Consider the following 53,751-nt stretch of genomic DNA (forward strand, 5'->3'; position numbering starts at 1 on the left):
TCGGGTTGTGCCTTAAAACGGGCCGGGCTGCGTTGCTCGAAGCTTATTTGGAATGACCAAACCACGCTTCTCGCGCCTTGCCCTGCACAACAGCAGGCCCGGCGCGGCGTGAAAACTAATTGAGAACGCCCCCTAACTCAATAGCGGTTTGGTTCCATTTCCAGATCGACATGGAAACGCTCGAAAATGTCTTTCTGGATGCGCTGCGCCAGGTTCAGCAATTGCAGGCCCGTTGCGCCGCCATAGTTGACCAGCACCAGCGCCTGCAATTTATGCACGCCAGCGTCAGCCTCACGGAAACCCTTCCACCCTGCCCGCTCGATCAACCAACCGGCGGCCAGCTTCATCTGCCCGTCGGGTTGCGCATAGGCCACCAGGTCCGGGTATTCGCCCTTGAGCCGTGCAGCCAGCGCCGCCGACACCAGAGGGTTTTTGAAGAAGCTGCCGGCATTGCCGAGTACGGCCGGGTCCGGGAGTTTTTCATTGCGGATGCTGCAAATGGCCTGACTGACATCGCTGGCGGTTGGATGCTCGATGCCTTGTTCGGTCAGGCGCTGACGTACCGGACCGTACTCCAGATGCAAATGCGCAGCACGGTCGAGGGCGAAACGCACACGCAGGATCAACCAACGCCCCGGCTCCTGCTTGAACAGGCTGTCGCGGTAAGCGAAGTTGCACTCCGCCAGGCTGAAATCGCGCAGTTCGCCGCTCTGGCGATCGAGGGCGGTCAGGCCGGCGAACACGTCCTTGATCTCGACCCCATAGGCGCCGATGTTCTGCATCGGTGCCGCGCCGACGGTGCCGGGAATCAGGCTGAGGTTTTCCAGGCCGGACAACCCCAGGGACAGTGTGTGTTGCACAAAGGGATGCCAAGGCTCGCCCGCCTCGGCCTCAATCACCACTTTGCTGCCGTCATCGCTCAGCACGCGAATTCCGCGAGTGGCCATGCGCAGCACCAGCGAATCGATATCCGCCGTCAGCAGCAGGTTGCTGCCACCGCCAATCACCAGCACCGCAACCTCGTGTTTCAGCCCATAGGCCAGGGCTTCGCGCACATCGGTGTCGCTATGGGCCTCGGCAAACAGCCGAGCCTCAACGTCCACGCCAAAGCTGTTGAACGGCTTGAGCGAAACCTGCGATTGAACCTGCAAACTCATAACCGTCCCTTCAATTCGATCACCAGTAAATCACTGGCGTGCTCGATCAGGTCAAGCACCTGCTCGAAGCCTTGCTCGCCGTCGTAGTACGGGTCCGGCACTTCATCGACTGGCGACTGGTAACGGCGCAGGAACAGGTCGAGTTCGGCCTTGCCCTTGGCCGGCTGCAAGGCCTTGAGGTTGCGCAGGTTGCTGTTGTCCATCGCCAGGATCAGATCGTAGGTGGCGAAATCGGCGCGGCTGACTTGCCGGGCGCGCTGGGTGGACAAGTCATAGCCACGCAGCTTCGCCGCGGCCTGACTGCGCTGGTCCGGCGCCTTGCCGACATGCCAGTCGCCGGTGCCTGCGGAGGCCACTTCAACCTGATCGGCCAAGCCGGCCTCGCGCAACTTATGCCGCAGCACGCCTTCGGCCGTGGGAGAGCGGCAGATGTTGCCCAGGCAGACAAACAGAACCCGCATCACTTCTCCAGCAGGCGACGAATGCGCTCTAGGTCTTCAACGGTATCGACACCGGCTGGCGGCGCGATCAGTGCGTCGGCCACATGGATCCGCACGCCATGCCACAGGGCACGCAGCTGTTCCAGGCACTCGGTGTTTTCCAGCCAGCATGGACCCCAGCTGACGAAGTCCTGCAGGAAACCGGCGCGGTAGGCATAAATGCCGATATGGCGGCGATACGGCACACCTTCGGGCAACTGCTCAGGGTTCACGGCGAACGCATCCCGCGCCCAGGGCAAAGTGGAACGACTGAACGTCAGCGCCAGGCCATTGAGGTCGCTGACGACCTTGACCACGTTGAGATTGAACAGGGTGTCCACGTCTTCGATCGGCTCGGCCAGGGTGGCCATGCGCGCTTCGGTATGAGCAGCCAGGTTGGCGGCCACCTGGTCGATCACGCTTGGCGGGATCAGCGGTTCGTCGCCCTGTACGTTGACCACGATGGCATCGGGCGCCAGGCCCAGTTTCATCGCGACTTCGGCCAGGCGATCAGTGCCGGAGTTGTGGTCTTCACGGGTCAGTACCACTTCGGCGCCGAAGCCCTTGCAGGCCTCGATAATGCGCGCATCGTCGGTGGCGACTACCACACGCTCGGCACCGCTTTTGCTCGCCTGTTCCCAGACGTGCTGGATCATCGGCTTGCCGGCGATCAGCAGCAGTGGCTTGCCCGGCAGGCGGGTAGAGGCGAAACGCGACGGAATGACGACGGTAAAGGCTGTAGTCATTTATCCAGGCGCTCGTCGGTGGTCAGGGTGCGCGCTTCGGATTCGAGCATCACCGGGATGCCGTCGCGAATCGGGTAGGCCAGGCCTGCGCCCTTGCTGATCAGCTCGGTCTTGTCGGCGCTGAGCTTGAGCGGGCCTTTGCAGACCGGGCAAGCGAGGATATCGAGCAATTTGGTGTCCATGAGCATTCCCTGGAAAAAACGGATTTAAGGCAACAAACGAGCCGGCAGCAGGCGCATCAGCTGTGTGTCGAACCAGGCCACGAAGGCCGGCGACGGCACGGCATCGACCGCCAGGTACCACCAGTCGGCGGCGGCAAAGGCACGGCATTTCACCGCGTCTTTTTCCGTCATCACCAACGGCAATGACGGCGTGAAATTCAAAGCCTCCACGCTGTATTCGGCGTGGTCGGCAAACGCATGTGGAACCGGCTGCCAGTGTAGCGTTTCGAGGGTCTTGAAGAAACGTTGCGGATTGCCGATGCCGGCCACCGCGTGCAGGGCCTGGCCGCTGGGGAAGTGGTCGAGGGGGCGCCGTTCGCCGCTGCGCAGATTGACCAGCGCGGTGGATTGCAATTGAAAGGCAAATCCATCATCGCGGTCAGTCGCGGCACCGTTGTAGAGCACCGCGTCGACGCTTTGCAGGCGCTCGACCGGTTCACGCAATGGCCCGGCAGGCAGGCAACGACGGTTGCCCAGGCCGCGAGCGGCGTCGATCAACACCAGTTCCAGGTCGCGGGCCATGCGGTAGTGCTGCATGCCGTCGTCAGACAGGATCAGGTCCAGCGGCTCACTGGCCAGCAACGCTTTGACAGCGTTGCTGCGATTTGGGTCGATCATCAGCGGCACACCCGTGCGCTGGACGATCAACAACGGCTCGTCACCCGCGATGTCGGCGCTTTGTTCGGCTTCAACTCGCCATGGCAATTGCGGCGGTTTGGCGCCGTAGCCGCGGCTGACCACGCCGACCCGCAGGCCGCTGCGCTGGCAGTGCTCGATCATCCATAGAATCAGCGGCGTCTTGCCGGTGCCACCCACGGTGATGTTGCCGACCACGATCAGCGGCACCGGCGGCTGATAGATCTCGCCCTCACCCGCCAAAAAGCGCTTGCGCTTGTTCATGACCACGCGCCGGTACAGCCACTCCAGTGGCTGCAACAGCTTCAGGGCCGGATGACCCGCGTACCACGCGGCCAGCAATCGATCGGACATGGCCATCAGGACGCGGGGGGCGCCGCTTCGATGGTGGTCATGCGCAAGTGACTGAAACCGAGTTTGCCGGCCGCATCCATGGCAGTCACCACGGACTGATGCTGAGTCTTGCCATCAGCGCTGATGGACAGCGGTCGGTTAGTGTCGCCGTTGGCTGCTTTTTGCAGCGCGTCCATCAACGAGGCCAGGTCACTTTTGGGCAGGATCTGGTTGTTCACCGAGTACACACCATCGGCGCTGATGGCGATCTCCAAAGGCTTGCTCTGATCGTCGGCGGGTGTGCCGCTGACGGCTTCCGGCAGATCGACGCGCAACTGGGTTTCACGGGTAAAGGTGGTGGTCACCACGAAAAACAGCAGCAGGACAAACACCACGTCAATCAGCGACACGAGGTTGATGTCCACGTTCTCCCGTTGCTTGCGGCGGAATTTCACGCTTTGCCCTCAGCCAGATCAACGTCACGGTCGCCCTGCACCACTTCAACCAGCTTGATGGCTTCCTGCTCCATGCCCACGACGAGCTCATCAATGCGCCGTTGCAGAAACCGGTGGAAGAACACCGAGGGGATACCGACAATCAGGCCCGAAGCCGTGGTAATCAAGGCTTTGGAAATACCGCCGGCCAGCACTGCGGCGTTGGTCGTCATGCCCGTGCCCATGAACGAACTGAAGATATCGATCATGCCCAACACGGTACCCAGCAGACCCAGCAACGGCGCCATGGCGGCGATGGTGCCCAGCGCGTTGATGTAGTGCTCCAGCTCGTGGATCACCCGGGCAGCGGCCTCTTCGATGCACTCCTTCATGATCTCGCGACCATGTCTGGAGTTGGCCAGGCCGGCCGCCAGGATCTCGCCCAACGGGGAGTTGGCGCGCAGTTCCTTGAGTTTTTCCTTATTGAGCTGTTTGTCCTTGATCCAGACCCAGACCTGCCCGAGCAAATGCTCCGGGGTCACGCGGCTGGCGCGCAGGGTCCAGAGACGCTCGGCGACGATCGCCATGGCCGCGATGGAACTCAGAATGATCGGCAGCATCATCCAGCCGCCGGATTTGACCAATTCCCACACAGTGACAGTCCCCTCGAAAAAGTGCGCCACTCTAACATAGGGGGGGCAAGCACCGAAGACCGTGGTGACGCAACCGGTCGGGCTTTGATAATGCCCGGTCATTGGTCCTAGGGCGGCGGATCGCGCCAGAAACGCCGTTCCTGGCGCATTGACCACGGCGGCTCGGAGCGCCCCAGTTGCAGACGAATGGCACCCTGTTCGACGCTGTCGTAGATCGCCATTCCACGTTTTTGATAACGCGCGATGACCGTGGGATGCGGATGGCCAAACGAATTGCCCTGCCCGCGGGAGATCAGCGCACCTTTAGGTTGCAGGACATCCAGCAGGGCCCTGGACGACGAACTGCGACTGCCATGGTGTGGCGCCTGCAGCCAGTCGATAGGCAGGGCCAATGGACTGTCCAGCAGGGCTCTCTCGGCGGCGGCATCAATGTCGCCACTCAACAGCAACCGTTCGCCATTGGCCTCGATCAGCAAGACACAGGAGTTCTGGTTGCTGTCGCCGGCCAATGGCCAGTGCCAAAGCTGGAAATAGACGCCGTCCCAGGTCCATTGCCGACCGCTCTCACAGCGCTCGGCCTGCAACTCCACCGGCAAGTCTGACGGTTCACCACTGACCACCTGTTTCACCGGCAAGCCCTTGGCAACTGCCCGGGCACCGCCGGCATGATCGGCATGGGCGTGGCTGATCAGCATCAGGTCGAGGCCCTTCACCCCCAGTTTGCGCAACGCCGGCAGCACCACCCGCTCCCCTTGGTCGAGTTCACCGAAACGCGGTCCGGCGTCATACAGCATCGTGTGATGCCGAGTGCGCACCAGGATCGCCAGGCCCTGACCGACATCCAGTTGCCAGACTTCGGCCATGCGTTCCTGCAACATCGGCCTGGGCGAAAAAACCAGCATCAACAGCATGGGCCACCCTAACGGGCGCATCGGTACGCCTCGCGGCAGCAATAGCAAGAAGGCGCCAATGGCACCGATTACCCAGGCCCATAGCGGGACTGTTGCGGGCACCCACGCGGGAACCTGACCGGAGACGAGTTCCAATCCCCTGAACCACCCGTCGATCAGGCCGCCCGCCAGCCACAGCAATTTCTCACCCACGTAAGGCACCGGCAGCAACAGCGTCCCGAGCAACGCCGGTGGCAGTACCACCAGACTGATCCAGGGTACCGCGAACAAATTGGCCAGCGGCCCACTGAGACTGATTGGCAACCCCAAAGCCAGTAACAACGGACAAAGGCCGATTGCAATCAGCCACTGGGCACGGGTCCAGGTCTGCCACCAGCGCCACGGTCCCAATCGGCCGCCGAAGGTCAATATCAAGACTGCCACGGCCGCGAAAGACAGCCAGAAACCAGGCTGAAGACTCGCCAGCGGCGCCAGCAGCAATATGCCGTTGAGTGCCAGCAACAGCGGCCACCATGCACCGAGATGTCGGAACCGTAGACGCCACAACAACACCAGACCAATCATCACGCAGGCCCGTCGCACCGGCACCCCGAAACCGGCCAGCATCCCGTAACCGAGCGCAGCGGCGAATGCCAGGCCACACGCCCAGGGCAACCATGGCAGACGGTTCGGCCATAGCCCAAAGCGGGCCAGGCCGGCGATCAGCAGATACACGACTCCCGCCAGCAATCCGATGTGCTGCCCGGAAATCACCAACAGATGCACCGTGCCGGTGTCCTGCAGTACCTGCCAGTCTTCCCGACTCAGCCCGGCACCGTCCCCGAGCACCAACGCCGTCAACGCGCCGCTTCGCCCTTGGGCATCAACCGCCAGCAAACGCTGACGGATGGCATCGCGCCAGGCCCATCGGGCTGGCGCAAGGCGTTCGCCCTCCTTCACCGTCCCGGTCGCCCCGATGCGTTGTGCCAGCAACCAGGCCTGGTAGTCGAATGCCTGCGGGTTGAGGAGCCCGACCGGGCGCTTCAGCTTGACTGCCAGGCGCCAGCGTTCGCCACTGTTCACCGGCGCCCCGCCATACCAGGCCAGCCGCATTTGCCGCGGCAGCCGGGTACGTCGGGACTGGATGTCGGTCAATTCGAAACGCACGACACCGTCATCATGCCGGGGCAAGCCTGTGACCCGCCCTTCGACCCAGCGGGTTTCGCCGTCCAGGGCCGGCGGCAACCGGTCATCCAGCGCCCACTGCGCATTCGCGCAGGCCCAGCTCAAACCGAACAGGTAAAACGCCACCGGCCAGGTCCTGAACGGCAGCAACATCAAACCCGCCACCGGCATCGCCAGCCACAACCAGACCGGCGGCAATGCCGGTAAAAAACGCAAGGTCAGCAGACCCAACGCCAGCGCCATCATCCCTGTGCGCATAAACCCGTCCTTGAGAGTACCCTCCAAGGCTTAGCCCGCCCGTCGCATGGGCATCGTCAATAATTGTCACAAAGTCTGAATGGGCAGCTCATAGAATCCAGACATACTTGCCACCCTGACCGACCGAGAAGCCTTATGCCCCGGCGCTTATTCAAACGTTACATGCCAGACCCGATGAGCATCAGGGAACACAAGTCCTTACGCTTTCTCGGCACGCTGTTGCATGACCCGAACCTGTGGCACCTCAATCGCCACTCCGTTGCCCGCGCCATGGCCGTGGGTCTGTTCGCTGCGTTCCTGCCGATCCCGCTGCAGATGCTGCTGGCGGCCATCCTCGCCATCATCGTGCGCGGCAACATGCCGATTGCCGTGAGCCTGGTCTGGCTGACCAACCCGATCACCATGCCCGCCGTGTTCTTTTGCACCTACCAGACCGGCGCCTGGCTGATGGACGTCCCCGCCCGGCAGTTGCCGGACTCGCTGACCTGGGAATGGGTCAGGGGTGAAATCTCGACCTTGTGGCAACCGTTTCTATTGGGCTCGGTAGTAACCGGGCTGGCACTCGGTGCGCTGGCCTACTTCCTGGTAATGATGTATTGGCGCTGGTGGGTGGCCCGGCAATGGAAGCGGCGCAAGAAGAGCCGGATGTGAGAATGCAAAACGGCCTCCACTTGGGAGGCCGTTTTTTTTGCGGTGTCTGGGCTGACGCCATCGCGAGCAAGCTCGCTCCCACAGGGGATCTACTTTGCGACATGGATCGAGTGTGGGAGCGAGCTTGCTCGCGATGCAGACGACTCGGTCGTCTTCAAGTACGCATCCCACGCCCGCTGACCAGCAACCGTGCACTACCGAGATACAGCACCACGGTCGCCACCAGCATGAAGGCGATCGCCACGCTGATGCGGATATCCGACACGCCGAGAATGCCGTAACGGAATGCGTTGACCATGTGCAGCACCGGGTTGGCCAGGGACACGGTCTGCCAGAACGGCGGCAGCAAGGTGATCGAGTAGAAGACCCCGCCCAGGTAGGTCAGTGGCGTCAGCACGAAGGTCGGAATGATCGAAATGTCATCGAAGTTGCGCGCAAACACGGCGTTGATGAAGCCCAGCAGCGAGAAGATCGTCGCGGTCAGCACCACCACCAGAATGGTCACGCCCAGGTGATGCACCTGCAAATGGGTGAAGAACAGCGACAGCAGGGTCACGATGATCCCCACCATCAAGCCACGCAGCACGCCGCCCAGGGTGTAGCCGATCAGAATGGTGTGCGGCGACAGCGGCGAGACCATCAGTTCTTCGATGGAACGCTGGAACTTGCTGCCGAAGAAACTCGACACCACGTTGCCGTAGGAGTTGGTGATCACCGACATCATGATCAGCCCCGGCACGATGTACTCCATGTAAGTGAAGCCACCCATGTCGCCGATTTGCCGACCGATCAGATTACCGAAGATCACGAAGTACAGGACCATGGTGATGGCCGGCGGCAGCAAGGTCTGCGGCCAGATCCGGGTGAAACGCCGGACTTCACGGTAAACGATGGTGTTGAGGGCAACGAGGTTGGGGCGTAGCTCGGAACTCATACCGCCACCTTCGACAGATTTTTCTCCACCAGGGACACGAACAACTCCTCGAGGCGATTGGTTTTGTTACGCAGGCTCAGCACTTCGATGTTTTGCTGCGCCAACTGGGTGAACAGCGCGGTGATGCCCATGGACTTGTCCACCTGGACTTCCAGGGTGTGGTTGTCGATCAGCCGGGACGGGTAGCCGAGCAACTGCGGCGCCACTTGCAACGTGTTCTTCATATCCAGCAGGAACGTTTCCACATGCAATTGGCTGAGCAACTGCTTCATGCTGGTGTTCTCGACGATGGTGCCGTGGTCGATGATGCCGATGTTGCGGCACAACTGCTCAGCCTCTTCCAGGTAGTGGGTCGTGAGGATGATGGTGATGCCTTTCTTGTTCAGTTCGGTGAGGAAGCTCCACATCGAACGACGCAGCTCGATGTCCACCCCGGCAGTCGGTTCGTCGAGGATCAGCAGGCGCGGCTCATGAACCAGCGCGCGGGCGATCATCAGGCGCCGCTTCATGCCGCCGGACAGCGAACGCGACGGCACATCCTTCTTGTCCCACAGGCCGAGCTGGGTCAGGTACTGTTCGGCGCGTTCCTTGGCGATTTTCGCCGGGATGCCGTAGTAGCCGGCCTGGGTCACGACGATGTCGAAGGTCTTTTCGAACTGGTTGAAGTTGAATTCCTGGGGCACCACGCCGATGCAGCGTTTGAGCTGCGCAGGATTCCTGTCCAGGTCGTGACCGAAGATATTCACCGTGCCACTGGTCTTGTTCACCAGGGTCGAGAGAATCCCGATGGTCGTGGATTTGCCGGCGCCGTTCGGGCCGAGCAAGGCGAAGAAGTCACCTTCGGCGACATCCAGATCGATACCACTCAGGGCCTGGAAACCGTTGCCGTAGGTTTTGGTTAGCTGCCGGATGGACAGAGCGGAACTCATATCTGATTTACGCACCAAGAAGGGAAGAAAGGGATAAGTATGGGCGGCGGCGAACAATACAACCGCAGCGAACCAGCACAATGGTGCTTGTCGCCGCCACACAAGTACAGTCAAGCGTGTCGATAGTGAGTATTAAGTCAACGCGGTCATGACCGCCTTTTGATACGCCGGACGCTGTTTCAACCGTGCGTACCAGGCCTCCAGGTGAGGTTGYGGCGCACGCTCGATCGGCATCTCGAACCAGGCATAAATGAAACTGCCCAGGGGAATATCGCCCATGCCGATCTCGTCTCCGGACAGGTAGGGTTTGGCGGCCAGCGCCTGATCGGCCATTGCCAGCAGCGTGTCGCATTCCTTGATTGCCGCCTTGATGGCGGGCCAGTCCTGCTGGTCTGCCGGGGTACGCAGCACGCCCCAGAACACGGTGCGGAACGGACCGGCAAAGCTCGAAGTGGTCCAGTCCATCCACTTATCGGCAGTGGCGCGGGCCTTTGGATTGTTCGGATACCAGGCCGTGCCGTCAGCATGCAAGGCCATCAGGTAACGCACGATGGCGTTGGATTCCCACAGCACGAAGCCATCGTCTTCGATCACCGGCACCCGACCGTTGGGGTTCATCGCGCGGTACTCGGGCGTATCGACGACACCAAAGGCGCCACCGGCATCGATGGCCTCGTAGGCCAGTCCCAGTTCTTCGGCGGCCCACAATGGCTTTCTGACATTCGACGAGTTTTTCCGACCCCAGATCTTCAGCATGACCGCCTCTTTTTCGGTAAGTGGGCAGGCAGCATACGCCGGATCAGGCGCGACTCAAATCGCTCTGCATGTCGCCCAGCAGCGGTTGCTGTTGCTCGCCGAACAGGTGCGGATAGCATTTTTCCAGGTGTTCGAAAAAGAACGCTTCAGGTACGTCGGCGAACTGGCCGTGATCGACGAGGTACTCCATCAGCTTCGCGCCATCGCGGTTGAAGGGATGAAAAACGCTGTCGTTGATCCCGTCGAATTCCAGCGGCGCCACATTGAACAGGTCGCAGAGTTTGCGGTTGAACGCTGGCGTCGCCTTGACCCAGCGATCCTGCAAATAGAACTCGGTGTAGCCGTGCATGGCGAACATATCGCTCTTGAGCAACTCAAGCAGCCGTGGCGTCGACAAATGATTGCGCACATCCGCCAGGCCGATCCGCGCGGGAATCGCGCAATGCCGCGCGGCACCTGCCAGCAGCGTGGCCTTGGGCACGCAGTAACTCTCTCCGGCCGCCAGCGCATAACTGCCGCGCAGGGTTTGCGGATCGCGACTGAACGTGTACGGGTTATAGCGCACCGCTTCGCGCACGGCGTAATAGAGACTGATCGCCTGCGCAAGCGGATCGCGACTGGCGCCACGGTGTTGTTCGGCGAACTCCACCACGGACGGGTGGTCACTATCGATGAAGCGGCCGGGACTCAGATACTCGTGCATGAGAATAATCTCCTGGGGAAGCCCCGAGTCTAGCGAGCGCTTGAGCACAGAGATAACGACGTTTCGGCCAAACATGGGCGCTTTGCCGCTCGCTCGATGAACGCTTTCCCACGATTCCAATCACATCGCTGTGACCTGCCTGTTTTGCGGATGCCGTCTAAGCTCTGTGGGCTGGTTCGCCCTGGTTTCACGGAGGAATGAATATGCTGTTGTTGTGGATACTGGTTCTGCTGGTCGGGATTGCTTATTTGGCCCACCGCCGCATCGCCCCGCTGCCCGCCCTGGTCATCGTGGCCGTCTATATCGTGGCAATGGGCGCTTTCAGCCGTGCGCCGGGCTGGTTGTTGCTGGTTTACTGGGTGTTGATCGCCGCCGTCGCCGCGCCCTTGCTGCTGCCCGACCTGCGCCGCAAATTATTCAGTGCACCGATGTTCAACTGGTTCCAGAAAACCCTGCCGCCCATGTCGCAAACCGAACGCGACGCCATCGACGCCGGCACGGTCTGGTGGGACGGCGAACTGTTCAGTGGCCGTCCGGACTGGAGCAAACTGCTGTCCTATCCCAAAGCGCAATTGAATGAAGAGGAACAGGCTTTCATCGACGGGCCGACCGAAACACTCTGCACCATGGTCAATGAATGGCAGCTCGGTCAAACCATGGACCTGCCGCCGGAAGTCTGGACCTTCATCAAGGACAACGGCTTTTTCGCCCTGATCATCCCCAAGGAGTTTGGCGGCAAGGGCTTCTCTGCCTATGCCCACTCGCAAGTGGCGATGAAACTGGCGAGCCACAGTGGCGACCTCGTAACCACCGTGATGGTCCCCAACTCCCTCGGCCCGGCCGAACTGTTGCTGCATTACGGTACCGACGAACAACGCAATCATTACCTGCCACGCCTGGCACGCGGCGACGATATCCCGTGCTTTGCCCTTACCGGCCCGCTGGCCGGCTCCGACGCCGGCGGCATGCCGGACTCCGGAGTGATCTGCAAAGGTGAATGGCAGGGTCAGGAAGTCCTCGGCCTGCGCCTGAACTGGGAAAAGCGCTACATCACCCTCGGCCCGGTGGCCACCCTCCTCGGCCTGGCCTTCAAGGCTTACGACCCGGATCACCTGCTGGGCGACAAAGATGACCTGGGTATCAGCCTGGCACTGATTCCGACCGACACCGCCGGTGTCGAGATCGGCCGCCGGCATCTGCCGTTGGGCGCCGCATTCATGAATGGCCCGAATTCAGGCAAGGACGTGTTCATCCCGCTGGAGCTCCTCATCGGCGGCCAGGAGATGCTCGGCAAAGGCTGGATGATGCTGATGAATTGCCTGTCGGTCGGGCGTTCGATTTCCCTGCCGGCGGTGGGCACCGGCATGGCCAAGTTCACCAGTCTGGTGACGGGCCAATACGCTCAGGTTCGCGAGCAGTTCAATGTGCCGATTGCCGCGTTCGAAGGCATTCAGGAAGCCATGGCGCGCATTGGCGGCAACACCTGGATGATGGACGCCGCCCGCATGCTGACCGCCAATGCGGTCGACCTGGGCGAGAAACCGTCGGTGCTGTCGGCGATTCTCAAGTACCACCTGACCGAGCGCGGCCGCGACTGCCTCAGCGATGCGATGGACGTGCACGGCGGCAAGGCAATCATCATGGGGCCAAACAACTACCTCGGTCGCAAATGGAACTGCGTGCCGATTTTCATCACCGTCGAAGGCGCGAATATTCTCTCGCGCAACCTGATGATCTTCGGCCAGGGCGCAATTCGCTGCCATCCCTTCGTGCTCAAGGAAATGGCCCTCGCCGGCCGTGAAGACAAGGATCAGGCGCTCAGAGAATTCGATGACCTGCTGCTCAAGCACATCGGTTTTGCCGTGAGCAACGCCGCCAGCACACTGGTGCTCAATCTCGGTTTCGGCCACCTCGAACACACCCCGGGCGACAAGCTCAGCCAGGGTTATTTCCGCGCACTCAATCGTCAGTCCGCTGCTTTCGCCCTGCTCGCCGACCTCAGCATGATGCTGCTGGGAGGGGAACTGAAACGCCGCGAACGCCTGTCCGCACGGCTGGGTGACGTGCTGAGCAACCTTTACCTGGCCTCTGCCGCGCTCAAGCGCTACCACGATCTCGACTCACCGCAGTACATGGCGCCGCTGCTGGCCTGGGCCATGGAAGAAAGCCTGGGCCAGGCGGAACGGGCCATGGATGAGCTGCTGAATAACTTCCCGAACAAAGTCGTCGGCTGCCTGTTGCGGGTGATCGTGTTCCCGTTCGGTCGCCGGCACAAAGGGCCATCGGACAAACTCGGTGCTGAAGTCGCTGCGTTGATTGGCCGCGCCAAGGGCGACCCTGCCCTGGAGGAATTGCTCCTGGGTTGCTATCGCCCACAAGCGAGCGACGACCCGGTGGGTGCATTGCAACACGCCTGCAATCTGTTGAGCGCCGCACAGCCATTGCAGAAAAAGCTGCATGTGGCACTCAAGAGTGGTCAGGTCAAACCGCTGGCCGGCGAGTCGGTGATCGATGCCGCCCTCGAGGCCGGCGTGTTGCAGCCGGTGGAAGCCCAAACCCTGCGTGAAGCAGAAGCGGCCCGGCGCAAGGTGATCGATGTCGATGACTTTGACCAAAAGGCTTTGGCACTGGCCAAGGGAAAAGTCCGCTGATCCCTTCAAGCATGTAAAAACGGGCGCTGGCGCTTTATACTCCCGCGCCCGTTTTGCTCTTGAGGACTTATCTCGTGTCCAACATCGTTGCCGATCATCTCGTTTTACTCGACCACCTGCGCAGCATCCTGGTCGCCGTAGGTGAGGCCGAGCAGGTTCCCGAAGAAAGCCATGCCTTGTTCCTTGAGCGCTTCGACGAATTGCTGGCGTCACTGCCGATCGATCCGATCGAAAGCCAATACCTGGGCCAGGACATCCTGACTCAAGTCATTTCCCGTTATCCGCAAATCGCCCACCTGATTCCACGGGATCTGCTGTGGTATTTCGCCGGTGATTGCCTGCACTACTTGTCCGATGAAGAAATCGACCTGTATCAGGCACTGGAAGAGCGCCGCTTCGAAGCCGAACAGAACGACGAACCTTTCGACTGGAACCAGGAAAAACAGCTGCTGGCGTTGTCGAACCAGGACAGCAAGCACTGATCTTCTATCAGTGATGCCAAAGGCCCGCATGCTTGAGCATGCGGGCCTTTTTGTTTATTGCCTTCAGCGCACCCCGTCAACATCAGGCAACCGCACTGCGCTGCGACTCTGCCCACCCGCCTATCTCCAGCCTTTGCACCAATGCTTTTCTTTAAATTCATGGCACTTTGGTTTGATTGAACTACCTTCAAACAATAAGAAGTCATGACGGCTTGATTTTCCACGTCAGCTTCAGTGATCAGACAGCGGATTGGCAAAAGGAGTTACCTCACCATGATCCTGGCAGGCGCTTTTCGGCTCTGTACCTTCAGTGCCGATGACTTTCCGGGGGAACCAGGTCGACCCATAGGCGCAAGTATCGCTCTGGCGGGCAGTCCAGGTATCCGGATCACTAAAAACCGTTTCAGCAAAGGTCGCTCGCTGTCCCGCCAGATCAGCGAATCGCGCCCGCTCGTGTGTAGCACGCAAGGAATAACGCCAGGGCCATGGATGAGTGGTCTGGCGCATTGGGGGGGATAGCCCGATCCCCGTGAAGTGATCCGAGACAACTCAGTCCGCCTAAAGACGGTCTATCCAGTGAGGATGTACTTAATGAGCCTTCGTACCGAGCCCGCTTTCAAGCGAATTATCCATGGCCTGTTCTGGATGGGCCTCAGCGTGGATGCGGCTCAGGCCGCGCCAGCCAATTGCCCGCAACTGGACAATTGGCCGACAACGTACGAGGTCGGTCAGGGGCTGCAGAGTGAACTGCGCAGCCCCGTTCCGGTAACGCAACTGGCGGTGGGTGACCCGAAGATTGCCGACGTGCAACCCAGCGGCAGCAGCGCGTTCATACTCACGGGCCTTGCACCAGGGACCACCAGCCTGATGGTCTGGACCGCCTGTTCGAAAACGCCGCGCCAGAGCATGGTGTTCGTCAAGGGCAAGGCCACGTCGGCGCTGACCAGCGTGCCGTCGGTGCCTTCCGACGACCCGCTGCTGCCGAGCCAGGTGCAGACCGATATCCGCTTCGTTGAAGTCAGCCGGACCAAACTCAAGGAAGCCTCCGCGTCGATTTTCGGCATTCGCGGCAACTTCCTGTTCGGTTCGCCGAGAACCCTGCCCACCATCGGCGGCATTGTCACGCCGGTGGTACCGGTGAATAACAACAACTTCAACCTCACTTTTGCTACCGGTAATACCCTGGTGGCGCTCAATGCGCTGGAAGGCAGCGGTTTCGCCTACACCCTGGCGCGGCCAAGCCTGGTAGCGCTCAGCGGGCAGAGTGCGAGTTTCCTGGCCGGTGGTGAAATACCGATTCCGGTGCCCAGTTCAGGCAGCGATAACGTGTCCATCGAGTACAAGGAATTCGGTATCCGCCTGACTCTGACGCCAACCATCATCGGGAAAAACCGAATCGCGTTGAAGGTGGCGCCGGAAGTCAGTGAACTGGACTTCACCAACGCCGTGAGCATCGCCGGCACGGTCGTCCCGGCCCTGACCGTGCGCCGTACCGACACCAGCATCTCCCTGGCCGACGGCGAAAGCTTCGTCATCAGCGGCCTGATCAGCTCCCGCAACACTTCCCAGGTGAACAAGTTTCCGGGGCTGGGCGATATCCCGGTTCTGGGCGCGTTTTTCCGCGACAACACCATCAACCGCGAAGAGCGCGAACTGCTGATGATCGTCACCCCGCATCTGGTCCAGCCACTGGCGGCCAATGCACAACTGCCGTCATTGCCTGGCGAGCAGCTGCGCAATTACGACCCGAACTTCTACCGCATGTTTTTCCTGGAAAATGGCGACTTCGACAGTCGCAGCGGGCTCTCGCAATGAATCGGAGCCTGAACCAGTCTGGCCTCGCCCTCACGCCTGACGGTGACTTTGCACGCTTGCCGGGCCAGCCTTATTGCCATTGGCCAGGCGTTCATCTTGTTGTAGCCAGGGGACATTCGATGAAAGCAGTCATTGCCATAGCGGCGACATTAATGCTCGCCGGTTGTGCCAGCAATGGCCTGTCTTCGCGACCGGCCAGCTGTGCCAAGCCCGGTTCGGAGCAAGAACTGGCCCTGAACCTGGCCGACAGCATGGCCGACGAAGGCCGTTTGTATGCCAGCCTGGCGAATCTGGAAGGAATGCCCGATAACCTGGTCCAGGTCCGCCTGCGCAAGGCTCGGGTGCTGCGCTTGATGGGGCGTAGCGGCGACGCGCAGCCGTTGTACGAAAGCTTGCTCGGCACCTGTCTGGCAGCTGAAGGGGAACTTGGCCTGGGCCAACTGGCCGCCGCCAAAAATGATAACGCCAGCGCTGCCACTCACCTTGAGCGTGCGGTGCAGATGGCCCCCACCGACGACAGGATGCGCAATGACCTGGGGGTCGTCTACCTCAATCAGCACCGGATCCCTGAAGCACGCTTCGAGTTCATGACCGCCATGGAGCTCAAGCAGGCAAACACACTGGCGGCACTCAATATGGTGACGCTGCTGATCTACCAGGATAACTGGAAGGCCGCCGCCGAACTCGTGACCCGCGCCGACTTGAGCCCCAGGCAAGTCGTAGAGGCTCAAACCCGCGCGGAAAAACTCAAGGCCTCCGCCAATAAAGTGGTGGCTACCGATGGCAATCGCAAGGCTGAGGTAGCCGATGCCTCTTCCAGTGCGAACAAGTAGAACGTACGAGGAGTCGAGATGAATACCAAACGGCTGTTGATCCTGTGCACGGCTTGCCTGTCCACCACTGCCTGGGCTATCGAGCCGGGCCCCTCTTCGCCGTATCAACAAGGCACCGAACAGTGGTTGCAGCTGCAGATTCGCGGTGTGGTTGCCTCCCCTCACCTGCAAACCGCTTCGGCCACCGAACGTGACCTGGCCATGCAGCGCTGGCTGAACAGCTTCAACTACCCAATTCCGCAATTTTATGACCAGGATGCAGCGGGACAAATGACCATCGGCAACTGAGGCAGGTCGATGGGGTGATCAGCCTCTGGCGTAGTCCGGAATGGCCTGGCTAAAAAGCCAGGCTCAATCACGAGTGCAGGAAAATACAGTCCAGGTACTACAAGGTGGAGCAAGCGATTGGAGTGAATACACTCCGTTCACCTACTCCACCCCATTCTTATGCAGTACAGCCATCCTGTTCGACAGCAAGCCACCCCTGCTCACTTACCGAATGCCTTGAGTACCCCGATCATGGCGGGGCCAATGGCTATCAAGAAGAAGCTCGGCCACAGACAGAAAATCAGCGGAAATATCATCTTGGTGCCAATTTTCGCCCCCATCTCTTCGGCGGCCTGCGTACGCCGGTCACGGAACTCATCGGCATAGATACGCAAGGTGTCGGCCACGCTGGTACCAAAGCGGATACTCTGCGCCAACAGGTTGACAAGCCCTTGCACGTCATCTAGGCCAGTGCGCACAGCCAGTTGCTTGAGCGCCTCGGTACTGGAAATGCCCGCACGGATTTGTGCATTGACCATGGCCAGTTCTTCAGCCAGCTCGACCTGACTGACCGACATCTCCTCAGCCACTCGTTCGATGGTCGTGGGCAAGGCCAGGCCCGACTCCACGCACACCACCATCAGATCCAGCGCATCCGGAAACGCCGCACGCAGCCGACCTTGTCGCAACTGCTTGCGCTTGGCGACATACAGCGCTGGCAGCAACCATCCGATACCGGCCACCAAGACCACCAACAGCAGCCCCATGATCAGGGAAACCTTGGGAATCATCGGCAACAGCAGCAACGCAATACCCATTAATAACAGTGGCAACATCAAGCGTACCGCCCAGTACACCTGCGCCGCCGATGAGGAGCGGTATCCCGCATGCATCAACAGGGTCTGGGTGACGGACGTTTGAGCCGACCCCGCCGAGGCAAAGCGCTGGCCGACCCGCTCCAGCAACAATTGCAGGTTACCCGGAGTTTCCTGCCCGGTCGTGTTGCCTAAATGACCACGCTTGATCAGCGCCAGACGACGCTGCACCGGGTCCTGAAGACCCTGCATCAGCAAGATGACGGCGCCGACCGCAAGCACCGTACTCAAACCGATTGCGCCAAGGAACAACAGGCGCGCCAGCTCCTCGTTCCCTGTGACCCGACTTAACAATCCGAGCAAAAAATCCATGACCTGTACCTCTCGATAGCGAACCCCGCTTAAACCTGAATCCGGATGATTTTGCGAATCCAGAAAATCCCGGCCAACATGGAACCAAAAGCCCCGAGTATCAGCTTATGGCCCACGGGATCATTGAGCAGCAACGGCATGTATTTAGGGGTGGTGAACACGATCGCCCCTGCCAGCACGAAGGGAATGGCCACCAGTATCCAGGCCGACATCCTCCCTTCGGCCGACAAGGTCTTGACCTTGCGTTGGAAGCGAAAGCGCCCGCGGATCAGGCGGCTCAGGCGCTCCAGCACCTCGGTCAAATTGCCGCCGGTCTCGCGATGGATGAGGATCGAGGTCACCAGCATCATCACAGTCATGCTCGGCATCCTCTCCAGCAGGCCGAGCATAGCCCGACGTACATCATTGCCATAGTTGATATCGGAGAAGGTCAGGCCAAACTCATGAGCCACCGGCCCTTTGTGCTCCTCGGCCACCAGGCGCAGGGTTTCGTTGAATGGGTGCCCGGCGCGCAGAGCGCGGCACATGGCATCCAGCGCGTCCGGCAGGCCTTCCTCGAACGCAGCGAAACGCTTGCCACGGTCGCGAGAGATTTTCAGTATGGGGAACCAGAAGATCGCGAAACCCGCCACCAGCGCCATCCACCAGACTGGCGAGACCATCCAGATCAGGATACCCACCCAGACACCCAGCACCAGCCCGAGCAGCAATACCCGATAGGCCCGGTACTCGTGCCCGGACTGCTCAATCATTTGCGTCAGTGATTCCATAAAGGGCAGCTGCTCAAGCCTGGCCTCCAGTGGCGACAAACGCGTCAGGTACTTTTGCCTCAATACCGTTTGCATGTTGGGCAAATTATTGGCTTTCTCCATTACGTGCAGGCGGCCGCGGATGCGCTTGCGCATCTTGCCGGCCTCGCCGAATACCGGTACCGCCACGCCCTGGGACAGGAGGAAGACGGCGATAAACACCATGCCGAGGAACATCAGAATGAATTCGCCTGGAACCTGGTTCATGGCTGCCGCGCCTCCATCCATTCAGGCCTGAACATCGTGAGCGGCAACTCGATGCCACGCTTGGCCAGCACATCACGAAATGCGGGGATCATGCCGCTGGGTCGATACTCCCCGAGTACCTCACCGTTTTCGCCCATGCCATGGCGCGCGAAGGAGAAGATTTCAGTCATGGTGATGATCTCGCCTTCCATGCCGTTGATCTCCTGCACGCTGACCAGGCGGCGCTTGCCGTCCTCCTGGCGTTCCAGCTGGATCACCACATCGATGGCCGATGCGATCTGCTGACGCATGGCCTTGATCGGGAAGGTCGCCCCGGTCATCGACACCATGTTCTCGACCCGCCCCAACGCATCGCGCGCGGTGTTGGCGTGAATCGTGGTCAGCGAGCCGTCGTGTCCGGTGTTCATCGCGGTCAGCATGTCCAGCGCCTCGACGCCGCGCACTTCACCGATCACGATACGGTCCGGCCGCATCCGCAGGCTGTTGCGCACCAACTCACGCTGGCTCACCTCGCCACGTCCCTCGATGTTCGAAGGCCGGGTTTCCAGGCGCACCACGTGGGGCTGCTGCAGTTGCAGTTCGGCCGAGTCTTCGATGGTGACGATCCGCTCGTTGTGCGGAATGAAACTGGACAGCACATTGAGCATGGTGGTCTTGCCGCTGCCGGTACCGCCGGAAATCAGCACGTTCAAGCGCCCACGGACAATCGCCTTGAGCAGCAGGGCAATGGCCGGGGTCAATGTCCCCACCTGGATCAGGCTGTCGGTATTGAGCAGGTCCACCGCAAAGCGCCGGATCGACATGCTCGGGCCGTCGATGGCCAGCGGCGGGATAATCGCGTTGACCCGCGAACCGTCCTTGAGCCGGGCATCTACCAACGGCGAGGACTCATCGATACGCCGACCCAGGCTGGAGACGATGCGATCGATGATGTTCAGCAAATGCTGATCATCGCGAAAGCGCACATCGGTGCGTTGCAGTTTGCCAAAGCGCTCGACATAGACCGAGGCATGACCGTTGACCAGAATGTCGGACACGCTGTGGTCAGCCAGCAACGGTTCCAGGGGGCCAAGGCCGAGCACCTCGTCGGTGATCTGCTTGATGATCAACTGGCGGCTGGACGTACTCACCGGTGCCGAATGTTCATCGAGCAGACGCTGGCAGATATCGCGAATCTGTCGCGTAGCCTCAGCCTGTTCAAGGGAGTCCAGCAAGGACAGGTCCATGACCTTGAGCAACTGCTGGTAGATCTTTTCTCGCCACTCGGCCTCCACCGGGGTGACCTGACTTTTGGTTTCGTAAAGAACGTCCGGCGTTGCACGTTCCCACGCCATCACTTCTTCTGCCGGATCCAGTTGGTCGTCACCTGGCTGGTTAGCCTGCGACGAGGCGGATTTAGCGGATTGTTTGCGCAAGCGGTTACGAAAGTCACTGATCATGGGTCACCCCCCGAAAAAACGGTTGAAGGCGCGTTTGAGCACGCTTTTGTTTCCAGCCACCTGCTTGCCAACCAGTTCCTCGGCCACGTTGCGCAGGGCAACGGTGATCGCCGCCTTCGGCGCATGCAGACCCAACGGCACGCCCGTGTTCTGACTCTGGCTGACCAGGTTGAAGTCGTTGGGTAATTTCGCCAGGTTGGTGCAGCGCAGCGCCTCGCCGATATCCTTGAGGCTGACCGCTGCCGCCTTGTCATAGCGGTTGACCACTATCTGCAATTGATCCCCACGCACGCCCAGGTCTTCGCGAAGAATCCGCACCAGGGAACTGGCATCGCGCAGATGGCTGACGCTCTGCTGCACCACCACGTATACCCGATCCACCTGTTCCAGCACGGAGCCGGTGAGGTGGTCGATTTGCCGCGGCAGATCGATCACTACCCAGTCATAGCTGGCGCGGGCCAACTGCATCAGGGTGTCAAGTTGCTCGGGTTGAGCATCCTGCGGCAGACACAGCTCACCGGCCCGGCCACCCAGCACATGCAAGGTCGGGCTGAAGTGGCTGCAAAAACCCCGTAGCGCAACGCTGTCCATGCCGTCGATCTGATGCAATACCTCCAGATGGCTGTGCGTCTGCGCCACATCCAGGTAATGCGTCACGCTGCCAAATTGCAGGTCCATGTCCAGCAACAGGGTACTGCCAGCCTTCATGCTGAGCTGCTGAGCCAGGTTGCAGGCCAGCATGGTGCCACCGGATCCGCCCTTGGCGCTGATCACGGCGAGCAATTTCCCTTCTGTCCCACCGCCGCTGCGAACCTCCATGACCAGCCGATTCAAGGCGACGACCAGCTCTGTCTCGGCGACGGGCTCCGGCAGCACGTCACGGGCGCCGGCCTGCATCGCCAGGCGCATGCCTTCCTGTTCGCTCAGCAGCCCGCACACCAACATCGGCGGACGTTCATGGGCCGGGCGCTGTAACAGTGCCGCCAGCTCTTCACGCCACAGGTGGCTGACGCGTAAAAGCAACAGATCGGGCATCCGGTCCAGGCCGTAGAGCGGGTCGACATGCCCATTGCTCACCAGCCGAGTACTCACCTCCAGGCTGGGCATGCGTTGGCAGACGCTCTGCAGGTCGCGCAACGACGCGGCATCACGGCTGCTGATCAGTAACCTGAGCCCGGCTTTGCCGGTCGAACTGGAGAGTGGAGTGTCCCTGGTATTCAGCATGGCGTGATCTCCCCGGAATCGGAATGACGCCCGAGGCTTTCGCGTGGCAACGTTGCCCTGAATGTAGGCAAGGTAATGGGCACGCCGAACCCGGGAATGAACAGATTGAAAACGAAGTTCTGCAGACTCAACCGGACATAGCGAATGGCACGAAAACCATTGACGCTGACCAGGTCTGAGGGGTTGGCAACCAGCGCACCATTCACGTCCAGATAGGTCAACGTCAGGTGGGTGGTGGCCAGATTGCCTATCAGCTGGCTCGTACCGGCGTCGGTCGCCGCATTGAAGATCGCTCGCCGCAACACCACCGGATCGCTGATATTGCACACCGCCGCCAGGCGCGTACCGCGGCGCACGGCTTCATCCAGCGCATTGACCGTAAAGTACAGGCGGCCCATTTCCACCACGCCGAACAACAGCGTGAACATCAGCAGACCAATGAAGGCAAACTCCACCGTATAGGTGCCGCGCATGTGCTTTCTGTTCATCACAGGGCCCTCATCACGGTAGTGGCGACCAGCGGAATGCTCAGTGCAATCCGATTACCAAAAAAACCGGGAAGCGATCCGGTGCAACTGCCAGCGCCAATCACCGGGCAGAACGTGTAAGTGATGGTGACCCGCACATGGTCGGTGCCCACTGCGGCAACGACCACGTTGCCGGTCGTCAGCCCTGACACTACAGCGGGCCCGGTGTTGGCAGGTACGCCATACACCGCAACGTTTTTCGTCTGGGTCTGCAGCGTATCGCTCAGAGCGACCTTGCCAAGCGTTGAGTCCCAGGCCTGGCTGGCAACAAAACGGTCGGCATCGCGGCTGGCCTGCAGCAGCAGGTTGTACTGATAGAGCATGCGACCGAACTCACCGAAGGCCAGCAACAGCAACAGCAGCACCGGCAGGACCAGGGTGAATTCCACAATGGCCAGGCCTTGCTGGCGCTGCCGATGTTTAAATCCGTGAAGTCTCATGACACCTCCTACGAGTCAGTGCTCGGAGTGCCGCTGCCGTTGAGATAGGTTTTGTAGAGCTGAATGATCTGCGGGCCGGAATCGGTTGACGGCGAGGGGCCGGCCACGTTGTCGCCTTCGCACACCTTCACGAACTGGCCAAAGACCTGCGAGTTCGTGCCACCTTTATCCATGGGCTGCACCACAAAATAGCAGCCAAAACCGAGGACGGGGATCAAGGTTGAACCATTCTGTTTCCCGGCGCAGTCGCCCACCACGACTTTCAGCATCCGGCGCTCGAACACCCCGTTGCCCACACAGTCACTGCCGGACCCTGCCACACACGCGGCAACGCTCGCACGCCAGTCGTTGTAGTCCAGTATCGCGTTACCGCCCGCCGTGAGATTGCCGTTACTCGAGGTGACAGCTTGCCCCTGGTACTTCGGGCCTGTGCCGTTGTCAGTGATTGCGGGGTCACTGGACGTGGTCACCAGATCCGGTGGATAGGCCGAGGCACTGACCTGGCCGCCGTTGTAGATGCCGAAGCGTGTATTCAGGCCTTGAGAGGCAGGGCCGACCTTGTTGCCAGGGTCAGTCAGGACATTGTCCCCCACAATGCTGCAGACCTTGAGACCTCCGGCCATGCCCTCGGGAATTTTCGTGCCAAGATCGAGCAATTGATAATTGCCTGGACCAATGCTGTCGGTCGATTTTCCGGACCCCGTCTTTATTACCTGCAAATTACCAAATTGAAAGCCCCAGAACATGCCGGCGGCCGGGTTGTTTTTAGTCTTATCGCCACAGACCATCAAAGGTGCGAGATCGCAGGGGCTGGTAGGGCTGGGTCCGGCAGTGGCAATCGCCGCCACCGCTTTGGCTCCCAGGCCACCAGAGCCGAATACCCGGGCGAAGTTCCAGAAAAATCCCGTCAGGCTATAGCTCGGTACCGATACCCGAACGTACTTGGCATCCGCCGGCCCGGGAAAGGCGAACGGGCCATAGACGCTGCTTGCCAGTTCCACCACTGCAAATGCACCGGCGTTGCCGCCGACCGCTGTGGCCAATTCGTTGTTGCCCGTGGCATTGGCATTTTGTATCAACGTATTGAGCGCGGCGGTGCGTGTTGCGTTAGCCGCGGTGACACTGTTGATGCCCCCCTCCACCTGGCTCAGGGTCTTGGCGCCACTCAGGGCGGCGGCGTCCACCGCATTCTGCAGGCGCGTTTTGTTCAGCATCATATGCCCGCCGTCCAAAGCCAACGCCGCCATCATGGCCATCGCCGCCAACGCGATCACCATCAATACACTCACCGATCCTTCCTGGCGCCTTGGCGTCGAAGTGAACGGCCGCTGAATACGAAGATTCATCATCAAGCCCTCGATTGCCGATACCGATCCGGATCGACTCCGCCAATACCGTGGTGCCCTGGTACCTGTTGCGCCCGGTTAGCGAATTTTGATTACATTGGCCTCGATCCCGCGAATAATGGTGACGGCTCTGCCACCCTCTCCATTACCACGTGGCACTATGGGCTTTGGCTCTGTGGCGGTAGCCACCGCCATGGCCGGTGCGGCAGGTGCAACGGTCGCGATTTTTTTCTCGGCGTTCAGCGGGTTGCGCAAGGTCAATTGCAACTTCCCTTCCGATTGCGCGGTTACCAGGGTTTCAGCCTCGGCAGTCGTCATTTCCAGCGTCACTGCACGCACCACCACCGGTTGGGTTTTGTCAGTACCCGCAGTCTGATCCACCGCCAACACCCGCAAGTTCTCGAGGATGGTCCTGGAGGAGGCGCTGTTAGTGCCGGCATTGTTGGTTTTGGTCGCCAGTACATCGACCCGGTTACCCGGCAACAGGAATCCGCCGACGCCGACCACATCGTCCACGCGTACCGATATGGCGCGTTTGTCGGGGGCAATCAAAGAGGCCAGGGTGCTACCCCCCAGGTGCTCGCTCAAACGCGCACCACGCACGATGTCGCCCCGCAGAATGTCGAACGTTGCGATCTTGCCCACGGCTTTTTCGCTGGCATCGAAGGCATCGTCCGGGATCGTATCCATGGGCATGCGTACGGTCGTGACCTGGTGGGCCTCGACCATCTGCCCGAATGGAATCTCTACCGTGGCGACCACCACGCTTCGCAGGTGGTCATCCGGGCTGGCATTGAGCCGCGCGCTCAACCAGGAATCGGCCATCCATGCAGCCCCAAGGCCCATGGCCAGGGAAACGCCTATCAGGGTCAGCGTACGAGAGCTCATGTCAGTATCTCCGTATCAAAGAAAGTCGAGCTGGACGAAGTAGTTGTGCCAGGCCCATTCCAACTCTTTCGGTGACAGTGGTCCGGAACCGCCGATATAACGCTGGCGATCGAGTGCCATGTTCAGGAGATCTCGGGGATGGCAGGGCACCAGGGGCATGCCTTCGCTTGCATAAAGCCTTTGCAGCGCATAACGCACCAGCAACGGGTCATAGGAAATCCCCAGACGCTCACTTTCCTGACGCCAGATCTTTTCGTACTGCTCGGGCTTCAGGTAACCGAACTGCAGCTTGTAGCCAATCCGACGAAGGAAGGCCTCATCGGCCAGCTCCAGGGGATTGAGGTTGGTGGAAAACACCAGAATCAGATCGAACGGCAACTCGCAATGCCGACCGCCGCCCAGGTTGAGGAAATCGCGTTTCTCTTCCATCGGGACGATCCAGCGATTGAACAGCTCGGCGGGGGCCATGCGCTGGCGCCCCATGTCGTCGATGATGAACAGGCCATTGCTGGCCTTGAGCTGCAGGGCGGCCTGGTATTGACGGGTGAAGGGGTCATAGCGAACGTCCAGTTGCTCCATGCTCAACTCACCGCCCGTGATGACGATCGGGCGTTTGCAGCGCAGCAGTCGACGATCGATCCCTTCGTTGAGCATCAGATTGTTCTGTTGAGCATTTTCATCGAGCCGCTGATGCACCTGCGGGTCATAGATTTCGATCACCGACTCGTTGATGACGATGGCATAAGGGACCCAGATGGCCTCGGCGAACAGGCGGATCAGCCGACTGCTGACATAGGTCTTGCCGGTCCCTGCGGGGCCATAAATCATGATCGCGCGCCCGGAATTCATCGCCACACCCAACTGATCGAGCATCTCCTCCGTGAGCACTACGCCAGCCAGGGCATTGCGCATATCGTTGGCGTTGATGCGACTATGGTGAATGGTCTGCAGTTTGATCAGGGAGCGGTAGGTACTCACCGGGAAGGGTGCCGCTCCGATATAGCCACTGCGCGACAGGGCATCGCGGGCGACACCGCGACCACGTTCGGTCAGGCCGTAACGCAACATCTGCCCGCCCGTTTGACTCGCCTGACCCAGCACTTCGACACGACCATCCTTGCGCAGAAACGCCAGGACCTCTTCAAGTACCGCGCCGGTCAGCGCCAGGCGGTCCACCAGCCGCGACATGTCCAGCACGCCGGCATCAAACAAATGCTTGCACACCAACTCGCCGAGAAAACTGTCGGTCAGACCCGTTTCGCGGATTGTGCAGGGCTGAGGCGCCAGGCGTTGCACCGCGTTCCGATCGCTGGGGTAGGCATCACTTTCGACGATGACGTGCATGTCTAACCTCCGAATCAACCGGCAGTGAGTTGCCAGTAGATGCTATTCAACGTCCCCAGCAGGATCGCTACCGAATAAGGAAAGGGCTTGCCGGCTACCTCGTCTGAACTTGGCGCCATATAGGCCCGCGCCCAAAACATCAACCGATAGCGCCCCAGGGTCTGCAATAATTGACCGCGCACCAGAACGATCAGGAAACCGCACAACCCTCCCCATATCAGACTGAAGAACACAGCCCATAAGGCGTAAGGGGGGGGGAGAAAACTGCCAACCATGGCCATCAGCTTGACGTCGCCGGCAGCCATGCCGCCGAGGGCATACATGGGCAGGAACAGAGCAAAACCGATCAGGAGGCCCAGCACGCCATCCCCCAGGCCGCTGATCCCACCTGAGTAAGTCTGGCTGGCCAACCCCAAGGCCAGACCTACCAGGATCAGCAGGTTGGAAATGCGGTGGCGACGCAAGTCGCTCACCACCGCCACGCCCAGCAGTCCTATCAGCACAACGGTAGCTACCAGCTGTTCCATGGACATGTCGCATCCTCCTGCCAGAGTTGTCGTTATGGTGCGGCGGGGGCAGCGCAAGCGGCACCACTAACGGCGGCACAAAGAGCTCTGATTCTAGTGTCCACTGCCCCGCCAAGAGCCGTGAACGCCGCGACAACGGCTATTGTGACCAACCCACCGGCCACCGCGTATTCCACGATGGTCAGACCATCTTCGTCTTTGATGAACTTCACAACCGAAGCCTTGATTGTTTGCATGATCATTTTGCCCACCTCACTCGAATGTTGTTTTTTCTGAGGCAGTACTTTCTGTGCTGCCTGATGCAACCCTAGTCAGTGGCAAGGCATGGGCGTTAGGAAGATTTTGCACATCGCTAGGACTTTTTTGCGGGGCGGCCAAATACGCAGCATTGGCTTTTGCAGAAGTAACAGGTGGGGGTAAACAAGGCACTGAAACGCAAAGACAATTGTCACTGATTCACAAGCGACAAACGGTTCGAGCCGGGTTTGTCGATAACACACCAACAAACATTCACCCAGGGCTGCCTTCCAGGCAACCCATAGAGCGAATAGAACTAAAAATCGTCTTTCCTATCAGGATTAAATCTGCAAAGTGATGGCACCTTGGCAATACTCCTTAACAAAGTGAGTCACCCAGAACCCCAGAGTAGAGACATGACGTCCAATTTGACCAAAAGGCCATCGCTCCTGTGGTTCGATCTGACTCATGATCGGTCCACGAAAGAACTCGCCGCGCAGTTCGAGGACTCCTGCGACTGCAAACTGGCGAAAAACTCCGTGTTGCCCATCGGGGAACACGCAGACATGATCTGCGTCCATTTTGATCGCCCCGACACGCCAGGCTTGCGGCTGTTGCTGGAGATCAAACGCACCACCCCCACCATCCCGATCACCATGTTCACCGTGCAGCACTCGGAGGAACTGGCCGTATGGGCCATGCGCTCCAGCGTCTGGGAATACATGGTGCTCCCGCTCTCGACCACCGAGAGGAATCGTTACCTGACGGCGGTGGTGCAGCTCTGCGAGCTGCGTCGAAATACCAACGGCCGGGGCAAGTCATCGCAGATCGACCATTCCCCGACCCTGCCGGACAGCATCCGGTTGACCTCAGGACACCAAAAACACCAGGCGCTGAGCAATGTCATGCTGTACATCGAACAGCACTTTCGTGACAGCATCGATCAGAGGGAATTGGCACAGCGCTGCGGCATGACGACATTTCGCTTCAGCCGCCTGTTCAAGGAAGCCAATGGGCTTGGCTTCACGGATTACATCCTGGACAAGCGCATGAACTTCGCCAAAGATCTGCTCGACAACAGCCAGATGCCGATTACCAGCATCGGCTATGAGGCCGGCTTCAAGGATCCTTCCTACTTCGCTCGTGCCTTCAAGCAGTTCGCCAACTGCACACCCAGCGAATACCGAGTGGCACGCCAAATCAAAGCGGCTGCCGCTGCGCAACCGGTGCAGGATGAAAAAACCATTGAAGCGCTCGAAAGCCTGGTACAGAGCCTCAGCGGTTGACCTGGTTTTTTACGCGCACACAAAAACGCCGCTCAATGAGCGGCGTTTTCGTTAAATATGGAGCGGGAAACGAGACTCGAACTCGCGACCCCGACCTTGGCAAGGTCGTGCTCTACCAACTGAGCTATTCCCGCAAATGGCGTCCCCTAGGGGACTCGAACCCCTGTTACCGCCGTGAAAGGGCGGTGTCCTAGGCCACTAGACGAAGGGGACACGCTACCCGGAACACATGGTGTGTGTTTCGGTGTCCAGATCCGCATCCGAAGACTTGGTTCTGGTTTCACTCAGCCCTGCCCGAAAGCAACGCTGTTTAAAATTGGAGCGGGAAACGAGACTCGAACTCGCGACCCCGACCTTGGCAAGGTCGTGCTCTACCAACTGAGCTATTCCCGCATTGGCGTCCCCTAGGGGACTCGAACCCCTGTTACCGCCGTGAAAGGGCGGTGTCCTAGGCCACTAGACGAAGGGGACACACGTACTGCATTCACTCCCTGCTTCGTTTCGCTGTGTGCTTTACGCTGCAAGTGGCGCGCATTCTATGGATGGATTGAGAGGTCGTCAACCCCCTGATATAAATTTATTTAAATCAATGACTTCGCCCTGCTTTTGGGAGCCGTTGCGGTTTTTCCGCGGCCCGGCGTTTGACGCTTATATTCTGGCACCCGCCAAGACGTTATAGTCCACCCAATGATGGCACTCTGCGAATCGAGTGCCATCATTCATAAAAACGGGGCTGCGGCCGATATAAGCACAAGCATGTCCGATCCAACCCGTCGTGCGGGCCAGGGCGCTCAAATGCCAAGCCACCCGACTCGCATGCGTAACCTATAAAGAGGTCTTACCGGTGACGCCACTCATGATCACCCTGCTAATCGTAGCCGGGATCGCCCTGTTGATCGCCATTGGCTACATGAACCATGTGGTGGAAAACAACAAGCTGGAAAAGGCCCGTACCAAGATCGAGCTCAACGATCGCCTGCGTCGCTGCGGCGAGATCACCGAGACGTTCCCCGGCCAGCTGATGACCCCGGCACTCAAGCTGCTGTTGGCCCGCCTGGAACTGAACGTCTGCCAGCGCCTGCTCAACCTGGAAAAATCCAGCGCCAACCTCAAGGCACGGATCGCCGAACTGGAGGCCCTTGTCGGCCAGGGTGAATCCATCCCGGTCAACAATCCGCCAGCACCGATCCAGACCGAAGCCAAGGCCAAGGATGTACGCTTCCTGCTCGAAGCCCTGCACGGCCAGATTACCCGCGCGGCACAAGACGGCTTCTTGCCCCCCAACGAAGCCAAGCGCTGGATTCGTGAAGTGCGCCACATCCTCGTGTTGCTGCACATCGAGTTCTTCAACAACCTCGGCCAGCACTCCCTGCAACAGAACCAGCCAGGGCAAGCTCGCCTGGCATTCGAGCGCGGCGTGCAATACCTGCGCAAACAACAGGACCCACAGGTCTACGCCGAGCAACTGGCATACCTGGAAAAACTCCTGGCCCGCGCCAACGACCAGGTCATGGATCGCATCGCGCCGGTCGAAGGCGAGGTCAACCAGTTGACCGAAGGCTTAAAAGACGTCGAGGCCGACGCGGACTGGAAAAAGAAAGCGATCTACGACTGATCAGCGAAAGCCACTGTAGGAGCAAGCTCGCTCCTACAGGAAGCTTTCAAAGCCTGAAATGCCCCACCATCCCCTTCAGTTCAACCCCCAGTTGCGCCAATTGAATACTGGACGCTGCATTGCCCTGCATCGCCAGCGATGACTGATCTGCACTAGCGCGAATGCTAGTGACACTGCGGTTGATCTCTTCGGCCACCGAGCTCTGTTCCTCGGCCGCCGCGGCGATCTGCTGGTTCATCTGCTGGATCAACGATACCGCCGCCGCAATACTTCCCAGCGCACTCTCGGTCTGCAAGGCATCGCTGACCGCCAGCTTCACCAACTCGCCACTGCTCTGGATCTGCTGCACCGACGACTGCGCCGCCGAGCGCAAAGCGCTGACCAGGCGTTCGATTTCCTCGGTCGATTGCTGGGTTCGCTTGGCCAACGCGCGCACTTCATCGGCCACCACCGCAAAACCCCTGCCCTGCTCGCCGGCCCGGGCCGCCTCGATCGCCGCGTTCAATGCCAGCAGGTTGGTCTGCTCCGCCACGCTTTTGATCACACTCAACACCGTGCCGATATTGTGGATTTCCGCACTCAGGCTTTCGATGCTCGAACTGGCGGAAGTGGCCGAATCCGCCAACTGCTCGATCCGTGCCATGCTCTGGCGCACCACCTGCTGACCGCTTTCAACCTTGCCGTCAGCCGTTTGCGCAGCCAGGGCCGCTTCCTCTGCATTGCGCGCGACATCATGCACCGTGGCGGTCATCTGATTCATCGCGGTGGCAACCTGCTCGGTTTCCTCCTTCTGTGTGCTGACTTCGAGGTTGGTCTGCTCGGTCACCGCCGACAGCGACTGGGCGGAAGTCGCCAACTGTTCGATACCCGACTGCAAGCCGCTGACGATATGACTGAGCCCCGCGCCCATTTGCTGCATTGCCTGCATCAACTGACCGATTTCGTCGCGGCGGGTCACGTCAATGGTCGCACTCAAATCCCCCGAGGCAATCTGCTGCGCCACCTGAATCACGCTACGCAGCGGTGCCACGATCAATCGGGTGATGAACCACGCGGCAACCAGCCCAACCAGCAAGGCCAGGGCGGAGGAGCCAATGATCAGCAGCGAGTTCTTTTTCAGTTCAGCCTGCATCGCTTGGTCTTGCGCGACATAAGCCTGATCCACCCGCTCGACCACTTGGGCTGCGCGTTGGTGCAATTGCTGATAGACGGTTTTTTCCTGTTCCAGCAGGTCGGTGTACTCGGCGAGCTTGTCACTGAAACTGGCGATATGACCCGTCACCTCATTGAGGACGGTCTGGTAACCCTCATCCTTGATCGTGGTCTTGAGCTGCTCGGCCTGGGTCAATGCCTGGCTGGCCTGTTCGATCTTGCCCTGCCCGGCGCTGTCGTCGCCTTTGCGGCTTTGATCCAGACGCACGCGCGCTTCATTCATGGCTTGCAGCATCAAGCGTGAAACCTGGCTGACCTGGCTGGCCTGCTCGATGAATTGCGCACCGTCCTTGCCTTCGGAATCTTTCAGGGTATAGGCACCGTCATCGGCGAGCCCGGACTGCAATACGTCAAGATTATTGGCCACGCTGGACACCGACCAACTGGCCATTTCCAGCGCCAGGTCCTTGGCCTGGGTGAGCGAGACAAACTCGTCGAAGGCCTTGCGATAGGCGCCCAAAGACTGTTCGACATCATTCATCACCGGCATGTTGGCCGCAGACGCGGCCTTGAGCTGGCCGGCCAGGGCGATCAGGCCATCGACGCCCTCGTGCAGGGCATCGACGGTTTTCGGATTGCCGTGCAAGGCGTATTCCTGCTCCAGCAGCCGCACCTTGAGCAAACCGCTGTTGAGCGATGACATTTGCGTGAGCCCGTCGAAGCGCTGGCTGATGGTTTGCAGGGACCACACGCCAATGCCCGCCACCAGCGCAGTCAACAACAGCACCAGGACAAACCCGATACCCAGTTTTTTTGCCATACCGAGGTTGGCAAAACGTCCTTGCACGCCCGAATTCATTGCACTTAGTCCCCTGCCAAAGTCTGTAGACGCAGATTCGCAACGGGCCAGTAGCAACACAAGGCTCTGGCGCCTGAATAATGGCAAAAAGCTACACCAGCGTCGTTTTCAGAACGCTGGAGGTCGATCCCGGGCAGTGGCCTGAAAGAACGCACGGGCACGCGGGTCGCAGGCATAGGCCACGTTGATACGCTGCCAGTCACTGGCCTCACCCGAGGGGTTGAAGGCGGTCTTCGATGACAGCAGTACACCCAGGCGCCGTGCCTGGGTCCGCACCTGATCGTAATCGGACATTCCTGATCGCGCCCAGATGAACAGGCCTCCCGCCGGTTTGCCGAAAATCTCCCATTCGGTATCTTCGAGCAATTGCAACACCGCCAGCCGGTCGCTGTTCAAGCGTTGGCGCTGACGCTGCACCAGTTTGCCGTAGGCACCGTTAGCCAACAGGCACGCCAGCACCGACTCGCAAAATCGTGAGGCGCCCATGCCACTGATCATCTTGACTTCGGCCAGACGCGTAATGACTTCAGAGCCGGCCACCACGAAACCGACCCGCAAGGAACTGCTGAGGGTCTTGGAATAGCTGCCGACGTAGATCACGTTGTCGTCCAGCGCAGCCAGTCGCGTAGCGCAACCGCTGCGCAAATCCGCATAAACGTCGTCTTCGATCACCTGCACGCCAAAGGTCCTGGCCAGCTGCAGCACGCGGCGCGCTACCGCCGGTGCAAGGCTGCTGCCCGTCGGGTTGTGATAGAAGCTATTGATGACCAGCCCCTGAGGCCGGTGTTTGACCAGCACCGATTCGAGCATGTCCACGTCCGGCCCCCGCGGTGTTCGCGGCACCTCGACCATGTGGATGCCGTGCAGCCTGAGCAGATCGAACAGCACCGGATAACCGGGACTCTCCACGGCCACGCAGTCACCGGCCTTGAACAGTGTCCGCACAATCAGGTCGAGCCCCTGACTGGCCCCCGCCGTGGTCATGATCCGGTTGTCCTGCACCGGGATATCCAGCTGCCTGAGGCGCTTGAATATCTGTTGTCGCAAGGCTGGCAATCCCAGCGGCGTGCTGTAGTTGAACAGGCTGGCCGTATCGGTACGACTGACTTGCCGAATCGCATAAATCAGATCGTCCGTCTCGCGCCAGCTTTCAGGCAGCCCGCCACAGCCCAGCCTCAACTCACTCGAATAAGGCCCGTTCTCGGGCTCAGCCCCCTCGAACCACACAGGCTCGTGCCTTGTACCCGTAGTCAATGCCGGGTCGGCAACCCTATAGCCGGCCCCATGACCTGACACCAGCATCCCCTGCGTCACCAGCCGTTCGCAGGCCTGGGCAACGCTTGACTGACTGAGCAAATTGATCCACGCAATCTGTCGCACCGAAGGCAGGCGCGTACCGGGCGATACCCCGCTGGAACGAAGCCAACAGGTCAGCGCGTCAACAATTTGCTGTACGACGGGCACCAGCGCCTGTCGGTCGATTCTCAATTCCATGAGCAAGCAAACTCCTGTTGATTTTGCGAGCAACAGTTAATCACAGGAGTGTTCGAATACATGTGCGACAACGCCGCCAAAACCCATTGCTCTAATCATTTGAAACACATTGCCCGGTGCCTTTGTGAAACCAAAAAACCTGTGGGAGCTTGCTCGCTCCCACAGGTTCCGGGTGTACTCGGTATCGGCGCGTCGCTTAAAACGCGGTAACGCCACCGTCCACGGCCAATGAGTGACCCGTAGTGAACGCCGCGCCATCGCTGCACAGGTACAGCACCGCGCTGGCGATCTCTTCGACTTTGCCGATGCGACCGACCGGATGCATGGCGTTGGCGAACTCGCCTTTTTTCGGGTCGGTTTCATAAGCGCGACGGAACATATCCGTGTCGATCACCGCCGGGCACACCGCGTTGACCCGGATCTTTTTCTTGGCGTACTCGATGGCCGCCGACTTGGTCAGGCCGATCACCGCATGCTTGGAGGCGGCGTAGATGCTCATTTTCGGCGCGGCCCCAAGGCCGGCCACCGATGCCGTATTGACGATCGCACCGCCCCCTTGCGCCAGCAGCAGCGGCAATTGGTATTTCATGCACAACCAGACGCCTTTGACGTTGACACCCATGATCGCGTCGAACTCGTCGAGCGTACCTTCGGCCAGCTTGCCTTTCTCTATTTCGATGCCGGCATTGTTGAAGGCATAGTCGAGACGACCGTAAGTATTGATCACCTCATCCATCAAATTTTTTACATCGCTTTCCAGGGTAACGTTGCAGCGTACGAAGGTCGCTTCGCCACCGACTGTACGAATCAGCGCCACCGTGCCCTCACCGCCCGCCGTATCCATATCGGCCACCACTACCTTCAGGCCCTCGGCGGCAAATGCCTGGGCGGTCGTGCGGCCGATACCGGCCGCCCCGCCTGTCACCACAACCACCTGGCCGGAAAACGTCATGCTCATTGTTATGTCCTCGAAGAGAAGAATGCGGTAGGGCCAGTCTAGTCATGAAGGTCTTGAACACGGCAGCACTATCAAGGCTCCGGTTGGGCGCCCATGATTTGCAGTGATGGAACTGCCGTACCAACTATCACTGCACTGGATCAACCTGCATTCGCCGCATCAGCCGAACTTGCGGCATCGTCGCTGACCGGCTATCAACAAAGCTTCATTCATCTTGAGTGCCTGCCATGACCTCCCAGACCAATCGCCAATTCCTGCTCGCCAAACGCCCGGTTGGCGCGGCGACCCGTGAGACATTCACCTACCAGGAAATACCGGTCGGCGAACCGGCGGCGGGTCAGATCCTGGTCGAAAACCAATACCTGTCCCTGGACCCGGCCATGCGTGGCTGGATGAACGAGGGCAAGTCCTACATCCCGCCGGTCGGGCTCGGCGAAGTCATGCGCGCCTTGGGTGTGGGCAAAGTCATTGCCTCGAACAACCCGGGGTTCGCGGTCGGGGATTACGTCAACGGCGCCCTGGGCGTGCAGGATTTCTTCCTCGGCGAGCCGCGAGGCTTCTACAAGGTCGATCCGAAACTGGCACCTCTGCCACGTTACTTGTCGGCACTGGGGATGACCGGGATGACGGCGTACTTCGCCCTGCTCGACGTCGGCGCTCCGAAGGCCGGTGACACCGTGGTGCTGTCGGGTGCGGCTGGCGCCGTGGGCAGCATCGCCGGGCAGATTGCCAAGATCAAAGGCTGCCGTGTGGTGGGCATCGCCGGCGGTGCGGACAAGTGCAAGTTCCTGATCGATGAACTGGGTTTCGATGGTGCTATCGACTACAAGAGCGAAGACGTCCTTGCCGGCCTCAAGCGCGAGTGCCCGAAAGGCGTCGACGTGTATTTCGATAACGTCGGTGGCGACATTCTCGACGCGGTGTTGAGCCGCCTGAACATGAAGGCGCGGGTGGTGATTTGCGGTGCCATCAGCCAGTACAACAACAAGGAGGCGGTCAAGGGCCCGGCTAATTACCTGTCGCTGCTGGTCAACCGCGCGCGCATGGAAGGTTTTGTGGTGATGGACTACGCCGCCCAATACGCCAGCGCTGCACAGGAAATGGCCGGCTGGATGGCCAAGGGGCAGCTCAAGAGCAAGGAAGACATCGTCGAAGGACTGGAGACTTTCCCGGAGACGCTGATGAAATTGTTCAGCGGGGAGAATTTCGGGAAGTTGGTGTTGAAGGTTTAAAGCAGAAGATCAAAAGATCGCAGGCTACGCCAGCTCCTACATGAGATTGGATTCCTCTGTAGGAGCTGCCGAAGGCTGCGATCTTTTACGCCAGTTCAGCCACGACCGAAGCCAGTGCCTTGGCCGGATCCGCCGCCTGGCTGATCGGACGACCAATCACCAGATAGTCGGAACCGGCATCCAGCGCCTGGCGTGGCGTCAGAATACGGCGCTGATCGTCCTGGGCGCTGCCCGCCGGGCGAATCCCCGGGGTCACCAGTTGCAGCGACGGATGCGCCGTTTTCAGGGCCTGGGCTTCCAGGGCCGAGCACACCAGGCCGTCCATCCCGGCTTTTTCCGCCAGGGCGGCCAGGCGCAGGACCTGCTCTTGCGGCTCAATGTCCAGACCGATACCCGCCAGGTCTTCACGCTCCATGCTGGTCAACACGGTCACGCCGATCAGCAGCGGTTTCGGACCGCTGCGCTGATCCAGCACTTCACGGCACGCGGCCATCATGCGCAGACCGCCGGAGCAATGCACGTTGACCATCCACACGCCCATTTCCGCAGCTGCCTTGACGGCCATCGCGGTGGTGTTCGGGATGTCGTGGAACTTGAGGTCCAGGAACACTTCGAAACCCTTGTCACGCAGGGTACCGACGATTTCCGAAGCGCAGCTGGTGAACAGCTCCTTGCCGACTTTGACCCGGCACAGCTTCGGGTCCAACTGATCGGCCAGCTTCAGTGCGGCGTCACGGGTAGGGAAATCCAGGGCGACGATGATAGGAGTCTGGCAGGCGGACATGAGTGGGCTCTCAGGCAAGTCGAAATCGGCGCGCATTGTAGCGGAACCAGCGCCGCTGCGGGACCCGATGATCGGTAAATCGTCGCGACGCCTCAGGCAAGACTAGCCCTTGAGGCCATTGTGTCGAGTCCGATACATACACGACACGCCCGCAACACCCGGGCCCGCTACCCTCGGCAACCGCAACAGGTCCTTGCAACAGCACTTCCGGTGGCGTTGGCCTGGGCATGACCATTGCCTGTTCCGACTAAGAGGCCCTAAGCAGAATACAAATCTCAGGGCCGGCGATCTTCAGCCCGTGCCTGGGTCTTGCTCCAGTCGATCAACAGGCTGTAGGCCACCGCCAGCAATGTCGGGCCAATGAACAGGCCGATAAAGCCAAAGGCAATCAACCCGCCAAACACCCCAAGCAGCACAATGACCAGCGGCAGATTACCGCCACGGCTGATCAGGTACGGTTTGAGCACGTTGTCGACACCGCTGATGACGAATGTGCCCCAGATCCCGAGGAATATGGCCATCCCGTACTCGCCTTTCCAGGCCAGCCACGCGGTCGCTGGAATCCATACCAACGGCGGGCCCATCGGAATCAGGCTGAGCATGAACGTCACGATACCGAGCACCAATGCACCCGGTACACCGGCAATCAGGAACCCGATCAGCGCCAGGGTCGCCTGGGCCGCCGCGGTGCCGATCACACCGTTCACCACCCGCTGTACCGTGCCCGCCACCAGTTCAATGTAGTAGCCGGCCCGTTGACCGATCAGCCGCTCCAGCAACGTGTGGACAAACGCCGCCAGGCGCGGCCCGTCACGATAGAAAAAGAATACGAAGACGATGCTCAGGGTCAATTCGAGAATACCGCCGCCGATCTGCGCGCTGCGCGCCAGCAACCAGTTACCCACCTGCCCCAGATAAGGCTTGAGCGACATCATCATCGCCGCGCCTTGCTCATCGATGCTGTTCCAGATCCCGACCAGCCGCTCGCCCACCAGGGGAATCGAACCCAGCCACACCGGCGCTTCGGGTAGCCCCTCGACCTGCGCATCCTTGATGAATGCCGTGGCATCTCGCACATGATCGGCAAGGTTGAAACCCAGCCACACCAGCGGTGCCGCTACCAGCACCATCCACCCCAGCGTCAACAATGCCGCCGCCAGCGACTCGCGGCCATTGAGCCAACGGGTCAGCAAGCGCATCAGCGGCCAACTGGCAAATGCCAGGACCGCCCCCCAGAACATCGCCGACCAGAACGGCGCCATCACCCAGAAACTCGCGCCGAACAACACCACGAGCAGGATCTGCACCAACAGGCGATCATTATTGATCATCAAAAGTCTCGAAAAATCAGTCCACAAAAGAGTAGGCGAACGCGGCGTACACGTTCGCCCGGTACAGCCTAGCGCAATAACTCGATGTGCAGGCCAGAGCCTTCGGCACTGCCGGTTTCCATCCGCGCGGCACGCACGCCCTGGCCAATCAGGGCCTGACGCCAGGCTTCGGCGTTCGCTCCGGAAATACTGACCCGCAAGGTGGTGTCCAGATTCAGTCCGCGAGAAATCAGGCGTAGCCAGGTCTCGTCAGGCGCGTCGCTCAATGTGGGAAAGTCGAGTTCACTGGTGCTCTTGAGTTCACGCAGCAAGGTCGCGGAGGTCGGCAATAACTCGCCCAGCGGCGCCGAAGCGTCGAACTGTTCGACATGCAGGTAGGCTTTGCGATTACCGCGGGTGATGCTGTACAGCGCAACGAGCGTGTTGTCCCGTGGAGCGGCAAGTCGCAGCAGCAAATAGGCTTGTTGATCGTCGGCACCGTACAGCTTGGCGTTGCCGAAGACTTGATTGGCCCAGAGGCTGCTTTCACCGCAATCGCGCGCCTGGCACCAAAAGAGCAACCCGGCGCCCTGTTGTTGCAAGGCCTCGCGGGCAGCGGTGAACGCCTCGATGGATGGATGCTCCGATGGCAACTCGTAGGTCACCGAAGTGACGTTGCCACGGGCACTGACCTGACCGTCGAAACGTAACTGGCCACTGATCTTGCGGATCGAGCCCAAGGGATAGATCCGCTCCAGTTCGGCTGCGGGGCGATAGTCGACAATCTGGGCGTCGGTCATGCGCGGCACTATTGGCAGGTCCTGACTGCCCGGAATATCAGCGGCGAATAACAAGGGACTGACACTGCACAGCACCAGCAAACTGAATGAACGCATGGATAGACTCATCGGATCAGCATGGCCTGGGCACCCTTGATGACACTGGCTTCATCGGCGCGTTCCGGTACCTGCAGACCACGCTGCACCGCCGGCCGGTCCTCCAGGGTTGCCATCCAGCGTTGCAGCGCCGTCAAGCCCTCCACCGAGACGCCCGACCACTCGTAGCCGCGCACCCATGGAAAGGTGGCGATGTCGGCAATGCTGTACTGATCGGCGAGGAACTCCACGCTTTGCAGCCGCGTGTCGAGCACTTCGTAGAGGCGACGGGTTTCATGCTGATAGCGGTCGATGGCGCCCTGGAGTTTTTCCGGAAAGTAGCGGAAGAACACGTTGGCCTGGCCCTGCATCGGGCCGATGCCGCCCATCTGGAACATCAGCCACTGCAATACCAGCGAACGTCCCTTCGGGTCGCTCGGCAGCAGTTTTCCGGTCTGTTCAGCGAGGTAAATCAGGATGGCGCCGGATTCGAACACGGCGAAATCGCCGTTGGCGCGATCGACAATCGCCGGAATCCGGCCATTGGGGTTGATCTTGAGGAAGTCCGCAGACTTCTGTTCCTTGTTGTCGAAACTCAGGGCATGCACCGTGTAGGGCAGGCCGAGTTCCTCGAGCACGATAGAGACCTTGTGGCCATTCGGGGTCGCAGCGGTGTAGAGATCTATCATGGTTGTCTCCCATTTCAACCCGCCAAGCCTCGACAGTTGCCCGACGCAAGTCAAGGAATGGCGAAAAACCGATTGAAACAGTCTGCGACAAGATCGGCACCGGACTCGTCATTGAGGTGCAAATGGTGGCCGCCTGGCAGCTGTTCCCGGCTAAAGGGTAGACGCTCCAGCAATTCCGGGTGTTTGGCGAGCATGCCGTCGGCAGCAACCACCAGCTTTGCGGGACACCCTATACGCTGGACGAAGGCCATTGCCTGTTCGGTGGTAAGACGCAGCGGCGATGGCAGTGTGAGGCGATTGTCGGTGCGCCAGGTGTAACCGCCCGGTACCGGCATCAAGCCCCGCTGGGCCAGCAACTCGGCGGCTTCGCGGCTGACCGCGACCAAACCCTTCATGCGCGCCTCGATGGCTCGGTCGAGGGTGTCGTAGACCGGTTTGCGCTTTTCCCGCAGATCCAGTTGCGCCTGCAGGGCCATGCCCATTCGCTCGGCAGCGTTTTCACCTTTGTCTGTAGGAGGAATGATGCCGTCGATCAACGCCAGGTGGGTGACCCGCTCGGGCATCGACCCGGCGATGATCAGCGAAGCGATGGCGCCCATCGAATGCCCCATCAGCGCAAATCTGCGCAGTCCAAGCTGTTCGGCGACCTGCAGCACATCGTGGGCATAGTCCCACATGGCGTAACCGGCTCCCGGCGGGCGATGCCCGGAATGACCGTGACCGGCCATGTCCAGCGCGATGATGCGCAGGCCTTTGAGCTTCGGCGCCAGACGGGCAAAGCTGTTGGCGTTGTCCAGCCAGCCATGCAAGGCAATGACCGGCAAACCGTCTTCAGGACCAAACAGGTGCGCCGCCAGTTCGATGTGCGGCAGGCTCAGGCGGACTTCTTCGACGGCGTGGTTCATGCGCAATCCTGTTGTCGACGGCCGTCCCAGCGGTAGAACAGGCCTTTGAGCATTTCAGCGGTATCAAGGGGACGTTCGAGCGGAAACATGTGGCCACCGGGCATGGTCAACGACTCGCCCAACGGCAGGCGGTCGACCGAACTGGCGTGATGGCGCATCACCACGCGGCTGTTGTGCCCGCGAACCACCGCCAGCGGCACTTGCAACTGCCGGGTGCTGCCCGGGCTGGTGTGCGGCACGCCGCGATAGATGCTGATTTCCGTGGCCGGGTCGAACCGCAGGCGCAGCTTGTCATCGACCTGGTGCAAGCCATGTTGCAGGGAGGCATCGAAGCATTCCGGGTCGAAGCCGCGAAACAGGGTTTTACCGGCGAAATACCTGCGCGCGCTTTCCAGGTCGGCGAACTCTTCACGACGACCGAGGGTCCGCCCGGCCGGGGTCAAGCGGTCGATGAAACCGAAGCGTTTGGCCGCGCGGATGACCCATCGATCGGTTCGGGTCAGCACTGGCGAGTCGAGCATCACCACCCCGCGATACAACTCAGGACAGCGCAAGGCCGCATGCAGGTGCAACACGCCACCGAAGGAGTGACCGACGCCCCACACGGGCTCGGCCTGTTGTTGCAGGTGATGGATCAGCTCATCCACCAGGTTGTACCAGTTGTCGTCCGCCGGAAAACGCGGGTCGTGGGCGTGCTGCTCCAGATGCGTCACCTGAAACTCGGGTGCCAGCGCCGCAAACAACTTGCCGTAGGTCCCCGAAGGAAAACCATTGGCGTGGGCGAAAAAGATCTGTTGCGACATACCTGCAAATCCATGAGCGAGAACAGGCATTGATTGTCCGCAAGACCGCGTCCTGCGGCAATGACCGTAACTGCCAGGAATGATGACAGACCTGCCGTGGCTATGACGTCACTGCGGGCGGCACCTGTTATTTCTGACAGTTGACTGCCAACCAGCATCCAGTGGATAAGAAGGGCTGTCCCGCCGAATCATGGGCAAACTCACGATGCCCCATGCCAATACTCCGACCATCCAGGTATTTGACCCGCGCGGGCTGAGCGTGCGCGGTGTGGCGTATCACCGGCGCGAGCGCGCGTCGGCACCGGAGCCTTGCATTACCCAGCAGGAATATGACGGCGCCGGTCGCGCTGTGCTGATTCGTGATCCACGTCTGTTCCGCTTGCATCAAGACGGTCAGACGGCAGCCAATCAGCAAAACGTCTTCAGTTTGTCGGGCACTGTCGTGCTTTCGCTAAACAGCGACGCCGGCTGGCGCCTGGGATTGCTCGGCGCGCACGGGCAAAGTGTTGAAGGCTGGGATCAGAAGCTAAGCCAGAGCCGCGTGGACTATGACCCTCAGTGCCGCCCGATCGCTACGTTCGAGCGCGCATGGCAAGGCTCGGAACGCTGTATCGCACGACTCACCTATGCCGATACCGACGCCGATGCCGGTCAAAACCTGCGCGGTCGGTTGACTCGGCACGACGACACCGCCGGCACCCTACGCTTCACCGAGTTCAGTCTGAACGCTACACCGCTGCAGCACGGTCGTACCTTCATCGCCGATCCGCAATGGCTGGTGGACTGGCCCGAGTCAGAGCCTGAACGCGACGCCTTGCTGGAGAACGGGCCAGCCATCACTCGCCTTCACTGCAACGCCGCCAGTGAGACCGTCAGCCAGACCGACGCATTGGGCAACCGCCAGACGTTCATTCATACCTGTGCAGCCGAGCTGCGTGAGGTTCGTCTGAAACTCGCCGGGCAGGCCGAGGAAAAAACCCTGGTCCGAGACATTCAGTACAACGCCTTCGGCCAGATCGAACAACAATGTGCGGGAAACGGTGTTGTTTCATGTGCGACTTATAGGCCCGACGATGGCCGACTGGAGCACCTGAAAGCCTATGTAACAGGTCAACCGGCCCTGCAAGATCTGACTTATGAATACGACGCGGCGGGCAATGCCACCTGCATCACCGACGCTGCTCAAGCAACTCAATTTCACCGTAACCAGCGCATCGAGCCAGTTAGTCGCTACCGCTACGACAGCCTCTACCGCCTGATCGAGGCCAGCGGTCGGCAATGGCGCAACGCGCCGGGTGGACCACAACTACCGGAGTTCCAGTCCACCGCCGACCCCGGACAACTGGAAAATTACACGCGTTTCTACCGCTACGATGAAGCCGGCAACCTGACGGTCATGCAGCATCAGGCCGACAGCGCCAGCCGTACCGAACGCACAGCCGTCGCCCGGTTCAGTAATCGCAGTCTGCCCGAAAAGCCTGATGGCGAGCTGCCCGACGAACAGGAAATTACCGTCGGTCATGACCTCAACGGCAACCGTATCGGGCTTCAACCGGGGCAAACCCTGCAATGGGATCTGCGCAACCAACTGCGGCAGGTCGACCAGGTAGTGCGTGAAGATGAACCGGACGATTGCGAGTTTTATGTGTACGACGGCAGTGGCCTGCGTCAGCGAAAAATCCGTCAGGCCTACACCGGCACATTGATCCGCACCCACGAAACCCGCTATTTACCAGGTGTGGAAGTCCGCACTTCTGCCGACGAGACCTTGCATGTCGTGACGATCAAGGCCGGACGCAGCACGGTGCAAATCCTGCACTGGCAGACTGAGCCGCCAGCCGGCATTCCCCAGAATCAGCATCGCTACAGCTTTTCCGATCATTTGGGCTCCAGTGCCCTGGAACTGGACGAAGCGGCCTTGCTCATCTCCCGGGAAAGTTACTACCCCTACGGCGCAACTTGCTGGTGGGCCGGTCGCAACAAACTCGAAGCCGGCTACAAGACGCTGCGCTATTGCGGCCAGGAACGGGATACCACCGGGTTGTACTACTACGGGTTGCGCTACTACATACCCTGGTGCCAACGCTGGCTGAACGCGGACCCTGGGGGCACCGCGGACGGGTTGAATCTGTATGCGATGGTGCATGGCAATCCGATCGGACACGTGGATCTTCAGGGGCTGATCACCGTGGGAGAAGTGTTCAGCGCAGCCCTCGCGACGATTGGCCGTGACGGTGTGAGTGCCCTGGCTGGTGGCGCTGTGCGGTACTTTGCGGGGCAAGGACTGACACACTTGGCAAGCACACCCACGGATGATCCGGATATCCAGATGATTGACCCCGGCGTCAATCTGGCGCTGAGCGTAACAGGTGCGGCGGTCGGGGCATTGGCGGGCGGATCCATGGGGATGGGCGCGGGAAGCAATATCGTTTCCCGATACAGCGAAAACCGCGCTGCGCAGTGGATCGGTGCGGCCATGGGTGGACTGGTGGGCGCGGCAGTAGGTGCCGCTGCCCCGCTCTATGCCTATCTGAGCAACCCTGAAGGGTTAAATGAAGTGGCCATCAGCCTCATCACCAGCGTGGCCGGCAATCTGACAAGGGAAACAGGGCAACGCATCAGCGCAGAACTGGGCCCCAGGCTTACGCTCGCGCCCTCAGGTGTCGCGACTGCCCTGCGCACAGGCGCCTATGGAGGATTGCTGGTCGCCGGTGGAATGATTCGCGCGCAGCTTGCGCCTCTGGCCGGCGTCGCCATCAATGCCGCCGTCGAAGGTCTTGATGGTGCATCCATCGTCATGATCAACGCCTGGCGTGGAGGAACCTTCACCCAGGGCACTAATGAGTTGAGCAGACCGAATGCCATGGAAGTGCTGTATGGCTGGGCTACGCGCACGGCCGGGTCAGGCTTGACCGCCTCGCTGACACTCCTGTCCACCCCGCTGACCGACGCCATTGCAAACCCCAATCTGCGGACGGGAGCCATTGGTGCAATGGCTACTCCCACAGAAGCCCGAACCTATTTGGGACAACATGTGCAGCGCGGCACCGCCGAGTTGTTCAGATATGACGATGCGGACTTCACCCTGGACCACTTCACCCAACCAAACAGGGAGTGGACGGGGCACCCGGACATGCCCACTGGCAACAGCATTGAAATGACAACGTTCCGTCGCCATGCTTCGAGTACCCCTTAACGCGCCGGCGGATTCTCACCCAACGGCACCACCGCCATGGTCAGCCGCGATACGCAACTGGCCTTGCCCTCATCGCTGGTCAGCCGAATGTCCCAGACATGGGTCGTGCGGCCGATGTGGATTGGCCTGGCCACCGCCGTCACCCGCCCGCTGCGCAGGCCGCGCAAATGGTTGGCGTTGATTTCCAGGCCCACGCAATAGAACTTGCTGGCATCGATGCACAGGTAACTGGCCATGGAGCCGACCGACTCGGCCAACACCACCGAGGCACCGCCGTGCAGCAAGCCGTAAGGCTGGTGAGTGCGATGGTCAATGACCATGCTGGCCGTCAGGGACTCAGCGTCAAAGGCCTCGAAACGGATGTCCAGCACTTCACCGATGGTGTTTTTCTGGATAGCGTTCAACTGTTCGATGTTGGGAGTGGTGCGCCACAGGCTCATCGCAGAGTTTCCTTGTTGGTTTTGTTCGTGGATCAATCCTGCCACAGCACCGCTTCGCTGCGCTCGCTCCATTCTTCAAAGCGCTCACCGTAAGCCGCTTCGATCACATTGCGCTTGATCTTCAGGGTCGGGGTGAGAAAACCGTTTTCCACGGCCCAACTGTCCTTGACCACCACCAGGCGCCGCAGCCGTTCATGTTTGTCGAGGGCAGCATTGACCTCTTCCAGCAGTTTTTCCAGGCTGGAATGCAAGCCGGCGCGCGCGGCCCCGCCAGCATCCTGCTGGCCGACCGCCGACAACACGCACAAGCCCAACGGCGCACCCAAGCCATCGCCCACCACACAGACCTGTTCGATGCGCGAGTGCACGGCCAGACGATTTTCAATCGGCGCCGGAGCCACGTATTTGCCTTTGCTGGTCTTGAAGATTTCCTTCAGGCGCCCGGTCAGGCGCAGATTGCCTTCGGCGTCCTCCTCGCCCTTGTCGCCGGTGCGCAGGAAGCCGTCCCCGGTAATGGTGACGGCGGTTTTTTCCGGTTCCTTGTAATACCCGAGCATGGTCGCGCCACTGCGCACCATGACCTCCCCTGTCTCGGCGATCCGCACTTCGACTTCCGGGCACGGCTTGCCGATCCAGCCTGGTTTGTTCTGGCCCGGCATGCCGATGTGGGAATAGCCGCAACTCTCGGTCATGCCGTAGACCTCCAGCACATCCAGCCCCAATTTGCGATACCACTGCAACAAGGTCTGCGGCACCGGTGCAGCACCGGACAGCGCAATGCGCAACGCATCCAGCCCCAACCCGGCGAGGACTTTATGCCCGACCCGTTTGCCGATGATCGGCAGGCCGAGCAGGAAGTCGAGACGTTTTGCCGGAATCTTGCTGTACACGCCCATCTGGAATTTGGTCCAGATGCGCGGCACGCCAAACAGTGCGGTCGGGCGCGCACGTTGCAGGTCGGTGAGAAAGGTGTCCAGGCTCTCGGCGAAAAATACCGTTTGGCCGGTGTAAATCGATGCCAGTTCGACGAACATCCGTTCGGCAACGTGGCACAGCGGCAAATAGGACAGCAGTCGGTCCGACTCGTTGAGGCCGAACAACGAAGTGCCACGAGTGGTGGCGAACCCCAGGGTGCCAAAACTGTGCATCACGCCTTTGGGCATGCCAGTAGTGCCGGATGTGTAAATGATGGTCGCCAGTTGATCGGCGGCAGGTTTGGGATCGTCCTGGATCGGCGAGCTGCGTTGCAGGTCGGCCCAACTGAAATCGAACGTACCGGGTGGATGTAGCGGCAGGCTGATGGTCGGCAGATCGGGGCTGACGCCACGGGACATGCCCGGCCAGTCGTCGAGCTTGCCGATGAATGCCAGCGTCGCTTGCGAATGTTCGAGTACCTGGGCAACGGTCTCGGCGGTGAGGTTGGGGTACAACGGCACCGAGACATGCCCGGCCATCCAGATCGCCAGGTCGGCAATGATCCAGTGCGCACAGTTCTTCGAGATCAGGGCGATATGGCTGCCCTGCGGCAGTTCCCGTGCCCGCAACCAATGGGCCGCGCAACGGGCCTGGTGACCGACGTCCGCCCAGGTCAAGGTCTCGACCTGGGCGCCTGCGACCGGCTGGACCAGAAAGCGCTGGCGGGGATGACGGGCCTCACGCTCGTAGAAAACGTCCAGCGGCAAACGAAAAGCAGCAGACATGACTCGCTCCTGTTTTTTGGTCTGGAGCAAGCGTAGTCAACCAAGCAAGTGCTTGGTCGATTATTTAACAGAAAAACAAAATCAAAAGATCGCAGCCTGCGGCAGCTCCTACATGGAAATGGCGTGCATCTTGTAGGAGCTGCCGCAGGCTGCGATCTTTGCTTTTATGGGTGCTTGATGCTGTCAAGCTTCATTGACCCGACCAGCAGCTCATCACCCTTGAGCTCCGCCAGACCGGCAGTGCTGACCTTTTCCGGCGGATGTCCGGCACCATGTTGCAGGTAGCTCAGCAGATTCCCCACCAGCGGATTGTGACTGACCAGCAACACGTTGCTTACTGCGACCATCTGTTCGGCCACCTTGTCCGGCTCCGTGTCCGGTGTCAGCCACTCGACGGTGCGGATTTCCGGTTCGAAACCCAATGCATCTCGTACCAGTTGCGCTGTTTGCTGCGCTCGCAGGTACGGGCTGGCGTAAATGCCGGTCAGCGGCTGACCCACCAGCTCTGCGGCGACTTTCAATACTTCCTTACGACCGTTATCCGTCAGTTCCCGCTCCGAATCGTGGGGACGGGAGCCGTGTGGCACGGCTTCACCATGACGCAATACCCAGAGTTTCATAGCTTGGGTTCCTCCTCTCGAGCCGAATGCGGTGCCGGTGCCACGACATGCGGCGCTTCACCTTCCGGCGTACGCGGCGTCGGCCAATCGGCGAACGGCCAAGGCTTCTGGTCGCTGTGAAAGCTGCCGAAACGACCGATCTGCGCCAGAAACTGGCTCAGGCTGTCGCCGAAATTCATCAAACTGGCGTTCGGGGCGCCATAGAACAAACGATAGATCAACTGCACCAACACGACGGCGCCGAGGATGAACTGCGCCACTTGCCACACCAGCACGAAGACCATCATCCACAACACACGCAGCAGGATGGACTCGTATTTGGCTTCTACTTTTGGATCGTTCATGCGCAACTCCCTGCTTTTCTGGCAAGCGTGATTAGTTGAAACCACTGGTGGAAATAAAATCGACGTCGGTTTTCGGCTCTCCACGCATTAGCAGACCGATGACCTGCTCCAGCGTGCGCCCCTCGAACAGGATCGCGTGCAGCCCGGCGACCAGCGGCATGTACACGCCAACCTCCTGGGCCTTGGCCTTGAGCACTTTAAGGGTGTTGACCCCTTCGGCGACTTCGCCCAGGCGCGTGACGGCCTCGTCCAGGCTCAGGCCCTGGCCGAGGGCGAAGCCGACCTGATAGTTGCGGCTCTTGGGCGATGAACAGGTCACGATCAGATCGCCCACGCCCGCAAGCCCCAGGAAGGTCATCGGGTTGGCGCCCTGATTCACCGCAAAGCGGGTCATTTCCGCCAATGCCCGGGTGATCAGCATGCTCTTGGTATTTTCCCCCATGCCCAGCGCCACCGCCATGCCGGCGATGATCGCGTAAACGTTTTTCAACGCCCCGCCCAGCTCCACACCGAAACGGTCGGCGCTGGCGTAAACACGAAAGGTGCGGCCGTGCAGCGCGGCCTGAACCTGCTGGCAGAGTTCTTCGTCTTCACTGGCGACCACCGTCGCGGTCAGTGCATGTTCGGCGATTTCACGGGCCAGGTTGGGTCCGGACAGGACGCCGATGCGGGCCTGCGGGGCGATCTCTTCGAGGATCTCGCTCATCAGTTTGAATGTGTGGGCTTCGATGCCTTTGGTCAGGCTCACCAGTAATTTACCGGTCAACCGTTCGGCGTGCGGCACCAGCACCGAGCGCAGCGCGCTGGAGGGCAATGCGACAAAACACAGGTCACAGGCGTCCAGGGTGGCTTGCAGGTCGGTGACCGGTGTGACGCCGGGCAGAATCTTGATGCCTTTGAGGTAACGCGGGTTTTCGCGATTGACCCGCATGGCCTCGGCCTGTTCGGGGTCACGCATCCACTGAAGGACCTGAAGCCCATTTTCGGCCAGCAGATTGGCCACGGCGGTTCCAAAACTTCCGCCTCCCAGGACCGCAATCGGGCGCTGTTCAGTCATATGCAATCCGTTAATCCATACCAGTGGCGATGTCGGCATTATACGGGGCAGCCCATCGGCGGCCAGCCCCGGCGTCAAATACCGGCAGTTGTAGGAAGAAGAGCAATAAAACCGAGGAAAATGCGGACATCGTGAATGGAAAAGTCATTCGGCTCGGTTAACATGCGCGCCATCAATCACTGACTGGGATGTGTTGTGTCTCCGGGTGCTCCTTCACCGCATTCGCCTCAGGTACTGGCGCTGATTTTCAGCTCGCCGGGGCTGGAGCTTTAATATGTCGTATTGCCCAGCCTGGAAAACGCCGCCCCTGCGCCGGCTGCTGGCCGTGCTTTGTCTATTGTTCAGCAGCTTGTTCGGTAGCCTGCCGGGTAACGCGGCCGACATTTTGCTCACGGGTGCCGAAGACAGCCCCGACGCGCGGGCGTTTACCCAGGCCCTGAACGAGTTGCGACCGAACGATAACGTACGCTTCCAGACACTGGCGAGTTTGCCGACTCCTGACAAGCTGCCGGAAAACATCCGCTTGATACTGCTCGACCTGCCCAGCCTCGACTGGCGCCTGCAGGACACCCGGGGCCCGGCGACACTGGTGTTGCGCATCAGCCGCCTGCAAGCCCGGCAACGCTTGAACAACACGCTGCCTGCACACCTTTCCCTGCTATGGAGCGATCCACCACTGGACCGCCAGTTGCGCTTGACCCGCACCCTGTTGCCCGAAGCCAAACGCATCGGCGTGCTCTACCACAACCACAGTGAATTTCTGTTGAATGAGCTGAGTAATGCCGCCCTCCTCTTGGGTCTGGAGGTGGTCACCCAGCGCTGGGACAACATTCACGACAGTCATCCGTTACAGGCCCTGCTGAATAACAGCGACGTGTTGCTGGGCCTGGACGATGCCGACCTGTACAACCCGCAAACCGCAAAGAACCTGCTGCTGAGCAGCTACTCACGGCAAATGGCGCTGATCGGACCCAACGCAGGTTTCGTCAAGGCCGCAAGCCTGGCCAGCACCTACAGCGATCAGAGCGACTGGCTGGCGATCCTCGACGAGTTGCTCGACCGGCCACCGGCCACCTGGCCGCGCACGCACTATCCCCATCGATTCAAGGTCGCGAGCAATCCCCAGGTGGCGCGTTCATTGGGTATCGAACAGATAAACGAAGCGTCGGTCGCCACGTTGCTGGCTGAAGGAGAACGTCGTCCATGAACTTGCGCCGTCGCTGGGACATCAACACTCGCACCCAACTCATCAGCCTCGGCCCTGCACTGCTGCTGACCTTGTTGCTGATCAGCTTCTTCACGTTCGTGCGCATCCAGGATCTGCGTCAGGAAATCACCCACACCGGGCAGTTGATCGCCAATCAACTGGCCCCAGCCACCGAGTACGGAGTGATTTCAGGCAACATCGAAGTGCTCGAAACTTTGCTCAAGGCGACACTGGTCACGCCCAACGTGAGCTTTCTGGAAATCCAGGACAGCGCCAACCGGGTTCTGGTGTACGTCGAACAACCGAGCGAACACTACAATCGCGCGCAACAGCTCGAAGTGTTCCAGGCACCGATACGGCTCCAGCGCGTCGCGTTGCACAATGATTTTTTCCAGAGCAGCAAAACCGCCAACGCGGCCCCCACCGAAGACTATCTCGGCCGGGTGATCGTCGGACTGTCCAACGATGCCTTCAGCCAACGCCAGCAGGAAATCGTGCTCAAGGCCGCCATTCTGGTGCTGTTTGCCCTGCTATTTACCTTCTTCGTGGCCCGGCGTCTGGCGGGCAGCCTGTCGCAACCAATCCGTGATATCGGCAATGCGGTCAAGGCGATCCAGGACGGCGACTACAAAACACCGCTGCCCATTGTCGACGACACCGAGCTGGGGGCGCTGTCGCAACACATCAACAACCTCGCCAGCGGCCTCGAGCAGGCCAGTCGCGAACAGCATCAGGCCATGGCGCAGTTGATCCAGACCCGCGAAGAAGCGGAAAAGGCCAACAACGCCAAATCCGACTTCCTCGCCATGATGAGCCATGAACTGCGCACACCGATGAATGGCGTGCTGGGCATGCTGCAGTTGCTGGAAACCACCGACATGACCGAGGAGCAGGTGGAATACGCGGCGCTGGCCTCGGAATCTACCGAGCACTTGCTCAAGGTCATCAACGACATTCTGGATTTCTCGCGGATCGAACGTTCAGAGCTGGAACTGGAGCACATTGCGTTCAATCTCGTCGAACTGATCGGCAGTTGCGCCCAGTCGTTCCAGCACAGCGCCGCGCAGCGCGACCTCGACCTGCAACTGATGGTCCCCGATGACATGCGCGGCTTGCAGGCCAAGGGCGACCCGACGCGTATCCGGCAGATACTGGTCAACCTGATCGGCAATGCGCTGAAGTTCACCGAGCAGGGCCGCATCACCATCGAGGCACAGTGGCAGTCGCTGGACCACGAGTTACTGTGGTTCACCTGCACCGTGCGCGACAGCGGCATCGGCATCCCGGCACCAAGCCTGGAGTTGATGTTCAACGCTTTCCAGCAGGCCGACAGCTCCATTTCAAGGCGCTACGGCGGCACCGGGCTAGGCCTGCCGATTGCCCGTACGCTCGCCGAACGCATGGGCGGCACCTTGCGCGCGCAGAGTGAGGAAGGCCGCGGTTCGGTGTTCACCCTGGAAATTCCCCTGGCACTGCACCAGCAGACTCAACCGCTGTTGCCCCCTCGCGCGCAATCGCGCAACAGCAACGGCGAAGGGCGCAATGTGCTGCTGGTCGAAGACAACCCGGTCAACCAGACGGTCATCGAAGCCATGTTGCGCAGCCTGGGCTTCAAGGTCAGTCTCGCGGCAGACGGCGCGCAGGCGGTTCGCAGTGCCGAGAGCCTGATTTTCGAAGCGATCCTGATGGATTGCCGCTTGCCGGTCATCGATGGCTATGAAGCCACCCGACAGATCCGCCAATTACCCGGTTGCACCGACCTGCCGATCATCGCGCTGACTGCCAACGCCCTGCAGGGTGACCGCGAAGCCTGTTTGTCGGCGGGGATGAACGATTACCTGGCCAAGCCGTTCAAACGGACTGATCTGCAGCAAATTCTGCAGCGATGGGTGCAGTAGTACAGGCCTTTCGAGCATCTGCGACTGGCGTGAAATGCGAAAGTGCGGCAGTCTTAGGCACCCGAACAGGCCCGAAAAGGGGCTTGAATAATAATTTCAGTGCACAAGTGTACATTCATGTCCTTGGTGCTGTGACTTTCACCACAACGCAATAGTCTATGAGTAGGCTGCCGGTTCGAGGCATGAACGCTTCGATCGGCCGGGAAGATTTGCCCCACCTGCCGCATGGGACTATTGAGGAGCTCGCATGACCAAACAAAACGCCTTTACCCGGGAAGACCTGCTGCGCTGCAGTCGCGGTGAGCTGTTCGGCCCTGGTAACGCGCAACTGCCCGCCCCGAACATGCTGATGGTTGATCGCATCACCCTGATCAGCGAAGAAGGTGGCAAGTACGGCAAAGGTGAATTGGTCGCCGAGCTGGATATCAATCCGGACCTGTGGTTCTTCGCTTGCCACTTCGAAGGCGATCCGGTGATGCCGGGCTGCCTGGGTCTCGACGCCATGTGGCAACTGGTCGGCTTCTTCCTGGGCTGGCAAGGCTTGCCGGGCCGTGGCCGTGCGCTGGGTTCGGGCGAAGTGAAATTCTTCGGCCAGGTCCTGCCGACCGCCAAAAAAGTCACCTATAACATTCATATCAAGCGCGTCCTCAAGGGTAAGCTGAACCTGGCCATCGCCGACGGTTCGGTCACTGTCGACGGTCGCGAAATCTACACCGCCGAAGGCCTCCGGGTCGGCGTGTTTACCTCCACTGACAACTTCTAAGGGTTATCCGCATGCGCCGCGTCGTTATCACTGGTCTGGGCATCGTTTCTTGCCTGGGCAATGACAAAGAGACCGTCTCCGCTAACCTGCGTGCAAGCCGCCCTGGCATCCGGTTCAATCCGGAATATGCCGAAATGGGTCTGCGTAGCCAGGTTTCCGGCTCCATTGACCTCAACCTTGAAGAACTGATCGATCGCAAGATCTATCGCTTCGTCGGCCACGCGGCAGCTTATGCCTACCTGGCCATGAAAGACGCCATCACCGACTCCGGCCTGACCGAAGAGCAGGTTTCCAACGTGCGTACCGGCCTGATCGCCGGCTCCGGTGGCGCGTCGACCCTGAACCAGATGGAAGCACTGGACATCCTGCGCGAGAAAGGCGTCAAGCGCGTCGGCCCGTACCGCGTCACGCGGACCATGGGCAGCACCGTTTCCGCCTGCCTGGCCACTCCGTTCAAGATCAAGGGTGTGAACTACTCGATCTCCTCCGCTTGCGCCACCAGTGCTCACTGCATCGGTAACGCCATGGAACAGATCCAGCTGGGCAAGCAGGACATCGTTTTCGCCGGCGGCGGTGAAGAAGAACACTGGAGCCAATCGTTCCTGTTCGACGCTATGGGCGCCCTGTCCACCCAGTACAACGAAACCCCGGAAAAAGCTTCCCGTGCCTACGACGCCAAGCGTGACGGTTTCGTCATTGCCGGCGGTGGCGGCATGGTCGTGGTTGAAGAGCTGGAACACGCTCTGGCCCGCGGCGCGAAGATCTACGCGGAAATCGTCGGCTACGGCGCGACCTCCGACGGCTACGACATGGTTGCCCCGAGCGGCGAAGGCGCGATCCGCTGCATGCAGCAGGCGCTGTCCACCGTCGATACCCCGATCGACTACCTGAACACCCACGGCACCTCGACCCCGGTCGGCGACGTCGCGGAAATGAAAGGCGTGCGTGAAGTGTTCGGCGACAAGGCTCCGGCCATCAGCTCCACCAAGAGCCTGTCGGGTCACTCCCTGGGCGCCGCCGGCGTTCACGAAGCGATCTACTGCCTGCTGATGATGGAAGGCAACTTCATTGCCGGCTCCGCCAACATCGACGAGCTGGACCCTGAAGTGGCCGACCTGCCGGTGCTGACCAAGACCCGCGAAAACGCCACCATCAACACCGTGATGAGCAACAGCTTCGGTTTCGGTGGCACCAACGCCACGCTGGTACTGAAGCGCTGGGAAGGTAAGTAATTTTCCGCTGCCGAGCCGCACATGAAAACGCCCCGACTGGTTCGGGGCGTTTTTTTTGCCTTGAGAAAAACCCAAGACAGACACAAATCCCCTGTAGGAGCTGCCGAAGGCTGCGATCTTTTGATCTTGTTTTTCGGCGATGCC

At 60.2% G+C, this 53,751-nt stretch carries 51 protein-coding genes, 4 tRNA genes and 1 pseudogene; 14 read left to right on the top strand and 42 right to left on the bottom strand.

Going from position 1 to position 53,751, the window contains the following annotated elements; all coding sequences use genetic code 11:
- Positions 1 to 137: 137 nt before the first annotated feature.
- The 8 genes from murB to AC1DXW_RS21075 form a co-directional block, all read right to left on the bottom strand.
- Positions 138 to 1,157: a UDP-N-acetylmuramate dehydrogenase gene (gene murB, locus AC1DXW_RS21040; protein WP_477754717.1), complete on the bottom strand. Its 1,020-nt coding sequence runs from the start codon at positions 1,155 to 1,157 to the stop codon at positions 138 to 140.
- Positions 1,154 to 1,618 (bottom strand): low molecular weight protein-tyrosine-phosphatase, encoded by a 465-nt coding sequence (locus AC1DXW_RS21045; protein WP_477754718.1) that lies wholly within the window; start codon positions 1,616 to 1,618, stop codon positions 1,154 to 1,156. Before AC1DXW_RS21045 ends, murB begins: the two co-directional genes overlap by 4 nt.
- Entirely contained in the window at positions 1,618 to 2,382 is a 765-nt protein-coding gene (kdsB, locus tag AC1DXW_RS21050) for a 3-deoxy-manno-octulosonate cytidylyltransferase (protein ID WP_477754719.1), read from the bottom strand. The genes AC1DXW_RS21045 and kdsB overlap by 1 nt, the downstream gene beginning before the upstream one ends.
- Entirely contained in the window at positions 2,379 to 2,564 is a 186-nt protein-coding gene (locus AC1DXW_RS21055; RefSeq protein ID WP_003179363.1) for a Trm112 family protein, read from the bottom strand. Before AC1DXW_RS21055 ends, kdsB begins: the two co-directional genes overlap by 4 nt.
- 24 nt (positions 2,565 to 2,588) lie before the next feature.
- Positions 2,589 to 3,599 (bottom strand): tetraacyldisaccharide 4'-kinase, encoded by a 1,011-nt coding sequence (lpxK, locus tag AC1DXW_RS21060; protein ID WP_477760410.1) that lies wholly within the window; start codon positions 3,597 to 3,599, stop codon positions 2,589 to 2,591.
- Positions 3,599 to 4,027: an ExbD/TolR family protein gene (locus AC1DXW_RS21065; RefSeq protein WP_477754721.1), complete on the bottom strand. Its 429-nt coding sequence runs from the start codon at positions 4,025 to 4,027 to the stop codon at positions 3,599 to 3,601. The genes lpxK and AC1DXW_RS21065 overlap by 1 nt, the downstream gene beginning before the upstream one ends.
- Complete coding sequence (locus tag AC1DXW_RS21070; protein ID WP_477754722.1) at positions 4,024 to 4,659, bottom strand: MotA/TolQ/ExbB proton channel family protein; 636 nt, start codon at positions 4,657 to 4,659, stop codon at positions 4,024 to 4,026. Before AC1DXW_RS21070 ends, AC1DXW_RS21065 begins: the two co-directional genes overlap by 4 nt.
- 107 nt (positions 4,660 to 4,766) lie before the next feature.
- Positions 4,767 to 6,992 carry a DNA internalization-related competence protein ComEC/Rec2 gene (locus AC1DXW_RS21075; protein ID WP_477754723.1) on the bottom strand — a complete coding sequence of 742 codons (2,226 nt, stop codon included), beginning with the start codon at positions 6,990 to 6,992 and terminating at the stop codon, positions 4,767 to 4,769.
- A gap of 135 nt (positions 6,993 to 7,127) precedes the next feature.
- Between AC1DXW_RS21075 and AC1DXW_RS21080 the strand changes: the two genes are divergently transcribed.
- Positions 7,128 to 7,643: a DUF2062 domain-containing protein gene (locus tag AC1DXW_RS21080; RefSeq protein WP_477754724.1), complete on the top strand. Its 516-nt coding sequence runs from the start codon at positions 7,128 to 7,130 to the stop codon at positions 7,641 to 7,643.
- A 154-nt stretch (positions 7,644 to 7,797) separates the two neighbouring features.
- Here the strand turns inward: AC1DXW_RS21080 and AC1DXW_RS21085 are convergent, their stop codons facing one another.
- The 4 genes from AC1DXW_RS21085 to AC1DXW_RS21100 all read right to left on the bottom strand — a co-directional run bounded on the left by AC1DXW_RS21085 (position 7,798) and on the right by AC1DXW_RS21100 (position 10,965).
- The gene (locus tag AC1DXW_RS21085) at positions 7,798 to 8,577 is read right to left on the bottom strand and encodes an ABC transporter permease (protein ID WP_008054107.1); all 780 of its coding nucleotides are present in this window, start codon (positions 8,575 to 8,577) and stop codon (positions 7,798 to 7,800) included.
- Positions 8,574 to 9,506, bottom strand: coding sequence for an ABC transporter ATP-binding protein (locus AC1DXW_RS21090; RefSeq protein WP_477754725.1), 933 nt, complete (start codon positions 9,504 to 9,506; stop codon positions 8,574 to 8,576). Before AC1DXW_RS21090 ends, AC1DXW_RS21085 begins: the two co-directional genes overlap by 4 nt.
- A 132-nt stretch (positions 9,507 to 9,638) precedes the next feature.
- Positions 9,639 to 10,262 (bottom strand): glutathione S-transferase family protein, encoded by a 624-nt coding sequence (locus tag AC1DXW_RS21095; protein ID WP_477754726.1) that lies wholly within the window; start codon positions 10,260 to 10,262, stop codon positions 9,639 to 9,641.
- Positions 10,263 to 10,305: 43 nt separating this feature from the next.
- Entirely contained in the window at positions 10,306 to 10,965 is a 660-nt protein-coding gene (locus AC1DXW_RS21100; protein WP_477754727.1) for a transglutaminase-like domain-containing protein, read from the bottom strand.
- Positions 10,966 to 11,168: 203 nt separating this feature from the next.
- Here AC1DXW_RS21100 and AC1DXW_RS21105 point away from each other — a divergent pair, with 203 nt between their 5' ends.
- The 5 genes from AC1DXW_RS21105 to AC1DXW_RS21125 all read left to right on the top strand — a co-directional run bounded on the left by AC1DXW_RS21105 (position 11,169) and on the right by AC1DXW_RS21125 (position 17,034).
- Positions 11,169 to 13,616, top strand: coding sequence for an acyl-CoA dehydrogenase (locus AC1DXW_RS21105; protein WP_477754728.1), 2,448 nt, complete (start codon positions 11,169 to 11,171; stop codon positions 13,614 to 13,616).
- A 74-nt stretch (positions 13,617 to 13,690) separates the two neighbouring features.
- Complete coding sequence (locus AC1DXW_RS21110) at positions 13,691 to 14,098, top strand: PA2817 family protein (RefSeq protein ID WP_007991629.1); 408 nt, start codon at positions 13,691 to 13,693, stop codon at positions 14,096 to 14,098.
- A 591-nt stretch (positions 14,099 to 14,689) separates the two neighbouring features.
- Complete coding sequence (locus AC1DXW_RS21115; RefSeq protein ID WP_477754729.1) at positions 14,690 to 15,913, top strand: type II and III secretion system protein family protein; 1,224 nt, start codon at positions 14,690 to 14,692, stop codon at positions 15,911 to 15,913.
- Positions 15,914 to 16,032: 119 nt separating this feature from the next.
- The gene (locus AC1DXW_RS21120) at positions 16,033 to 16,746 is read left to right on the top strand and encodes a tetratricopeptide repeat protein (RefSeq protein ID WP_477754730.1); all 714 of its coding nucleotides are present in this window, start codon (positions 16,033 to 16,035) and stop codon (positions 16,744 to 16,746) included.
- Positions 16,747 to 16,764: 18 nt separating this feature from the next.
- Positions 16,765 to 17,034: a DUF3613 domain-containing protein gene (locus AC1DXW_RS21125; RefSeq protein WP_477754731.1), complete on the top strand. Its 270-nt coding sequence runs from the start codon at positions 16,765 to 16,767 to the stop codon at positions 17,032 to 17,034.
- 200 nt (positions 17,035 to 17,234) lie between these two features.
- Here AC1DXW_RS21125 and AC1DXW_RS21130 read toward each other — a convergent pair whose 3' ends face one another.
- The 11 genes from AC1DXW_RS21130 to AC1DXW_RS21180 all read right to left on the bottom strand — a co-directional run bounded on the left by AC1DXW_RS21130 (position 17,235) and on the right by AC1DXW_RS21180 (position 27,193).
- On the bottom strand, positions 17,235 to 18,200 hold the full coding sequence (locus AC1DXW_RS21130) for a type II secretion system F family protein (RefSeq protein WP_477757056.1): 966 nt from the start codon (positions 18,198 to 18,200) through the stop codon (positions 17,235 to 17,237).
- 29 nt (positions 18,201 to 18,229) lie between these two features.
- A complete protein-coding gene (locus AC1DXW_RS21135; RefSeq protein WP_477760411.1) occupies positions 18,230 to 19,216 on the bottom strand; it encodes a type II secretion system F family protein in 987 nt (328 codons plus the stop codon).
- Positions 19,213 to 20,655: a CpaF family protein gene (locus AC1DXW_RS21140; protein WP_477760412.1), complete on the bottom strand. Its 1,443-nt coding sequence runs from the start codon at positions 20,653 to 20,655 to the stop codon at positions 19,213 to 19,215. Before AC1DXW_RS21140 ends, AC1DXW_RS21135 begins: the two co-directional genes overlap by 4 nt.
- 3 nt (positions 20,656 to 20,658) lie before the next feature.
- The gene (locus AC1DXW_RS21145; RefSeq protein ID WP_477754408.1) at positions 20,659 to 21,879 is read right to left on the bottom strand and encodes an AAA family ATPase; all 1,221 of its coding nucleotides are present in this window, start codon (positions 21,877 to 21,879) and stop codon (positions 20,659 to 20,661) included.
- Positions 21,873 to 22,367, bottom strand: coding sequence for a TadE/TadG family type IV pilus assembly protein (locus AC1DXW_RS21150; protein ID WP_477754407.1), 495 nt, complete (start codon positions 22,365 to 22,367; stop codon positions 21,873 to 21,875). The genes AC1DXW_RS21145 and AC1DXW_RS21150 overlap by 7 nt, the downstream gene beginning before the upstream one ends.
- Positions 22,367 to 22,846 (bottom strand): TadE/TadG family type IV pilus assembly protein, encoded by a 480-nt coding sequence (locus AC1DXW_RS21155; RefSeq protein ID WP_477754406.1) that lies wholly within the window; start codon positions 22,844 to 22,846, stop codon positions 22,367 to 22,369. The genes AC1DXW_RS21150 and AC1DXW_RS21155 overlap by 1 nt, the downstream gene beginning before the upstream one ends.
- Positions 22,847 to 22,854: 8 nt before the next feature.
- A complete protein-coding gene (locus AC1DXW_RS21160; RefSeq protein WP_477754405.1) occupies positions 22,855 to 24,195 on the bottom strand; it encodes a TadE/TadG family type IV pilus assembly protein in 1,341 nt (446 codons plus the stop codon).
- 75 nt (positions 24,196 to 24,270) lie between these two features.
- Positions 24,271 to 25,080 (bottom strand): Flp pilus assembly protein CpaB, encoded by an 810-nt coding sequence (gene cpaB / locus AC1DXW_RS21165; RefSeq protein ID WP_477760413.1) that lies wholly within the window; start codon positions 25,078 to 25,080, stop codon positions 24,271 to 24,273.
- Between the two features lie 15 nt (positions 25,081 to 25,095).
- Positions 25,096 to 26,424, bottom strand: a complete 1,329-nt coding sequence (locus tag AC1DXW_RS21170) for a P-loop NTPase family protein (RefSeq protein ID WP_477754403.1) — start codon at positions 26,422 to 26,424, stop codon at positions 25,096 to 25,098.
- 14 nt (positions 26,425 to 26,438) lie between these two features.
- Positions 26,439 to 26,957, bottom strand: coding sequence for an A24 family peptidase (locus tag AC1DXW_RS21175; protein WP_477754402.1), 519 nt, complete (start codon positions 26,955 to 26,957; stop codon positions 26,439 to 26,441).
- A gap of 26 nt (positions 26,958 to 26,983) precedes the next feature.
- On the bottom strand, positions 26,984 to 27,193 hold the full coding sequence (locus AC1DXW_RS21180; protein ID WP_477754401.1) for a Flp family type IVb pilin: 210 nt from the start codon (positions 27,191 to 27,193) through the stop codon (positions 26,984 to 26,986).
- A 411-nt stretch (positions 27,194 to 27,604) separates the two neighbouring features.
- On the opposite strand from AC1DXW_RS21180, the gene AC1DXW_RS21185 reads away from it, so the two are divergent.
- Positions 27,605 to 28,474: an AraC family transcriptional regulator gene (locus tag AC1DXW_RS21185; RefSeq protein WP_477754400.1), complete on the top strand. Its 870-nt coding sequence runs from the start codon at positions 27,605 to 27,607 to the stop codon at positions 28,472 to 28,474.
- Positions 28,475 to 28,532: 58 nt separating this feature from the next.
- Here AC1DXW_RS21185 and AC1DXW_RS21190 read toward each other — a convergent pair.
- From AC1DXW_RS21190 to AC1DXW_RS21205, 4 genes are all read right to left on the bottom strand, one after another.
- A tRNA-Gly gene (locus AC1DXW_RS21190) sits at positions 28,533 to 28,608 on the bottom strand.
- Positions 28,609 to 28,611: 3 nt separating this feature from the next.
- A tRNA-Glu gene (locus tag AC1DXW_RS21195) sits at positions 28,612 to 28,687 on the bottom strand.
- A gap of 104 nt (positions 28,688 to 28,791) precedes the next feature.
- A tRNA-Gly gene (locus AC1DXW_RS21200) sits at positions 28,792 to 28,867 on the bottom strand.
- Between the two features lie 2 nt (positions 28,868 to 28,869).
- Positions 28,870 to 28,945, bottom strand: a tRNA-Glu gene (locus AC1DXW_RS21205).
- A gap of 385 nt (positions 28,946 to 29,330) precedes the next feature.
- Here AC1DXW_RS21205 and AC1DXW_RS21210 point away from each other — a divergent pair.
- Complete coding sequence (locus AC1DXW_RS21210) at positions 29,331 to 30,089, top strand: hypothetical protein (RefSeq protein WP_477754399.1); 759 nt, start codon at positions 29,331 to 29,333, stop codon at positions 30,087 to 30,089.
- A gap of 46 nt (positions 30,090 to 30,135) precedes the next feature.
- Here the strand turns inward: AC1DXW_RS21210 and AC1DXW_RS21215 are convergent, their stop codons facing one another.
- The 4 genes and pseudogenes from AC1DXW_RS21215 to AC1DXW_RS21230 all read right to left on the bottom strand — a co-directional run bounded on the left by AC1DXW_RS21215 (position 30,136) and on the right by AC1DXW_RS21230 (position 34,552).
- Complete coding sequence (locus AC1DXW_RS21215; protein ID WP_477760418.1) at positions 30,136 to 31,017, bottom strand: methyl-accepting chemotaxis protein; 882 nt, start codon at positions 31,015 to 31,017, stop codon at positions 30,136 to 30,138.
- A pseudogene (locus AC1DXW_RS21220) lies at positions 30,997 to 32,100 on the bottom strand (HAMP domain-containing protein); the annotation flags it as partial. The gene AC1DXW_RS21215 and the pseudogene AC1DXW_RS21220, both read right to left, overlap by 21 nt.
- A 108-nt stretch (positions 32,101 to 32,208) precedes the next feature.
- Positions 32,209 to 33,594, bottom strand: coding sequence for an aminotransferase-like domain-containing protein (locus AC1DXW_RS21225; RefSeq protein WP_477760414.1), 1,386 nt, complete (start codon positions 33,592 to 33,594; stop codon positions 32,209 to 32,211).
- Between the two features lie 196 nt (positions 33,595 to 33,790).
- On the bottom strand, positions 33,791 to 34,552 hold the full coding sequence (locus tag AC1DXW_RS21230) for an SDR family oxidoreductase (RefSeq protein WP_477754397.1): 762 nt from the start codon (positions 34,550 to 34,552) through the stop codon (positions 33,791 to 33,793).
- 227 nt (positions 34,553 to 34,779) lie between these two features.
- Between AC1DXW_RS21230 and AC1DXW_RS21235 the strand changes: the two genes are divergently transcribed.
- Complete coding sequence (locus AC1DXW_RS21235; protein WP_477754396.1) at positions 34,780 to 35,784, top strand: NADP-dependent oxidoreductase; 1,005 nt, start codon at positions 34,780 to 34,782, stop codon at positions 35,782 to 35,784.
- A gap of 85 nt (positions 35,785 to 35,869) precedes the next feature.
- Here the strand turns inward: AC1DXW_RS21235 and pyrF are convergent, their stop codons facing one another.
- The 6 genes from pyrF to AC1DXW_RS21265 form a co-directional block, all read right to left on the bottom strand.
- The gene (pyrF, locus tag AC1DXW_RS21240) at positions 35,870 to 36,568 is read right to left on the bottom strand and encodes an orotidine-5'-phosphate decarboxylase (RefSeq protein WP_477754395.1); all 699 of its coding nucleotides are present in this window, start codon (positions 36,566 to 36,568) and stop codon (positions 35,870 to 35,872) included.
- 275 nt (positions 36,569 to 36,843) lie between these two features.
- Positions 36,844 to 37,899: an AI-2E family transporter gene (locus AC1DXW_RS21245; RefSeq protein ID WP_477754394.1), complete on the bottom strand. Its 1,056-nt coding sequence runs from the start codon at positions 37,897 to 37,899 to the stop codon at positions 36,844 to 36,846.
- Positions 37,900 to 37,967: 68 nt separating this feature from the next.
- Positions 37,968 to 38,774, bottom strand: coding sequence for a DUF4892 domain-containing protein (locus AC1DXW_RS21250; protein WP_477754393.1), 807 nt, complete (start codon positions 38,772 to 38,774; stop codon positions 37,968 to 37,970).
- A gap of 8 nt (positions 38,775 to 38,782) precedes the next feature.
- The gene (locus tag AC1DXW_RS21255) at positions 38,783 to 39,442 is read right to left on the bottom strand and encodes a glutathione S-transferase family protein (protein ID WP_477754392.1); all 660 of its coding nucleotides are present in this window, start codon (positions 39,440 to 39,442) and stop codon (positions 38,783 to 38,785) included.
- A 50-nt stretch (positions 39,443 to 39,492) separates the two neighbouring features.
- Complete coding sequence (locus AC1DXW_RS21260) at positions 39,493 to 40,347, bottom strand: alpha/beta hydrolase (RefSeq protein ID WP_477754391.1); 855 nt, start codon at positions 40,345 to 40,347, stop codon at positions 39,493 to 39,495.
- Entirely contained in the window at positions 40,344 to 41,150 is an 807-nt protein-coding gene (locus tag AC1DXW_RS21265) for an alpha/beta fold hydrolase (RefSeq protein WP_477760415.1), read from the bottom strand. The genes AC1DXW_RS21260 and AC1DXW_RS21265 overlap by 4 nt, the downstream gene beginning before the upstream one ends.
- Before the next feature lie 190 nt (positions 41,151 to 41,340).
- On the opposite strand from AC1DXW_RS21265, the gene AC1DXW_RS21270 reads away from it, so the two are divergent.
- A complete protein-coding gene (locus tag AC1DXW_RS21270; RefSeq protein WP_477760416.1) occupies positions 41,341 to 44,346 on the top strand; it encodes an RHS repeat-associated core domain-containing protein in 3,006 nt (1,001 codons plus the stop codon).
- Here AC1DXW_RS21270 and AC1DXW_RS21275 read toward each other — a convergent pair.
- The 5 genes from AC1DXW_RS21275 to AC1DXW_RS21295 all read right to left on the bottom strand — a co-directional run bounded on the left by AC1DXW_RS21275 (position 44,343) and on the right by AC1DXW_RS21295 (position 48,507).
- Positions 44,343 to 44,786: a hotdog fold thioesterase gene (locus AC1DXW_RS21275; RefSeq protein WP_477754829.1), complete on the bottom strand. Its 444-nt coding sequence runs from the start codon at positions 44,784 to 44,786 to the stop codon at positions 44,343 to 44,345. The two genes, AC1DXW_RS21270 and AC1DXW_RS21275, sit on opposite strands and share 4 nt — an antisense overlap.
- 32 nt (positions 44,787 to 44,818) lie before the next feature.
- Complete coding sequence (locus AC1DXW_RS21280) at positions 44,819 to 46,486, bottom strand: AMP-binding protein (RefSeq protein ID WP_477760417.1); 1,668 nt, start codon at positions 46,484 to 46,486, stop codon at positions 44,819 to 44,821.
- Positions 46,487 to 46,650: 164 nt separating this feature from the next.
- Positions 46,651 to 47,106 (bottom strand): phosphohistidine phosphatase SixA, encoded by a 456-nt coding sequence (sixA, locus tag AC1DXW_RS21285; RefSeq protein ID WP_477754827.1) that lies wholly within the window; start codon positions 47,104 to 47,106, stop codon positions 46,651 to 46,653.
- Positions 47,103 to 47,450, bottom strand: coding sequence for a DUF4389 domain-containing protein (locus AC1DXW_RS21290; protein ID WP_477754826.1), 348 nt, complete (start codon positions 47,448 to 47,450; stop codon positions 47,103 to 47,105). Before AC1DXW_RS21290 ends, sixA begins: the two co-directional genes overlap by 4 nt.
- A gap of 31 nt (positions 47,451 to 47,481) precedes the next feature.
- On the bottom strand, positions 47,482 to 48,507 hold the full coding sequence (locus AC1DXW_RS21295; RefSeq protein WP_477754825.1) for an NAD(P)H-dependent glycerol-3-phosphate dehydrogenase: 1,026 nt from the start codon (positions 48,505 to 48,507) through the stop codon (positions 47,482 to 47,484).
- Positions 48,508 to 48,781: 274 nt separating this feature from the next.
- Between AC1DXW_RS21295 and AC1DXW_RS21300 the strand changes: the two genes are divergently transcribed.
- From AC1DXW_RS21300 to fabB, 4 genes are all read left to right on the top strand, one after another.
- Positions 48,782 to 49,714, top strand: a complete 933-nt coding sequence (locus AC1DXW_RS21300; protein WP_477754824.1) for an ABC transporter substrate-binding protein — start codon at positions 48,782 to 48,784, stop codon at positions 49,712 to 49,714.
- Complete coding sequence (locus AC1DXW_RS21305; protein ID WP_477754823.1) at positions 49,711 to 51,612, top strand: ATP-binding protein; 1,902 nt, start codon at positions 49,711 to 49,713, stop codon at positions 51,610 to 51,612. The genes AC1DXW_RS21300 and AC1DXW_RS21305 overlap by 4 nt, the downstream gene beginning before the upstream one ends.
- 247 nt (positions 51,613 to 51,859) lie before the next feature.
- A complete protein-coding gene (gene fabA / locus AC1DXW_RS21310) occupies positions 51,860 to 52,375 on the top strand; it encodes a 3-hydroxyacyl-[acyl-carrier-protein] dehydratase FabA (RefSeq protein WP_003227150.1) in 516 nt (171 codons plus the stop codon).
- 11 nt (positions 52,376 to 52,386) lie between these two features.
- A complete protein-coding gene (gene fabB / locus AC1DXW_RS21315) occupies positions 52,387 to 53,607 on the top strand; it encodes a beta-ketoacyl-ACP synthase I (protein ID WP_218427369.1) in 1,221 nt (406 codons plus the stop codon).
- Positions 53,608 to 53,751 lie beyond the last annotated feature (144 nt).

This window comes from Pseudomonas sp. P4_C4 (assembly GCF_056402055.1).

What these genes read in the sequence shown, in the direction of transcription:
- murB (WP_477754717.1), bottom strand. Translation starts at nt 1,157, where the DNA reads ATGAGTTTGCAGGTTCAATCGCAGGTTTCGCTCAAGCCGTTCAACAGC.
- AC1DXW_RS21045 (WP_477754718.1), bottom strand. Translation starts at nt 1,618, where the DNA reads ATGCGGGTTCTGTTTGTCTGCCTGGGCAACATCTGCCGCTCTCCCACG.
- kdsB (WP_477754719.1), bottom strand. Translation starts at nt 2,382, where the DNA reads ATGACTACAGCCTTTACCGTCGTCATTCCGTCGCGTTTCGCCTCTACC.
- AC1DXW_RS21055 (WP_003179363.1), bottom strand. Translation starts at nt 2,564, where the DNA reads ATGGACACCAAATTGCTCGATATCCTCGCTTGCCCGGTCTGCAAAGGC.
- lpxK (WP_477760410.1), bottom strand. Translation starts at nt 3,599, where the DNA reads ATGGCCATGTCCGATCGATTGCTGGCCGCGTGGTACGCGGGTCATCCG.
- AC1DXW_RS21075 (WP_477754723.1), bottom strand. Translation starts at nt 6,992, where the DNA reads ATGCGCACAGGGATGATGGCGCTGGCGTTGGGTCTGCTGACCTTGCGT.
- AC1DXW_RS21080 (WP_477754724.1), top strand. Translation starts at nt 7,128, where the DNA reads ATGCCCCGGCGCTTATTCAAACGTTACATGCCAGACCCGATGAGCATC.
- AC1DXW_RS21085 (WP_008054107.1), bottom strand. Translation starts at nt 8,577, where the DNA reads ATGAGTTCCGAGCTACGCCCCAACCTCGTTGCCCTCAACACCATCGTT.
- AC1DXW_RS21090 (WP_477754725.1), bottom strand. Translation starts at nt 9,506, where the DNA reads ATGAGTTCCGCTCTGTCCATCCGGCAGCTAACCAAAACCTACGGCAAC.
- AC1DXW_RS21100 (WP_477754727.1), bottom strand. Translation starts at nt 10,965, where the DNA reads ATGCACGAGTATCTGAGTCCCGGCCGCTTCATCGATAGTGACCACCCG.
- AC1DXW_RS21105 (WP_477754728.1), top strand. Translation starts at nt 11,169, where the DNA reads ATGCTGTTGTTGTGGATACTGGTTCTGCTGGTCGGGATTGCTTATTTG.
- AC1DXW_RS21115 (WP_477754729.1), top strand. Translation starts at nt 14,690, where the DNA reads ATGAGCCTTCGTACCGAGCCCGCTTTCAAGCGAATTATCCATGGCCTG.
- AC1DXW_RS21120 (WP_477754730.1), top strand. Translation starts at nt 16,033, where the DNA reads ATGAAAGCAGTCATTGCCATAGCGGCGACATTAATGCTCGCCGGTTGT.
- AC1DXW_RS21125 (WP_477754731.1), top strand. Translation starts at nt 16,765, where the DNA reads ATGAATACCAAACGGCTGTTGATCCTGTGCACGGCTTGCCTGTCCACC.
- AC1DXW_RS21130 (WP_477757056.1), bottom strand. Translation starts at nt 18,200, where the DNA reads ATGGATTTTTTGCTCGGATTGTTAAGTCGGGTCACAGGGAACGAGGAG.
- AC1DXW_RS21135 (WP_477760411.1), bottom strand. Translation starts at nt 19,216, where the DNA reads ATGAACCAGGTTCCAGGCGAATTCATTCTGATGTTCCTCGGCATGGTG.
- AC1DXW_RS21140 (WP_477760412.1), bottom strand. Translation starts at nt 20,655, where the DNA reads ATGATCAGTGACTTTCGTAACCGCTTGCGCAAACAATCCGCTAAATCC.
- AC1DXW_RS21145 (WP_477754408.1), bottom strand. Translation starts at nt 21,879, where the DNA reads ATGCTGAATACCAGGGACACTCCACTCTCCAGTTCGACCGGCAAAGCC.
- AC1DXW_RS21150 (WP_477754407.1), bottom strand. Translation starts at nt 22,367, where the DNA reads ATGAACAGAAAGCACATGCGCGGCACCTATACGGTGGAGTTTGCCTTC.
- AC1DXW_RS21155 (WP_477754406.1), bottom strand. Translation starts at nt 22,846, where the DNA reads ATGAGACTTCACGGATTTAAACATCGGCAGCGCCAGCAAGGCCTGGCC.
- AC1DXW_RS21160 (WP_477754405.1), bottom strand. Translation starts at nt 24,195, where the DNA reads ATGATGAATCTTCGTATTCAGCGGCCGTTCACTTCGACGCCAAGGCGC.
- cpaB (WP_477760413.1), bottom strand. Translation starts at nt 25,080, where the DNA reads ATGAGCTCTCGTACGCTGACCCTGATAGGCGTTTCCCTGGCCATGGGC.
- AC1DXW_RS21170 (WP_477754403.1), bottom strand. Translation starts at nt 26,424, where the DNA reads ATGCACGTCATCGTCGAAAGTGATGCCTACCCCAGCGATCGGAACGCG.
- AC1DXW_RS21175 (WP_477754402.1), bottom strand. Translation starts at nt 26,957, where the DNA reads ATGTCCATGGAACAGCTGGTAGCTACCGTTGTGCTGATAGGACTGCTG.
- AC1DXW_RS21180 (WP_477754401.1), bottom strand. Translation starts at nt 27,193, where the DNA reads ATGATCATGCAAACAATCAAGGCTTCGGTTGTGAAGTTCATCAAAGAC.
- AC1DXW_RS21185 (WP_477754400.1), top strand. Translation starts at nt 27,605, where the DNA reads ATGACGTCCAATTTGACCAAAAGGCCATCGCTCCTGTGGTTCGATCTG.
- AC1DXW_RS21210 (WP_477754399.1), top strand. Translation starts at nt 29,331, where the DNA reads ATGATCACCCTGCTAATCGTAGCCGGGATCGCCCTGTTGATCGCCATT.
- AC1DXW_RS21215 (WP_477760418.1), bottom strand. Translation starts at nt 31,017, where the DNA reads ATGCAGGCAATGCAGCAAATGGGCGCGGGGCTCAGTCATATCGTCAGC.
- AC1DXW_RS21225 (WP_477760414.1), bottom strand. Translation starts at nt 33,594, where the DNA reads ATGGAATTGAGAATCGACCGACAGGCGCTGGTGCCCGTCGTACAGCAA.
- AC1DXW_RS21230 (WP_477754397.1), bottom strand. Translation starts at nt 34,552, where the DNA reads ATGAGCATGACGTTTTCCGGCCAGGTGGTTGTGGTGACAGGCGGGGCG.
- AC1DXW_RS21235 (WP_477754396.1), top strand. Translation starts at nt 34,780, where the DNA reads ATGACCTCCCAGACCAATCGCCAATTCCTGCTCGCCAAACGCCCGGTT.
- pyrF (WP_477754395.1), bottom strand. Translation starts at nt 36,568, where the DNA reads ATGTCCGCCTGCCAGACTCCTATCATCGTCGCCCTGGATTTCCCTACC.
- AC1DXW_RS21245 (WP_477754394.1), bottom strand. Translation starts at nt 37,899, where the DNA reads ATGATCAATAATGATCGCCTGTTGGTGCAGATCCTGCTCGTGGTGTTG.
- AC1DXW_RS21250 (WP_477754393.1), bottom strand. Translation starts at nt 38,774, where the DNA reads ATGCGTTCATTCAGTTTGCTGGTGCTGTGCAGTGTCAGTCCCTTGTTA.
- AC1DXW_RS21255 (WP_477754392.1), bottom strand. Translation starts at nt 39,442, where the DNA reads ATGATAGATCTCTACACCGCTGCGACCCCGAATGGCCACAAGGTCTCT.
- AC1DXW_RS21260 (WP_477754391.1), bottom strand. Translation starts at nt 40,347, where the DNA reads ATGAACCACGCCGTCGAAGAAGTCCGCCTGAGCCTGCCGCACATCGAA.
- AC1DXW_RS21265 (WP_477760415.1), bottom strand. Translation starts at nt 41,150, where the DNA reads ATGTCGCAACAGATCTTTTTCGCCCACGCCAATGGTTTTCCTTCGGGG.
- AC1DXW_RS21270 (WP_477760416.1), top strand. Translation starts at nt 41,341, where the DNA reads ATGGGCAAACTCACGATGCCCCATGCCAATACTCCGACCATCCAGGTA.
- AC1DXW_RS21275 (WP_477754829.1), bottom strand. Translation starts at nt 44,786, where the DNA reads ATGAGCCTGTGGCGCACCACTCCCAACATCGAACAGTTGAACGCTATC.
- AC1DXW_RS21280 (WP_477760417.1), bottom strand. Translation starts at nt 46,486, where the DNA reads ATGTCTGCTGCTTTTCGTTTGCCGCTGGACGTTTTCTACGAGCGTGAG.
- sixA (WP_477754827.1), bottom strand. Translation starts at nt 47,106, where the DNA reads ATGAAACTCTGGGTATTGCGTCATGGTGAAGCCGTGCCACACGGCTCC.
- AC1DXW_RS21290 (WP_477754826.1), bottom strand. Translation starts at nt 47,450, where the DNA reads ATGAACGATCCAAAAGTAGAAGCCAAATACGAGTCCATCCTGCTGCGT.
- AC1DXW_RS21295 (WP_477754825.1), bottom strand. Translation starts at nt 48,507, where the DNA reads ATGACTGAACAGCGCCCGATTGCGGTCCTGGGAGGCGGAAGTTTTGGA.
- AC1DXW_RS21300 (WP_477754824.1), top strand. Translation starts at nt 48,782, where the DNA reads ATGTCGTATTGCCCAGCCTGGAAAACGCCGCCCCTGCGCCGGCTGCTG.
- AC1DXW_RS21305 (WP_477754823.1), top strand. Translation starts at nt 49,711, where the DNA reads ATGAACTTGCGCCGTCGCTGGGACATCAACACTCGCACCCAACTCATC.
- fabA (WP_003227150.1), top strand. Translation starts at nt 51,860, where the DNA reads ATGACCAAACAAAACGCCTTTACCCGGGAAGACCTGCTGCGCTGCAGT.
- fabB (WP_218427369.1), top strand. Translation starts at nt 52,387, where the DNA reads ATGCGCCGCGTCGTTATCACTGGTCTGGGCATCGTTTCTTGCCTGGGC.